This is a genomic window from Pseudarthrobacter sp. alpha12b (assembly GCF_054130495.1).
On record NZ_CP196746.1, the window covers coordinates 1202968 to 1259462 of the forward strand.

The 56495-nt window shown below is 66.6% G+C and carries 52 protein-coding genes (2 of these 52 only partly in view); 34 read left to right on the top strand and 18 right to left on the bottom strand.

Annotation, left to right across the window (positions count from 1 at the left end; translation table 11 throughout):
* Both selB and ACTAQI_RS05345 read left to right on the top strand, forming a co-directional pair.
* On the top strand, nt 1-162 hold the 3' portion of the coding sequence (gene selB / locus ACTAQI_RS05340) for a selenocysteine-specific translation elongation factor (protein WP_457950049.1). It extends 1635 nt beyond the left edge of the window; only the last 162 of its 1797 coding nucleotides appear in the window; the start codon falls outside the window, past its left edge; its stop codon occupies nt 160-162.
* Between the two features lie 267 nt (nt 163-429).
* Nucleotides 430-924, top strand: a complete 495-nt coding sequence (locus ACTAQI_RS05345) for a hypothetical protein (protein ID WP_457950050.1) — start codon at nt 430-432, stop codon at nt 922-924.
* A gap of 24 nt (nt 925-948) precedes the next feature.
* Here ACTAQI_RS05345 and ACTAQI_RS05350 read toward each other — a convergent pair whose 3' ends face one another.
* Nucleotides 949-1455 (bottom strand): nucleoside kinase, encoded by a 507-nt coding sequence (locus ACTAQI_RS05350; protein WP_457950051.1) that lies wholly within the window; start codon nt 1453-1455, stop codon nt 949-951.
* Between the two features lie 118 nt (nt 1456-1573).
* On the opposite strand from ACTAQI_RS05350, the gene ACTAQI_RS05355 reads away from it, so the two are divergent.
* Nucleotides 1574-2326, top strand: coding sequence for a lytic transglycosylase domain-containing protein (locus ACTAQI_RS05355; RefSeq protein WP_457950052.1), 753 nt, complete (start codon nt 1574-1576; stop codon nt 2324-2326).
* Between the two features lie 60 nt (nt 2327-2386).
* On the opposite strand, the gene ACTAQI_RS05360 is transcribed toward ACTAQI_RS05355, so the two are convergent.
* Nucleotides 2387-3553, bottom strand: a complete 1167-nt coding sequence (locus ACTAQI_RS05360) for a cytochrome P450 (RefSeq protein ID WP_457950053.1) — start codon at nt 3551-3553, stop codon at nt 2387-2389.
* Nucleotides 3554-3888: 335 nt separating this feature from the next.
* Here ACTAQI_RS05360 and ACTAQI_RS05365 point away from each other — a divergent pair, with 335 nt between their 5' ends.
* On the top strand, nt 3889-4782 hold the full coding sequence (locus tag ACTAQI_RS05365; RefSeq protein WP_457950054.1) for an SMP-30/gluconolactonase/LRE family protein: 894 nt from the start codon (nt 3889-3891) through the stop codon (nt 4780-4782).
* A gap of 15 nt (nt 4783-4797) precedes the next feature.
* Nucleotides 4798-5829, top strand: coding sequence for an aldo/keto reductase (locus ACTAQI_RS05370; RefSeq protein WP_457950055.1), 1032 nt, complete (start codon nt 4798-4800; stop codon nt 5827-5829).
* 29 nt (nt 5830-5858) lie between these two features.
* Here ACTAQI_RS05370 and ACTAQI_RS05375 read toward each other — a convergent pair whose 3' ends face one another.
* A complete protein-coding gene (locus tag ACTAQI_RS05375; RefSeq protein ID WP_457950056.1) occupies nt 5859-6101 on the bottom strand; it encodes a hypothetical protein in 243 nt (80 codons plus the stop codon).
* Nucleotides 6102-6109: 8 nt separating this feature from the next.
* Nucleotides 6110-7543, bottom strand: a complete 1434-nt coding sequence (locus ACTAQI_RS05380) for a flotillin family protein (RefSeq protein ID WP_457950057.1) — start codon at nt 7541-7543, stop codon at nt 6110-6112.
* A gap of 424 nt (nt 7544-7967) precedes the next feature.
* Between ACTAQI_RS05380 and ACTAQI_RS05385 the strand changes: the two genes are divergently transcribed.
* The 3 genes from ACTAQI_RS05385 to ACTAQI_RS05395 are packed head-to-tail and all read left to right on the top strand — an operon-like array spanning nt 7968 to nt 10698.
* Nucleotides 7968-9242, top strand: a complete 1275-nt coding sequence (locus ACTAQI_RS05385; RefSeq protein ID WP_457950058.1) for an MFS transporter — start codon at nt 7968-7970, stop codon at nt 9240-9242.
* A 5-nt stretch (nt 9243-9247) separates the two neighbouring features.
* Nucleotides 9248-9904 carry a flavin reductase family protein gene (locus tag ACTAQI_RS05390; RefSeq protein WP_457950059.1) on the top strand — a complete coding sequence of 219 codons (657 nt, stop codon included), beginning with the start codon at nt 9248-9250 and terminating at the stop codon, nt 9902-9904.
* Complete coding sequence (locus ACTAQI_RS05395; RefSeq protein ID WP_457950060.1) at nt 9901-10698, top strand: enoyl-CoA hydratase/isomerase family protein; 798 nt, start codon at nt 9901-9903, stop codon at nt 10696-10698. The genes ACTAQI_RS05390 and ACTAQI_RS05395 overlap by 4 nt, the downstream gene beginning before the upstream one ends.
* Nucleotides 10699-10743: 45 nt before the next feature.
* On the opposite strand, the gene ACTAQI_RS05400 is transcribed toward ACTAQI_RS05395, so the two are convergent.
* Nucleotides 10744-11607: an SDR family NAD(P)-dependent oxidoreductase gene (locus tag ACTAQI_RS05400; protein ID WP_457950061.1), complete on the bottom strand. Its 864-nt coding sequence runs from the start codon at nt 11605-11607 to the stop codon at nt 10744-10746.
* Between the two features lie 47 nt (nt 11608-11654).
* A complete protein-coding gene (locus ACTAQI_RS05405) occupies nt 11655-14273 on the bottom strand; it encodes an ABC transporter (protein WP_457950062.1) in 2619 nt (872 codons plus the stop codon).
* Nucleotides 14274-14408: 135 nt separating this feature from the next.
* Here ACTAQI_RS05405 and ACTAQI_RS05410 point away from each other — a divergent pair, with 135 nt between their 5' ends.
* Together ACTAQI_RS05410 and ACTAQI_RS05415 are read left to right on the top strand one after the other, a co-directional pair.
* On the top strand, nt 14409-15233 hold the full coding sequence (locus tag ACTAQI_RS05410; protein WP_457950063.1) for a DUF1206 domain-containing protein: 825 nt from the start codon (nt 14409-14411) through the stop codon (nt 15231-15233).
* A 189-nt stretch (nt 15234-15422) separates the two neighbouring features.
* Nucleotides 15423-16166: an SGNH/GDSL hydrolase family protein gene (locus tag ACTAQI_RS05415; RefSeq protein WP_457950064.1), complete on the top strand. Its 744-nt coding sequence runs from the start codon at nt 15423-15425 to the stop codon at nt 16164-16166.
* Here ACTAQI_RS05415 and ACTAQI_RS05420 read toward each other — a convergent pair.
* Nucleotides 16163-16864 (bottom strand): SCO1664 family protein, encoded by a 702-nt coding sequence (locus ACTAQI_RS05420; RefSeq protein WP_457950994.1) that lies wholly within the window; start codon nt 16862-16864, stop codon nt 16163-16165. The two genes, ACTAQI_RS05415 and ACTAQI_RS05420, sit on opposite strands and share 4 nt — an antisense overlap.
* A gap of 58 nt (nt 16865-16922) precedes the next feature.
* Nucleotides 16923-17552, bottom strand: coding sequence for an MSMEG_4193 family putative phosphomutase (locus ACTAQI_RS05425; protein WP_457950065.1), 630 nt, complete (start codon nt 17550-17552; stop codon nt 16923-16925).
* 243 nt (nt 17553-17795) lie between these two features.
* Here ACTAQI_RS05425 and ACTAQI_RS05430 point away from each other — a divergent pair, with 243 nt between their 5' ends.
* From ACTAQI_RS05430 to ACTAQI_RS05440, 3 genes are read left to right on the top strand one after another with little or no spacing between them, the layout of a single operon-like run.
* Nucleotides 17796-19184: a sigma 54-interacting transcriptional regulator gene (locus ACTAQI_RS05430; RefSeq protein WP_457950066.1), complete on the top strand. Its 1389-nt coding sequence runs from the start codon at nt 17796-17798 to the stop codon at nt 19182-19184.
* Between the two features lie 14 nt (nt 19185-19198).
* Nucleotides 19199-21199 carry a vWA domain-containing protein gene (locus tag ACTAQI_RS05435; RefSeq protein WP_457950067.1) on the top strand — a complete coding sequence of 667 codons (2001 nt, stop codon included), beginning with the start codon at nt 19199-19201 and terminating at the stop codon, nt 21197-21199.
* Nucleotides 21200-21205: 6 nt separating this feature from the next.
* Nucleotides 21206-21814, top strand: coding sequence for a dihydrofolate reductase family protein (locus tag ACTAQI_RS05440; protein ID WP_457950068.1), 609 nt, complete (start codon nt 21206-21208; stop codon nt 21812-21814).
* Nucleotides 21815-21838: 24 nt separating this feature from the next.
* Here ACTAQI_RS05440 and ACTAQI_RS05445 read toward each other — a convergent pair whose 3' ends face one another.
* On the bottom strand, nt 21839-23161 hold the full coding sequence (locus ACTAQI_RS05445) for a BNR-4 repeat-containing protein (RefSeq protein ID WP_457950069.1): 1323 nt from the start codon (nt 23159-23161) through the stop codon (nt 21839-21841).
* Between the two features lie 742 nt (nt 23162-23903).
* On the opposite strand from ACTAQI_RS05445, the gene ACTAQI_RS05450 reads away from it, so the two are divergent.
* From ACTAQI_RS05450 to ACTAQI_RS05475, 6 genes are all read left to right on the top strand, one after another.
* On the top strand, nt 23904-24842 hold the full coding sequence (locus ACTAQI_RS05450; RefSeq protein WP_457950070.1) for a 5'-3' exonuclease: 939 nt from the start codon (nt 23904-23906) through the stop codon (nt 24840-24842).
* A 145-nt stretch (nt 24843-24987) separates the two neighbouring features.
* Nucleotides 24988-25503 (top strand): flavin reductase family protein, encoded by a 516-nt coding sequence (locus ACTAQI_RS05455; RefSeq protein ID WP_457950071.1) that lies wholly within the window; start codon nt 24988-24990, stop codon nt 25501-25503.
* A gap of 147 nt (nt 25504-25650) precedes the next feature.
* Nucleotides 25651-25953, top strand: coding sequence for a hypothetical protein (locus tag ACTAQI_RS05460; protein ID WP_457950072.1), 303 nt, complete (start codon nt 25651-25653; stop codon nt 25951-25953).
* Nucleotides 25943-26530, top strand: coding sequence for a hypothetical protein (locus tag ACTAQI_RS05465; protein WP_457950073.1), 588 nt, complete (start codon nt 25943-25945; stop codon nt 26528-26530). The genes ACTAQI_RS05460 and ACTAQI_RS05465 overlap by 11 nt, the downstream gene beginning before the upstream one ends.
* A 42-nt stretch (nt 26531-26572) precedes the next feature.
* The gene (gene hrpB / locus ACTAQI_RS05470) at nt 26573-29209 is read left to right on the top strand and encodes an ATP-dependent helicase HrpB (RefSeq protein WP_457950074.1); all 2637 of its coding nucleotides are present in this window, start codon (nt 26573-26575) and stop codon (nt 29207-29209) included.
* A gap of 149 nt (nt 29210-29358) precedes the next feature.
* Entirely contained in the window at nt 29359-29541 is a 183-nt protein-coding gene (locus tag ACTAQI_RS05475) for a hypothetical protein (protein WP_457950075.1), read from the top strand.
* Between the two features lie 8 nt (nt 29542-29549).
* On the opposite strand, the gene ACTAQI_RS05480 is transcribed toward ACTAQI_RS05475, so the two are convergent.
* The gene (locus ACTAQI_RS05480; protein ID WP_457950076.1) at nt 29550-30227 is read right to left on the bottom strand and encodes an alpha/beta hydrolase family protein; all 678 of its coding nucleotides are present in this window, start codon (nt 30225-30227) and stop codon (nt 29550-29552) included.
* A gap of 68 nt (nt 30228-30295) precedes the next feature.
* Here ACTAQI_RS05480 and ligD point away from each other — a divergent pair, with 68 nt between their 5' ends.
* On the top strand, nt 30296-31318 hold the full coding sequence (gene ligD, locus ACTAQI_RS05485) for a non-homologous end-joining DNA ligase (RefSeq protein ID WP_457950077.1): 1023 nt from the start codon (nt 30296-30298) through the stop codon (nt 31316-31318).
* 139 nt (nt 31319-31457) lie between these two features.
* Here ligD and ACTAQI_RS05490 read toward each other — a convergent pair whose 3' ends face one another.
* Complete coding sequence (locus ACTAQI_RS05490; protein ID WP_141160539.1) at nt 31458-32078, bottom strand: L-threonylcarbamoyladenylate synthase; 621 nt, start codon at nt 32076-32078, stop codon at nt 31458-31460.
* A 155-nt stretch (nt 32079-32233) separates the two neighbouring features.
* On the opposite strand from ACTAQI_RS05490, the gene ACTAQI_RS05495 reads away from it, so the two are divergent.
* The 6 genes from ACTAQI_RS05495 (at nt 32234) to ACTAQI_RS05520 (ending at nt 36259) form a co-directional block, all read left to right on the top strand.
* Entirely contained in the window at nt 32234-32665 is a 432-nt protein-coding gene (locus tag ACTAQI_RS05495; protein WP_457950078.1) for a VOC family protein, read from the top strand.
* Nucleotides 32666-32778: 113 nt separating this feature from the next.
* A complete protein-coding gene (locus ACTAQI_RS05500; RefSeq protein WP_457950995.1) occupies nt 32779-33453 on the top strand; it encodes a hypothetical protein in 675 nt (224 codons plus the stop codon).
* An 18-nt stretch (nt 33454-33471) separates the two neighbouring features.
* On the top strand, nt 33472-33978 hold the full coding sequence (locus ACTAQI_RS05505; RefSeq protein WP_457950079.1) for an HAD domain-containing protein: 507 nt from the start codon (nt 33472-33474) through the stop codon (nt 33976-33978).
* A 152-nt stretch (nt 33979-34130) separates the two neighbouring features.
* A complete protein-coding gene (locus ACTAQI_RS05510) occupies nt 34131-35384 on the top strand; it encodes an anion permease (protein WP_457950080.1) in 1254 nt (417 codons plus the stop codon).
* On the top strand, nt 35381-35602 hold the full coding sequence (locus ACTAQI_RS05515; RefSeq protein WP_457950081.1) for a hypothetical protein: 222 nt from the start codon (nt 35381-35383) through the stop codon (nt 35600-35602). Before ACTAQI_RS05510 ends, ACTAQI_RS05515 begins: the two co-directional genes overlap by 4 nt.
* A 96-nt stretch (nt 35603-35698) precedes the next feature.
* On the top strand, nt 35699-36259 hold the full coding sequence (locus ACTAQI_RS05520) for a dihydrofolate reductase family protein (RefSeq protein ID WP_457950082.1): 561 nt from the start codon (nt 35699-35701) through the stop codon (nt 36257-36259).
* 12 nt (nt 36260-36271) lie between these two features.
* On the opposite strand, the gene ACTAQI_RS05525 is transcribed toward ACTAQI_RS05520, so the two are convergent.
* Entirely contained in the window at nt 36272-36736 is a 465-nt protein-coding gene (locus ACTAQI_RS05525; protein ID WP_457950083.1) for a hotdog fold thioesterase, read from the bottom strand.
* A 217-nt stretch (nt 36737-36953) separates the two neighbouring features.
* On the opposite strand from ACTAQI_RS05525, the gene polA reads away from it, so the two are divergent.
* From polA to rpsA, 3 genes are all read left to right on the top strand, one after another.
* On the top strand, nt 36954-39596 hold the full coding sequence (gene polA, locus ACTAQI_RS05530; RefSeq protein ID WP_457950996.1) for a DNA polymerase I: 2643 nt from the start codon (nt 36954-36956) through the stop codon (nt 39594-39596).
* A gap of 78 nt (nt 39597-39674) precedes the next feature.
* Nucleotides 39675-40973 (top strand): GNAT family N-acetyltransferase, encoded by a 1299-nt coding sequence (locus ACTAQI_RS05535; RefSeq protein WP_457950084.1) that lies wholly within the window; start codon nt 39675-39677, stop codon nt 40971-40973.
* 276 nt (nt 40974-41249) lie between these two features.
* Nucleotides 41250-42725 carry a 30S ribosomal protein S1 gene (gene rpsA, locus ACTAQI_RS05540; RefSeq protein WP_159632080.1) on the top strand — a complete coding sequence of 492 codons (1476 nt, stop codon included), beginning with the start codon at nt 41250-41252 and terminating at the stop codon, nt 42723-42725.
* Between the two features lie 118 nt (nt 42726-42843).
* Here rpsA and ACTAQI_RS05545 read toward each other — a convergent pair whose 3' ends face one another.
* Both ACTAQI_RS05545 and ACTAQI_RS05550 read right to left on the bottom strand, forming a co-directional pair.
* The gene (locus ACTAQI_RS05545) at nt 42844-43359 is read right to left on the bottom strand and encodes a GNAT family N-acetyltransferase (RefSeq protein WP_457950085.1); all 516 of its coding nucleotides are present in this window, start codon (nt 43357-43359) and stop codon (nt 42844-42846) included.
* Entirely contained in the window at nt 43343-44053 is a 711-nt protein-coding gene (locus ACTAQI_RS05550; protein ID WP_457950086.1) for an IMPACT family protein, read from the bottom strand. The genes ACTAQI_RS05545 and ACTAQI_RS05550 overlap by 17 nt, the downstream gene beginning before the upstream one ends.
* 140 nt (nt 44054-44193) lie before the next feature.
* Here ACTAQI_RS05550 and ACTAQI_RS05555 point away from each other — a divergent pair, with 140 nt between their 5' ends.
* The 3 genes from ACTAQI_RS05555 to uvrB all read left to right on the top strand — a co-directional run bounded on the left by ACTAQI_RS05555 (nt 44194) and on the right by uvrB (nt 48026).
* Nucleotides 44194-44622 carry a hypothetical protein gene (locus ACTAQI_RS05555; protein WP_457950087.1) on the top strand — a complete coding sequence of 143 codons (429 nt, stop codon included), beginning with the start codon at nt 44194-44196 and terminating at the stop codon, nt 44620-44622.
* Between the two features lie 9 nt (nt 44623-44631).
* Nucleotides 44632-45846: a dephospho-CoA kinase gene (coaE, locus tag ACTAQI_RS05560; protein ID WP_457950088.1), complete on the top strand. Its 1215-nt coding sequence runs from the start codon at nt 44632-44634 to the stop codon at nt 45844-45846.
* 80 nt (nt 45847-45926) lie between these two features.
* The gene (gene uvrB, locus ACTAQI_RS05565) at nt 45927-48026 is read left to right on the top strand and encodes an excinuclease ABC subunit UvrB (protein WP_457950089.1); all 2100 of its coding nucleotides are present in this window, start codon (nt 45927-45929) and stop codon (nt 48024-48026) included.
* Nucleotides 48027-48124: 98 nt separating this feature from the next.
* Here the strand turns inward: uvrB and ACTAQI_RS05570 are convergent, their stop codons facing one another.
* The gene (locus ACTAQI_RS05570) at nt 48125-49444 is read right to left on the bottom strand and encodes an ABC transporter substrate-binding protein (protein WP_457950090.1); all 1320 of its coding nucleotides are present in this window, start codon (nt 49442-49444) and stop codon (nt 48125-48127) included.
* A 314-nt stretch (nt 49445-49758) separates the two neighbouring features.
* On the opposite strand from ACTAQI_RS05570, the gene ACTAQI_RS05575 reads away from it, so the two are divergent.
* A complete protein-coding gene (locus ACTAQI_RS05575; protein WP_457950091.1) occupies nt 49759-50787 on the top strand; it encodes a TerC family protein in 1029 nt (342 codons plus the stop codon).
* Nucleotides 50788-50919: 132 nt separating this feature from the next.
* Nucleotides 50920-52320 (top strand): MFS transporter, encoded by a 1401-nt coding sequence (locus ACTAQI_RS05580; RefSeq protein WP_457950092.1) that lies wholly within the window; start codon nt 50920-50922, stop codon nt 52318-52320.
* Here the strand turns inward: ACTAQI_RS05580 and ACTAQI_RS05585 are convergent.
* The 3 genes from ACTAQI_RS05585 to ACTAQI_RS05595 all read right to left on the bottom strand — a co-directional run.
* The gene (locus tag ACTAQI_RS05585) at nt 52306-53580 is read right to left on the bottom strand and encodes an alpha/beta fold hydrolase (protein WP_457950997.1); all 1275 of its coding nucleotides are present in this window, start codon (nt 53578-53580) and stop codon (nt 52306-52308) included. The two genes, ACTAQI_RS05580 and ACTAQI_RS05585, sit on opposite strands and share 15 nt — an antisense overlap.
* Before the next feature lie 64 nt (nt 53581-53644).
* Nucleotides 53645-54160 carry an N-acetyltransferase family protein gene (locus ACTAQI_RS05590; RefSeq protein WP_457950093.1) on the bottom strand — a complete coding sequence of 172 codons (516 nt, stop codon included), beginning with the start codon at nt 54158-54160 and terminating at the stop codon, nt 53645-53647.
* 25 nt (nt 54161-54185) lie between these two features.
* Nucleotides 54186-56495 carry the 3' portion of a DEAD/DEAH box helicase gene (locus ACTAQI_RS05595; RefSeq protein WP_457950094.1) on the bottom strand. It continues 231 nt past the right edge of the window, so only the last 2310 of its 2541 coding nucleotides appear in the window; its start codon lies beyond the right edge, outside the window; its stop codon occupies nt 54186-54188.

A 56495-nucleotide genomic window follows, 5' to 3' on the forward strand; every position in this document is an offset into this window, starting at 1 on the left:
GCGATGCGCACCCTCGCGCGCCTGGACCAGCCCTTCACCACCAGCCAGGCGCGCCAGGCACTCGACACAACACGCCGCATCGCCGTTCCGTTGCTGGAATATCTCGATTCGCGTGGCTGGACCCAGCGCCTGGATGCCGGCCACCGCACCGTGGTGCGTTGACCCTGGGGTGCCGGTCACAGGGTCCCCCAGCTCGACTTTCGCCGATGATGCCGCACATGGTGGGACCGCCCACGCTGTCCGAGGGCGCGCACTTGCATCATGGTGGTGGGTAACGGCGCAACGTTCGGTCGAAGTCGCGCTGGCGCAGGTCCCCCTGATCCAGATTAAACGCCAGAACCTCGCAGGTTGACGGATCGGTCCAAAGGCCCTGTCCCGGCGGTTCTGCCGGCCCTAGTCTGTCTTCACGACCACTCAAAGGAGACACCAATGCGCACCGCAGAACCCCTGACTGAGTCCGAACAGCTTCACCGTCTTTCCGAGAACCTTCTGAGTCATTTGGCCAGGGGCAGGGAATGGGCAACCCCCGGGGTCCAAGTGACCCTCCAGAGAGCAGTGGCCGGGCTGGATGCCGGCATTGAAACCGCCTCCCCTCGGCTCCAGGTGCTGTTGCGCCGGCTGGCGGACGACCTTGCCGGCGGAGTGGAAACCTTCACACCCCGGGTACAGGAACAGCTCAGGCGCGTCGGACCCAAGGCCTCGGCCCGGCGCGGCAGGAAAACCATTCCCGTCCAGGTTCGGCGGCCGGCATCCAGGATCCGGTGGTGGATCGCCGGAATAGTGGCACTGGCAGCCGGGGCAGCGGTGTGGCGCTCCGTGAAGGCGTCCAAACAGGAACCCGCGCCATCAGCAAACCCACAGGAACAGGAAGCCAGCCGCAAGGATCCCAACGTCGACCCAGACCTCACCACGGGCAGAATGTAGAAGAAGCGCGTGCTGGATGCGGACCTATTTCCTCCCACAACGACGAAGGATTTCGTCCACGACGCGCGGGAGCGAAACCGTGGCGTCGATCGTGATGCCACCGGACGGAATTTCTTCCCGGGTCCGGTACAGTCGTTCGATCAGCTTCCGTTCCGCTGGTCGGCCTCCCCATTCGTCCGTCGGGCGCCCGTCAAGCCGTCGGTGCAATGTCTCGAGGTCCACTTCGAGGACGAATACACCGTCAAACAGGTCAATGAACTTGGCGAGATTCCTCGACCCGCCGCAGAAGAACGTCACAGCCTCCCGCTGGTCTGCGATCAGGGCTTTCACGTCGTCGACCCGCCAAATGTGGTGGTTGTGTACGGAGACCCCGGTGATGCCGGCCAGTGGTTCACCGGTTTCCGGGTCGCCTTGATAGGCCAGCTCGCGGTCTCCGTTGATGGCGTGATAGCCGCGCCGCCGCAACTCGTGACAGACCGAGGTCTTGCCCGTGCCGGAGCCGCCTTCGATCAGGTAGTTCTTCCTGCCCATGCCTGATGGTACCGGCACGGTGCGACAGGGAATGCGGAACAAACCTGCTCTCCGACGCTCCGAGCCGGTTGTAGCCGGCTGGTCAACCGGTGGCTGGGCTTGGTGGTTTGATTAGTCAGTGCTCCGTGTAAGACGTTTTGTGGTTTTGAGCTTGTTCGTGGTTTGCGTCAGCACCGCGTTCTCGTTCTGGTTCATCCGGCAGCCCGGCGCAGAGGCGCGGGTGGCCTTTTCCGCGCCACCTCGAGCGGGGGCGGTTTTCGAAACCCGGCCCACCGGTATCGACACCGCCGTAAACATCACGCGGAGCCCGGACGCCCAGTGGGTGCTGGGGGCTGCCGCGCAGACCGGTATCCCGGCCCGGGCGCTGCGGGCCTACGTTGCTGCCGCCGCCACGGCCAACGATTCCACTCCTATGTGTGGGATCGGCTGGAATACGCTGGCTGCGGTCGGCTTCGTCGAATCAGCCCACGGCAGCTTCGGTGGCGGCAGCCTGGGCGCCGACGGGCAGGCCAGCGGGCCCATTGTTGGCCCAAGCCTCAACGGCGATGGATTCGCTGCCATCGAGGACACGGACGCCGGAGCCTTGGATGACGATGCCAGCTGGGACCACGCCGTCGGACCGATGCAGTTCATTCCCTCCACCTGGCGGCTTGCAGGAAGGGATGGGAACGGGGACGGAACAGCGGACCCGTCCAACATCGACGACGCCGCCCTCAGCGCGGCCACGTACTTGTGCTCCCACGGCCGTAACCTCACAACCGCGCAGGGGTGGACGGACGCCATCCACTCCTACAACCAGTCCGACGCCTACATTCGACAGGTGCGGGCCCAGGCCACAGCGTATGCCCAGCAGACGGGAAGCGCCGAATAACCCCCGGACACTGGGCACGGGCAATGCTATAGCTCTGCTGAACGCTGCGGGTCGTCCCGGTCAGGCCGGCTGCCACGTGACGGGAAGCGCCTTCAGCCCGTAGACGATGCTGCTCTCCATCCGTTCCAGTTCCACTCCAGGAGCCACGGAAAGACCTGGTAGACGGGACAGCAGCGCCTCCAGCGCAATCCTGGCCTCCAGCCGGGCCAGGGGCGCGCCAAGGCAGAAATGGATTCCGTGGCCGAATGCCAGATGCCGGTTGGGGTTGCGGTGGACGTCGAACTCGGCCGGCCGCTGGAACTGCTGCTCGTCGCGGTTGGCGGAGCCGATCCAGGCCACAATTGGTGCTCCCGCCGGAATGCGCTTGTCGCCCAGGGTTGTCTCCGCAACCGTCACCCGGTACATGGACTGGACCGGCGACCGAAAGCGCAGCACCTCTTCGAGGGCTTGGGGAATCAGCGCGTGCTCGTTCAGGAGAAGCTCAAGGGTGTGGGGTGACTCGGCCAGGCACAGGACGGCGTTGCCGATCAGATTAGTGGTGGTCTCGTTGCCGGCAACCAGCAGCAGACTGCAGAAGCCGAGCAGTTCAGGCACCGTCAGTTTTTGGCCGTCAATCTCGTGGGAAAGCAGGCTGCTGATCAGGTCACTGCCGGGCCGGCTCCTGCGTTGGTCGATCAGGGCCAGAAAATACTCGATCATCTCTGACGTGGTGGAGTCCTGCTGAGCGCTGGCCGCAACGGTCCGCGTTTGGCTGACAATAACATCCGACCAGTGTTTGAAGCGCTCGCGGTCCTCGGCGGGGATGCCCATGAGCTCCGAGATCACTATCACTGGCAACGGGTACGCCAAGTCCCTGATCAGGTCTGCGCTTCCGCGGGCCGCGATGCCCTCCAGAAGCTCGTCCGTAAGTCCGGCGATCCGTGGAGCCAGCGCATCAACGGCTTTCGGTGTGAACGCCTGCGTGACCAGGGAGCGCAGCTGCCTGTGCCTTGGGGGATCGGTGGTAATCAGGCTTGCAGCGAACAATTGGCCGGAACCGGAGGGATTATCACCGCCCATGCGCGACGAGAACGTTGCATGCTCGGACAGCACCCGCTGAACGTCGTCGTACCGGAATACGTGCCAGCTGCCCGATTGTTCGTCCTGCAGGACCGGGGCCGCCGCCCGCATCCGTTCATAGTGGGGAAAAGGATCGAGCGGATATTCAGCAGGCGTTGTGACGTCCATGGTGGCCTCTCTGCCTCCCTGGCGTTCGCCGGGCACGACGCTCACCAGGGCCTCAAATGACTGAGCGTGGAACCTCGATCCTAGCCAAAGCCTGCGCGTGGGTCATCACCCGCGCCGTCGCAGTTTGGTTTCCCTCAACGCCCGGCTGGCCGGAGGGGACCAGCCGGGAAAGCAGGTTCGCCATTCGAATGGTAAAAGGCTGAAGTTTTCAAGCGCGGCAAACGAAAGTCTCCTGGTGCTTGGGATTAGGGTGTTGCCTGGGCCTGCCGCCGCCGGCAGGTCCCGCAGGCCGGGCCGACAAGAACGGCGGCACCAGGGAACGCAAAGGAGCTCCAATGGCTGACGGACTGACGAGTGGCGTGCTCGAGTGCCTTTTCACGGGCTCGGTGTGGGCCGAGGGGCCGCTGTGGGTACCGTCGTCCCGGACCGTGCGGTGGAGCGATATCCCGAACGACCGCATCCTCGAGTTCAACCCTGCCACCGGGACCACCCGGGAATATGCGGCCGGTGTCGAATTCACCAACGGCCGGACCCTCGACGCCGACGGCAGCGTAGTGCAGTGCAGCCACGGCCGGCGTCGGGTGGAGCGCGACCGCGACGGCACCGTAACCGGCCTGGTTGACTCTTTCCAGGGCCGCCGGCTGAATTCACCCAATGACGTGGTGGTGGCCCGCGACTCCAGCATCTGGTTCACGGACCCGCCCTACGGAATCCTCCCCGGCACGAAAGAGGGCCACGAGGGGGAGCAGGAATATGGGGGCTGCAACGTGTTCCGCTTCGAACCGGCCTCCGGAACGCTCACCGCGGTCATCACCGACCTGGTACACCCCAACGGACTGGCCTTCTCACCTGACGAATCTGTCCTCTACGTCGCGGACACGGCCGGTCACGCCTACGGCGTCCCACTGCGGATCGCCACCTACGGCGTGCGCGAGGGCCAGTGCAGCCCCCGGACAGGCACGCTCGAATTGGAAGACGGCCACGCGGCGGACGGACTCCGGGTGGACGTCGAAGGCAGGATCTGGACCTCTGCCGGCCCCTCCGTCCGGATCTACTCGCCGTCCTTCGAACTCCTGGACACCATCGCAGTGCCCCAGACCGTGTCCAACCTGTGCTTCGGCGGCCCCGACGGCCAGGACCTCTACCTCACTGCAACCACCAGCCTCTACCGGATCCGCACCACCACCACGGACGCGGCCGCCCGCCACTTTCCGCCCAACCGCAACTGATCGCGAGGACACATCATGCAGTACAGAACCCTGGGCCACAGCGGCACCGTCGTCACCAGCTACGCGCTGGGCACCATGACATTCGGCGCAGAGGCCACCGAGGAAACCTCCCATGCCATCCTGGACGGCTACTTCGAAGCCGGCGGCAACTTCATCGATACCGCCGACGTCTACAGTTCGGGGGTCTCGGAAGAAATCATCGGCCGCTGGCTGGCCGGGCGTCCCGGCCTGAAGGACAAAGCGGTGATCGCCACCAAGGGGCGCTTTCCCATGGGGACGGCACCGAACGACGTCGGAACATCCCGCCGGCACTTGACCCGCGCCCTGGACGATTCCCTCCGCCGCCTGGGCGTGGACCAGATCGATCTCTACCAGATGCATGCGTGGGACCCCATCACCCCCGTGGAGGAGACGCTCCGCTTCCTGGACGACGCCGTGAGCCGCGGCAAAATCGCCTACTACGGCTTCTCCAACTTCCTGGGCTGGCAACTCACCAAGGCCGTGCATGTTGCCCGCAGCCAGGGATGGAACCTGCCCGTCAGCCTGCAGCCCCAATACAGCCTCTTGGTCAGGGACATCGAATTCGAGATCGTGCCCGCAGCGCTCGACGCGGGGATCGGCCTGCTGCCGTGGTCGCCCCTGGGCGGCGGCTGGTTGTCCGGCAAGTACAAGCGCGACCAGCGCCCTTCCGGTGCAACCCGCCTGGGGGAGAACCCCGAACGCGGCATGGAGGCCTGGAAGGCACGCAACGACAACCCGCGCACATGGAATGTTATCGACGCCGTGGAAGACATTGCTGCCGCCCATGGTGTAAGCCCTTCCCAGGTGGCCCTGGCCTGGCTGGCGGACCGGCCCGCGGTGACGTCGGTAATCCTGGGGGCCAGGACCACCGAACAGCTCGCCGACAACCTCGCCGCCGCTGAACTCCAACTCACCGCCGAAGAAGTTAACCGCCTCACCCAGGCCAGCCAGCCGGAGGCAGGGGTTTACCCCTACGGGCCCATGGCCCAGGAGCAGCGCAGCCGCAAAATGGAGGGCGGGCGGTAGCTCCACCGTCAAAGGGGCAGCGCGTGGCTCTATTCCCAGTGCTTCAACACGTCCGGCAGTTCGTCCACATACACCGTTTGCGGCGGGTCGAAGTAAATCACCAGCACTTCAGCACCCACCGGGAAATCACTGGTTTTGTCGAACGGATGGGCGTGGAACGCCATGATGCCGCCAAGGTAGGGGATCATCACTTCGCCGATGGTGCCCGGGCCGATACGCCCGGTCACCCGGCCGATCTTTCCGGTCAGGCTCCGGTCAACGTCCTTGTGCACCGGCAGCCCTATGCACCGGGTGCCTTGGGCGGACGCTTGGTGTCCTCGCCTTTCCGGAGCGCGGAGGCGAGGGCAGGCAGGTAGTCGCCCGCCTGTGCCAGGATGCCGCCCAGCATCTTGTTGACGCCCTCGCCGCCATTGAGGACTGTCATGTTGCCTACGTGGGAGAAAGGCTCGGCCGCGGCGGCGATGATGGCGGGCATGTTCTCGGCAAGCTGCTGGGATATGACGGCATCCTGGTTGGTACCCAGCGCTTCGGCCCGGGCTTTGATGCCGTCCGCCTCGGCCAGTGCCTTTGCCTTGATGGCCGATGCCGCAGCGTCGCCTTTGGCCCGGGTCGCCGCGGCTTCGGCTTCGCCGGTGACCTTGGTTGCTCCGGCTGCGGCGGCAGCTGCGGTGGCATTCGCCTGGGCCTGCAGTTCCGTGCGCCGCGCGTTGGCCTGGGCCTCGAGCTCGGTTCGGCGCGCCAATGCCTCGGCGGCACTGATGTCCGCCGCCTTCTGGCCTTCAGCATCCGTGCGTTTGGCGTATGCCTTGGCGTCGGCTGGTTTGCGGATGCTCGTCTGCAGCTTCTGCTCTTCCCGGTCCGCCTCAAGCTTGGCAACTTCGGTTTCCTGGACCACCACCTGCTGCCGGGCCGTGGCCTCGGCCAGCGGGCCGGCCTGGGCCGCATTGGCCCTGGCGCGCTCGGCATTGGCCTGCGCCACCGACTGCCGGATTGCCGAAACGCTTTGCGCGTCCGCGATCAGGGCCGCCGCTTCCGCCTCCTTCTCCGCCGCTTCACGGTTACGGGTGGCCTCGGCGATCCGGGCCTCCATCTTCACCTGGGCGATATGGGGCTTTGCGATGTTCTGGATGTACCCCGTAGGGTCCTGCAGGTCCTTGATCTGCAGCGAGTCCACCACCAGGCCCAGCTTCTCCATCTCCACCCCGCTGGCGCTGCGGACCTGCGACCCGAGCTTGTCCCGCTCCCGGATGATCTCCTCCACAGTCATGCTGCCGATAATGGAGCGCAGGTGGCCTTCAAAGACGTTGTATACCTGGCTCTGCATTTTGGGTTGCTGGCCCAGGAAGCGGCGGGCCGCGTTGGCAATAAAAGGCGGGGCGTCGCCAATCTTGTAAATGACAACCCCCTCCACGATCACCTGAATACCCTGCGAGGTAACGCAGGAAACTTTGAGTTCGGTTTCATTCAATGTCAGTGACAACGGCCGCACCGTCTGGAGGCCGGGCAGGACCAGGGCGCCCTTGCCGGTGACAATTTTGAAATCCATTCCGGCCCTGGTTTCAAGGGTTCCGCGGGTCAATCCGGAAATGATCAGCGCCTCGTTGGGTTCAGCCACCTTCCACATTAGCTTTGTGGCTACCCAGATAAAGCCAATGGCAACAAGCACGCCCAAAATAATGGCGATAAGCGGGAAGAACGGTGCAAAGTCCGGCATAACCAGGTCCTTTCAATGCCGAAAACAGCATCACGGTAGAGCCCCAATAAATGCAGCCGTCCATTTACCCGACCAATGAAAATGCCGTCAATTCCCGTGCACCTGGCCAACTGTTGTAGCCAGTCTGGTTGGGCCCCGCCCAAGAGTCCATAGCCGGGCCAATATTTGCCTGCGGCAACGGAAAAAGGCGTACGACGGCGGCGCTTGGCGTCCGTCGCCGGCGGCCGGCCGGGGAAACCGTTGACATGGGCAACTACGGCTCGCACGATGGGAAGGAGAGCCGCAATGCGGGTCCAGCGCCTGGCTTGATTACCCCTTTCTATTGTTTTTCGAAGCCAAGCCGGGCGTTCTACTGCATCTGACCAATGGAGTGATGATGAGTATTCAAGGAGTGACCCGGGAGCAGGCCGTAAGGCGTGCCACCGTGGCGAGTGTGGTTGGTACCACCATCGAGTGGTACGACTTCTTCCTCTACGGGACTGCCGCTGCCCTGGTGTTTCCCCAATTGTTCTTCCCGGGCCAGGTTGCCTTCGCCGGCGTGCTGGCGGCATTCGGCACGCAGTTCGTGGGCTTTGTGGCAAGGCCAATCGGCGCGGCCATCTTCGGCCATTTCGGTGACCGCATCGGCCGAAAGACAACGCTCATGGCCACGCTGTTCCTGATGGCATTCGGGACGGTGCTGATCGGCTGCCTCCCCACATATCAGAGCATCGGCGTGGCCGCGCCGGTCCTGCTGGTGATTCTCCGGATCATCCAGGGCATCGGCGTGGGCGGTGAGTGGGGCGGTTCGGTCCTGCTGAGCATGGAATGGGGCGACCAGAACCGCCGCGGCCTGTCCGCTTCCTGGCCTCAGATCGGGGTCCCGCTGGGGCTGGTCCTGTCCACCGGCGTCGTCAGGATCACGACGGCTGCCACTGGTACTGATGGATTTGCCGCCTACGGTTGGCGGATCCCGTTCATCCTGAGCATCATTCTGATTGGTGTCGGCCTGTTCGTCCGGCTGCGCGTCATCGAAAGTCCGGAATTCGATGCCGTCCGGAAGTCCAACAAGGTGGTGAGTGCCCCGATCATCGAGGTGATCCGGCGCCAGCCCAAGGAGATCCTCCTTTCCGCGTTGGTCCGCACCTCGGAACAGGCCCCGTTCTACCTGTTCATCACCTTCGTCATTACGTACGCCACCAAGCAGCTGAAGCTGGACAGCAACTCAATCCTCGATGACACACTGATCGCGGCCGCACTGGGGCTGATCAGTGTTCCCCTGTTCGGGCGCCTTTCAGACCGTTTTGGCCGGCGCCGCGTGTACGGAACCGGCATAGTACTCACCGCCCTGTTCGCTTTCCCCTACTTTGGGCTGCTGAACACGCGCGATGCGCTGTGGGTTGGTGTGGCCGTGGTGGTCAGCCTCATCCTGCACGACATCCAGTACGGCCCGCAGGCCGCCCTGATCGCCGAGAGCTTTGACACCGATATCCGTTACACGGGCGCCGGTCTGGGCTACCAACTGGCGAGCGTCATTGCCGGTGGTCCTGCACCCCTCATCGCGGCTGCTTTGCTGGCCACCTATGGCAACTCGACGTCGATCTCGCTCTACATCATCCTCTGCTGCGTCATCGCAATGGCTGCCCTGATCCTCCTTCCCAGGGCCAGGGGCGCGCTGGCCAAGGACGCCGCTGCCGCTGCAACACCAAGAAACCTGTAGGGCGGATGCGGACGGACTTCGACCCTGAACAGCTGGGGCCGCGGGACTTCTACAGATTCCTCACCTCGGTGGTGGTTCCGCGCCCCATCGCCTGGGTGTCGAGCACGTCCCCGGCAGGGGTGGACAATCTTGCACCGCACTCGTTTTTCACGGTCGCCTCGGTGGACCCTCCGATTATCCAGTTCACTTCCGTGGGCGAAAAGGATTCGCTGCGGAACATCGAGGCGACGGGGGAGTTCGTGGTGAACCTCGCGCCGGCCGCGCTGATCGAGGAGGTCAACGCCACCGGGACCAATTTCACTCCCGACGTGAGTGAATTCGACGCCGCCGGCCTGACCCGCGAGCCCAGTGCCGTCGTCCGGCCACCCAGGGTCAAGGAGTCTCCGGCTGTCCTGGAGTGCTCGCTCCACCAGACCCTGCGGGTGGGTGACTGCGTCCTGGTCTTCGGCCTGGTGGTGCACGGATCAGTCTCTTCCGGGGTGCTCAGCGGCAACCACCCAGAGGTGGCCCGGCTTGATCCCCTGTCAAGGCTTGGCGGGGACGAATGGGGCAGCCTTGGCCCCATCCACCACCTGCCGCGGATCCGCGCATCGCAGTGGCCAGGGTCCTTCAAACCGCGGGCCGCATCCGAAGGGACGCGCGATACCCCTGAAGAGCAATGACATCGGATGCCCGCAACGGGCGGAAAAGCTGGGAGCGCATGGCCGCAGTGGGGGTTGAAAAGGCGGGTTCCGTGGTCACGCTTTCCTTTGGGAGCGGGCAACGGCTCAACGCACTCGGGCTGGCCGACTGGCAGGAGCTGGGGCACGCCGTCAACCGGCTGGCAGCCATGCCGTCCCTGCGCGCGGTCATTGTGCGGGGCCGGGGCGGAGTGTTCTGTTCCGGCGCGGACGTCCGCGAATGGGAGGGCGCGGCGGACACGGAGGTCACCCGCACATTCGAAGTGATCGAAGCCGCGCTGCAGGCGCTCGAGGACCTGCCCGTTCCCACCCTGGCTGTCGTCGAGCGGGTTGCCGCCGGCGCAGGCTGCCAGCTGGCCCTGGCCTGCGACCTGCAGCTGATCACCCCCTCAGCCCGCATCGGGATGCCGGTGGCACGCCTTGGACTACTGGTTCCGGCCACCTTCGCCAGCCGGATGGCACTGCGCGTAGGCCCCTCCCGCAGCAAGGACCTCCTCTACGGGGGCCGTATGCTGGATGCCCGCCAGGCCTGGGAAATGGGGCTGGTCACCACCCTCGCCCCGGACGACAACGCAGACGGGGCACTCGACGCGATCCTCGACGTCTGGAATGGAGTGTCGGCGGCATCCCTGAGGGCATCGAAGGCGGCGGTCAACGACGGCTTGCGCCAGCTGACGGACGCCGGCCGCCGGGCACCGTGGGGCCCGGCAGTGGACCCCGGTGAATTCCGGGGCCGGCTCAAAGGCTTCCTCCACCGTCATCGGGGCACGCCATAACAGGCATCCGTCAACGACACTCCGGAACGCGTGGCGCGGTCCGGACTAGGCCTGGTCCGGCGCTTCCAGGACCGTGATGTCCAGTGGCATCCGGTTGGCCCGGCGCAGGCGGCCGCCCAGCACATTGCGCAGCCCGCGCGTCACCAGCCTCCGCCGGGTCAGGAACCGGAATTCCGCGGCGTCTGAGGCTACCAGGTCCACAATGGGCCGTGCCGCCTCGAGTGGGGCCTGCCCCCACAGCCCGACGACCACCTGCAGGCCCCCGAGGCGCTGCTGGTACCCCGCCTGGGACGTTACCCGCCGCAGGAGTTCCGTCTCCACCAGACCGGGGTTCATCCCGTGCACCCGGACGCCGGTGCCTTTGGTTTCCAGCCGCAGCGTCTCCGTGAACTGGCGGACCCAGCGCTTGCTTGACGCGTAGGCGTTCTGCAGCGCTACCGGGCCGCGGTCGCCCTGGCCGTAGAGGTTGACCAGGTCGCCATGGCCTTGTCCGAGGAACACCGGCAACGCCACCCTGGAGCCGTGGAAGGTGCCGAGGATGTTGGTTCGCACCACGCGGGTGAAGTCTTCGACGGGTGTCGAGGCCGTGGGCCCGAAGACCCCCGACGTGCCGGCGTTGTTGACCCAGATATCCAGCGTCCCCCGGTCCAGGGCCTCGTCCCGGAGCGCCTCCACGTCACTCAGCTCGGCTGTGTCGCAGCGCCTCCCGAACGCCGCGATCCCTTCAGCGCGCAGACGCTCCACGGCGGCAGCAACGGCGTCGTCCGACCTGGCGGCCAGCACCACCGCTGCGCCGTGCAGGCCCAGCGCGCGGGCCATGGCAAAACCCAGCCCGCGCGATGAGCCGGTCACTACTGCCACGCGGCCCCGAAGGACATCGTGGGCGACGGCCGTCCGTTGGATATGCATGCCCCCGTCCTACGCCCTTGCGCGCACCAGGGCAAGAGTGCCGGTCCCTACTGGTCCTTGCCGCCAGGATCCGCCTGGAGCGCTGCCGCGAGGTAGGGGGCCGTGCGGCTGCTGCGGGAACGCGCGACGGCGGCCGGGTCACCGGCGGCCACAATCGTGCCGCCGGCGTCGCCACCAGCGGGTCCCAGGTCCATCACCCAGTCGGCGGCGGCCACCACGTCCATGGCATGTTCCACCACGATCACCGTGTTCCCGGCGTCCACCAGGCGGTTCAACTGCGCCATCAGGAGCTGGACGTCGGCCGGGTGCAGCCCCGTGGTGGGCTCGTCCAGCAGGTACAGGGTGTGCCCGCGACGGGCCCGCTGCAGTTCGGTGGCCAGCTTGATCCGCTGGGCTTCACCGCCGGAAAGTTCGGTGGCGGGCTGGCCCAGCCGGAGGTAGCCCAGGCCCACATCCCGGAGTGTCTGCAGGGAGCGGGCGGCAGCGGGAACCCCGGCCAGGAAACCGGCGGCAGCATTGACCGTCATGCCCAGCACGTCCGCGATGTTCTTGCCCTGGTAGGTGACCTCCAGGGTCGCGGGGTTGTAGCGCGTGCCGTCGCATTCCGGGCAGGGACCGTAACTGCCGGGCAGGAACAATAGTTCCACGGCCACGAAGCCTTCACCCTGGCAGGTCTCACACCGGCCACCGGCCACGTTGAACGAAAAGCGCCCGGGACCGAAACCCCGGCTCCTCGCGGCATCGGTTGCGGCGAATTCCTTGCGGACGGCATCGAACAGTCCCGTGTAAGTGGCCAAATTGGACCGCGGGGTGCGGCCGATCGGTTTCTGGTCCACTTTCACCAGGCGGTCGATCCGCTCCAGCCCGGACACGTGCCCCACGGTCAGCGGCCCGCTCTGCTGCTCGGTGTCCTCGTCCGGCTCTTCCGGTGGTGTCCCGGTGCCGGTGCCGGCGTGCAGTGCTACGCCGGCAACATCGGCGAGGACCCGGCTGACCAGCGTGGACTTCCCGGAACCCGAGACGCCCGTGACCGCCGTCAGGACGCCGAGCGGGAAGGATGCATCCAGGTTCCGCAGGTTGTGGCGGCTGACGCCCCGCAGTTCCAGCCACCCGTCGGCTTCCCGCCGGGCACCGTTGGTGGCGACAGCGCCGCCGTCGGCCTCTGTCGTTCCTGTTCCGCCGGGGAACAGGAACGGCCGTGTCACGGACCCGGCCACCGCCTTGAGGCCCTGCACGGGACCGCTGTACAGCACCTCCCCGCCGTCCTCGCCGGCGCGGGGCCCAACATCCACGAGCCAGTCCGCCCGGCGCACCATGTGCATGTTGTGCTCCACCACGAAGACGGAATTTCCTGACGACTTGAGCTGGTCCAGGACGGCGAGGAGGGGCTCGGCGTCCGCAGGGTGCAGGCCCGCGGATGGTTCGTCCAAGACGTAGATCACACCAAACAGCCCTGACCGGAGCTGGGTGGCGATCCTGAGCCGCTGCATCTCCCCGGGCGAGAGGGTGGGCGTGGCCCGCCCCAGTGCCAGGTACCCCAGGCCGAGTTCCAGCAGCACGTTGATGCGCTGCAGCAGGTCGCGGGTGATGGCCACCGCCACTTCGTTGGACTCGGACGACTGCCTGCGCGATGCCGTTCCTGCAGCGGCCAGGGCGGTAGTGGGGCGGATGATCTCCGCGAGTTCGGCCATGGGTACCGCGTTCAGCCCGGCGATGGTGTGCCCGGCGAAGGTCACCGCAAGGGCCTCGGGCCGGAGTCCGGTTCCGCCGCACCGGGGGCAGGGCCCGGTCTCCATGAAGCGCAGCACCTTGTCCCGCATGGCAGGGCTTTTGGAGTCAAGGAGCGTGTGCATCACGTAGCTCTTGGCGCTCCAGAACCGGCCCTTGTACGGTTTCGCCACGCGGTCCCGTTGCGGCGTCACTTCCACCACCGGCTGTTCTTCGGTGAACAGGATCCAGTCCCGCTGCTTCCGGGGCAACTGTTGCCAGGGGATATCCACGTCGTAGCCCAGGTGGGTCAGGATGTCGCGCAGGTTCTTGCCCTGCCAGGCTCCGGGCCACGCGGCGATGGCCCCGTCGCGGATACTTAGCGACGGGTCCGGAACCAGGGATGCCTCGGTGACGGTGTGGGCCGTGCCCAGGCCATGGCACTCCGGGCAGGCGCCTGCCGCGGTGTTGGGTGAGAAGGCGTCCGAGTCCAGCGATGCTGCGCCGTCCGGGTAGCTGCCGGCACGGGAGAACAGCATGCGCAGCGAATTGGACAGCGTGGTGACAGTACCCACGGTGGACCGAGAGGTTGCGGTGCCGCGGCGCTGTTGGAGTGCGACGGCGGGTGGCAGCCCGGTGATCTGCTCAACCTTGGGATTGTGGCCCTGCTGGATGAGGCGGCGGGCGTACGGTGCCACTGATTCGAAGAAACGCCGCTGCGCCTCCGCGTAGATGGTGCCGAAGGCCAGGGACGACTTGCCCGAGCCGGAGACCCCGGTGAACGCCACGATCGCATCCCGCGGCACATCCACGCTGACGTTCCGCAGGTTGTTTTCGCGGGCGCCGCGCACCCGGACGAAGCCGTCTTCAGCGTGGTCCGCGGTGGGGGCGGGGATGTTCAGCTCGGTCAGTTCATCGGCGTTATGTTTGGCATGCACCGCTTCGACTGTAGTAGCCATCCCTGTCTGGCCCGAATTTCCGGGTATCTGTCGGGACGGCGCGGACGGATTTACACTGAAGCATTCCGCGATGCCGGCAGGCGGGGAAGGCTGACCGGGAACAGAAGATCAACTACATATTTGGAGGGGCCGGCCATGGGCAACGCGTCGCAGGGAGCTAACAGGGCAGTATCCGAGGCCGCCTCAGCGAGCCGCAGCCCGGCCGTCCGCATCCTGGCCCGGGCCGGCTTTGTCTTCATCGGCCTGGTCCACATCCTGATCGGCGTCATCGCTTTGCAGCTGAACAAGGGCCAGGGCGGCGAAGCTGACCAGTCGGGGGCGATTGGAACGCTCGCTTCCCAACCGGGCGGCGGGATCCTGCTCTGGGCCGGGGCTGTGGCATGTGCAGCGCTTGCCCTGTGGATGCTCAGTGAGGCCGTTTTCGGGACGCGCACCGAGCCCGACTCCAAGAAGAAGCTGAAGAACGCCGCCAGCGCTGTGGGGAAAGCCGTGGTCTTCGGTTTCCTGGCCTTCACCTTCGCCGTCTTTGCCTCCGGGGGCAGCAAGAACTCCAGCCAGTCGGCCAGCGATTTCACCGCGAAGCTGATGGGAGCACCGGCCGGAGTGGTGCTTTTGGTGCTTGTGGGGCTGGCGATCATCGGCGCCGGCGTCTTTTACGCCTACAAGGGCGTCACCCGGAAGTTCATGAAGGACCTGCAGGACCCGGGCAGCGCCCGGACGGCAGTGGAGTGGATCGGCACCATCGGTTACGCGGCCAAGGGTGTGGTGCTCGCCGTCGTTGGTGTCCTGATCATCGTGGCGGCAGCAACTGCCGACCCGTCCAAATCCTCGGGCCTCGACGGCGGGCTGAAAACGCTGGGCTCACAGCCGTATGGCGTCTTCCTTCTCGCCGCCATCGCCGCCGGACTCATCTGCTTCGGCGTGTATTCCATGGCGCGGGCACGGTACGGAAAGTTCTGAGTCCGGGCGGTGCCGGGTACCTAATGCCCTAAAGGTTCCTGTGCAGTCGCTGTGCATCCTGTTGAACTGGTCACCTTAGCCCTACAGTATTCCCACAATTGCCTACGATGGGACACGGACAAACGAACATACAGCCGGCGGGCAGCTGCCCGCCGGCCACCCGGCAATTCCAGGCAGGAGGAGGCACCCATGCAGGACAGCGTGCTGCTGCACGGACATCCCGGCCGGCTGGTAACGGCAGGTGTTGCTGCCCTCCTCCTGGCCGTAACGTCGGGAAGCGCGGCCCACACCCAGCCCCAGTCGACGGCGGAGCCTCCGGTCCGCGTCGTGGTTGTGGGGGACTCGCTGAGCACGGGCCATGGCACATCGCCGCAGCAGGCATGGCCGGCGTTGATGCGGACGGACCCGGAGGTCGCGGGCCTGGAAGTCGTCAACGCTGCGGAGGACGGAAGCGGTTACCTCAGCACGGGTGACTACAACGGGACATTCGGAACCCAAGTCGATGACTTCGTGACCCCGGACACCGGGATCGTGGTCTTCTTTGGCTCGGAAAATGACCTTGGCTATGCCTCCTCCGACGTTGGTGACGCCGCGCTCGCCGCCATGGACCGGGCAGAAGCCCTTGCTCCCGACGCAAAAATCATTGTGGTGGGTCCGCCGTCGTACACTGCGGAGCCCGACTCCGGACTGGTGGATATCAGCGACCAACTCAGGGCCGCGACCGCACGGGCGGGCGGCGAATTCGTGGACCCGATCGCCGAGGGCTGGATCAGCGACGACTTTGATGACCTGATCGGCCCGGACGGCGATCACCCAACGGTCCTGGGGCAGCACTACCTGCTGGAGCACATCGGCGCGTACCTTGAGCAGGCTGCTCCGGCAGCTTCAGCCGCCCTGGAGGGACGCCAGGACCCACGCAGGCCCGCCGCCTAGACCAGTGGCCACGGGTAACGCATCCCGGTCCGGTCCACGGGAAAAACTTTTTCCTGCAGCATGCGCTGGACCCGGCGCTGGAGGGCGTCCGCTTCGGCGTGGTGGAGCAGTCCGGCCACATCGGCCGGAACAGCGGCAGCCAAGGGGCTGATGTCCTCAAGCAGGGCGTCCGGAACGGGGTCGCCGGCGAAGTCCCAGATCACCGTGCGCAGCTTGAAGGCGGCGGAAAAGCACAAACCGTGGTCGATGCCCCAAATCCGGCCGTCCGTACCGCGAAGGACATGCCCGCTTTTCCGGTCCGTATTGTTCGCCACGTAGTCGAACAAGGCCATCCGGGCCAGCGCGGTGTGGGTTTCCGGTGAGTCGGCGTACAAGGTGAAGTAGTGCTCCTGCTGGTCGCCCTCGATGAACCACTGCAGCGATCCCACTCCCAGCGGCGCGTCCGTGCGGACCACCGTGGGCGGCACCATTCCCCACCCCAGCGCCTCGCTGAGCAGGAACGCGGCGCGCTCCCGCCGGTACAGTCCGGCGTCGAAGTCTGCCAGTGGCCGTTCTCCTGCCTCAGGCTTATAGACGGCCCATGCGGACTCGCCGGCGCTGGAAAGCTCCGCAAGGAATGTCGCATTGCTGCCGCTCATGATGCGTCCCAGCAGCTCCACGCGGCCCTCGGTGAGGAGGGTCAGTTCCCGCCCGGACACCGCACGCCCCGTGGCGCCGCGTCCCGCGGCCAACCGTTCCTTGCCAATGCGGAAAGCATCACGGCGACCTCAGCCCGCTCAAAGGTTCCGACGTCGAATTCACCGTGAGCACGGCCGGCGCCGTCCCGTCCGCGTAGGAGATCGCCGAGACCGACGCCGGGCTGATCACGATCCGCTGGAAAAGGTCCAGGTGGGTGCCCAGTGCGTAGGCCACGGCCGCCTTGATGGGGTCGGCGTGGGAGAAACAGACGACGACGCCACCTGGGTGGGCGGCCCGAAGATCGTCCAGCGTCCCCACCATCCGGGCCTGCATCCCGGAGAAGCCCTCTCCGTTGGGGAAGCGGAACGCTGACGGGTTGTGTTGGACGGTCTGCCACTCCGGCAGGCCCGCAAGTCCTGCGAGCGCGGCACCGGTCCAGTCACCGAAATCGCATTCCAGGAGCCCGGCCTCTTCCTTTACCACCTGGCCGGTGCGCGTGGCGGTGGGCTCCGCGGTCTCTCGTGCCCGCTCAAGGGGTGACGAGTAGATGGCGTCGACGGCCAGGCCGGAAAGGCGTTCGGCAACGGCGTTGGCCTGCGTTCGCCCGCGCTCGGAAAGATGCAGTCCCGGGGCCCGGCCCGGCAGGACCGTCCCAGTAGTGGGCGTCTCGCCGTGTCGGACCAGGAGGATCAGCGTGTTCTGTGTCATTGGGTCTAAGCGTAGCCGCGAGGGGCCCCCGTGCCGAGCTTGCGAGGCGGGGGGAGCGGCAAGCGGTAGCCGCGAGGGGCCCCCGTTCCGAGCTTGCGAGGCGCGGGGAGCGGCAAGCGGTAACCGCGAGGGGCCCCCGTTCCGAGCTTGCGAGGCGCGGGGAGCGGCAAGCCGTAAGGCCAGCCGCGCAGGAATCTGGACGAATCCCTCGATTAGCTGCGGGGCGGGGCTTACCGTAGAGGGGTGACTGATCGCCCCGATATTTTTACCGTTGGTGAACTGCGTGCCGCAGGGTATGTCCACAAGGACCTGCGCCACGAAATCCGCGACAATCTCCTCGCCGCCCTGGCCGCGGGGCAGGACCCCTGGCCCGGCTTGTTCGGCTTCAGCCGGACCGTGATCCCGCAGCTTGAGCGGGCCCTCATCGCCGGACACGACATCGTCCTGCTCGGTGAGCGGGGACAGGGCAAGACCCGCCTGCTGCGGACCTTGGCCGGGCTGCTGGATGAGTGGTCTCCGGTCATCGAGGGCTCTGAGCTGAACGAGCACCCCTTCGAACCGATTACCGAACAGTCCCGTGCCCGGGTCCTGACCGAGGGCGACCGGCTGCGGGTTGCCTGGCGGCACCGGTCGGAGCGCTACGTGGAAAAGCTGGCCACGCCGGACACTTCGGTGGCCGACCTGGTGGGCGACGTGGATCCAATGCGGGTGGCCGAGGGCCGCCGCCTGGGAGATCCCGAGACCATCCACTACGGGCTCATTCCCCGCTCCAACCGCGGCATCATCGCCATCAACGAGCTGCCGGACCTTGCCGAGCGCATCCAGGTGGCGATGCTCAACGTCATGGAGGAACGGGACATCCAGATCCGCGGCTACGTGCTGCGGCTGCCGCTTGACGTGCTGGTTGTCGCGTCCGCCAACCCGGAGGACTACACCAACCGCGGCCGCATCATCACACCGCTGAAAGACCGCTTTGGTGCGGAGATCCGGACCCACTACCCGATTGAACTGGAGGACGAGGTCTCCGTCATCCTGCAGGAGGGCCGGCTGGTGGCGGACGTCCCGCCCTTCATCCTGGAGATCCTGGCCCGCTACACCCGTGCGCTGCGGCAGTCCCCGGCCATCAACCAGACATCCGGCGTTTCCGCCCGTTTCGCCATCGCCGGGGCTGAGACGGTGGCCGCCGCCGCACTGCGCCGGGCAAGCCTGCGGGGCGAGGACCAGGCGGTGGCCCGGATTATCGACCTCGAGCCGGCCGTGGAAGTCCTGACGGGCAAAATCGAGTTCGAATCGGGCGAGGAAGGACGCGAACAGGGAGTCCTCGACCACCTCCTGCGCACCGCCACCGCCGAAGCTGTCAGGGCGCACTTCCAGGGCCTGGACATGGGCCCGCTCGTGGCCGCCCTCGACGGGCACCGGACCGTCACCACCGGGGAACAGGTGACCGCGCAGGAGTTCCTTGGCAACCTCCCGGCTCTGAACGGCTCGGGCCTCTACGACGAAATCGGCCGGCGCCTGGGCGCCACAAATGACGGACAGCTCGCAGCCGCCGTCGAACTGGCGCTGGAAGGCCTGTATCTCGGCCGGCGGATCTCCAAGGAATCCGACGACGAGGAAACCATCTACGGCTAGGCACAGGAGGCACCATGGCCATCCACGAGCGGTCCGCCAGGTACGGCCGGTACACCGGCGGCCCGGACCCGCTCGCCCCGCCGGTTGACCTGGCTGAGGCGCTTGACGCCGTCGCCGAGGACGTGATGGCAGGCTACTCGCCGCGCCATGCCCTCCAGGAGTTCCTGCGGCGCGGCGGGCGGGACCGCGACGGGCTGGACGACCTCGCCCGGCGCGTCCAGCAGCGGCGGCGCGACCTGCTCAGCCGCCACCGGCTGGACGGCACCCTGGACGAAGTGAAGAAACTCCTGGACACCGCCGTGCTGGAGGAACGCAAGCAGCTGGCCCGGGACGCGATGATGGATGACACGGACCGTGCCTTCCGGGAGATGCAGCTGCAGAACCTGCCGCCCTCCACGGCGGCCGCCGTCAATGAGCTTGCGTCCTACGACTGGCAGTCAAGCGCGGCCAGGGAAGCGTACGACCGGATCAAGGACCTGCTGGGCCGGGAGGTCCTCGAACAGCGGTTCGCCGGCATGAAGCAGGCGCTGGAGAGCGCCACCGACGAGGACCGCGAAGCAGTAAATGCCATGCTCCGGGACCTCAATGAGCTGCTGGGCAAACACCGGCGCGGGGAAGACACGGACGCCGATTTCCAGGAGTTCATGGCCAGGCACGGCCAGTACTTTCCGGAGAATCCGCAATCCGTGGAGGAATTGGTGGATGCCCTGGCCCAGCGCGCCGCAGCGGCCCAACGGCTCCTGCAGTCCATGTCCCCTGAGCAGCGTGACGAGCTGATGCGTTTGTCCGCCCAGGCATTCGGTTCGCCGGAACTGATGGCCCAGCTCAGCGAACTCGACGCCACCCTGCAGGCCCTTCGCCCGGGGGAGGACTGGACGGGATCCGAACGCTTCGAAGGGCAGGAAGGCCTGGGCCTGGGGGACGGGACCGGCGTGCTGCAGGACATCGCCGAACTCGACGAACTGTCCGAACAGCTTTCCCAGTCTTACAGCGGCTCCAGCCTTGATGACCTGGACCTGGACGCCCTGGCACGCCAGCTCGGTGAGAATGCCGCCGTGAGCGCCCGCACCCTCGCGGAGATCGAGCGCGCCATGCAGGATGGCGGCTACCTGCGGCGCGGCACCGATGGCGACCTGCGGCTCTCTCCGCAGGCCATGAGGCGGCTGGGGAAATCACTGCTCCGGGACACCGCAAGGCAGCTCTCCGGGCGGCAGGGAAACCGGGACACCAGGATGGCGGGGGCCGCCGGGGAACAGACGGGCTCCAGCCGGCAGTGGGAGTTCGGTGACCGCGAGCCCTGGGACGTCACCCGCACCATGACCAACGCCATCCGGCGCATCATGGCCGACGGCGGTGACCCCGGCCGCGGACTGCGCCTCGCCGTCGGCGACATCGAAGTGGCGGAGACGGAGGCGCGCACACAGGCGGCGGTTGCCCTGCTGGTGGACGTGTCCTTCTCCATGGCTGCCGAGGGGCGGTGGGTGCCGATGAAGCGGACCGCGCTCGCACTGCACCACCTGGTGTCCACCCGCTTCCGCGGCGACCGGCTGCAGCTGATCACGTTCGGCCGCTACGCGCAATCCATGGATATCGCCGAACTCACCGCCCTCCCGGCGCTCCGCGAGCAGGGCACCAACCTGCACCATGGCCTGCTGCTGGCGGGCCGTTTCTTCCGAAGCCACCCATCCACGCAGCCCGTCCTGCTGGTGGTCACGGACGGCGAGCCCACAGCGCACCTGCTGCCGGACGGTGACTCCTGGTTCAACTGGCCGCCTGACGCGGAGACCATCCGCGCCACCGTTGCCGAGCTGGACCGCCTTGGCCGCGCCGGCGTCCAGAGCACATTCTTCCGCCTGGGCAACGACCCCGGCCTGGAACGGTTCATCCAGCGGATGGCGCGGCGCGTCGATGGCCGTGTCGTGGCACCTGAGGTGGGCGACCTGGGCGCCGCGGTGGTGGGGGAGTACCTGCGCGCCCATGTCCGCAGCGCCTACGCCGACGGCGACTGGTTCTGACCTGCCATGAGCCAGCTGATGGTGGACCTGATCATCACCCTGGACGGCTTCGCATCGGGCGAGGGGTGGCCTGGCTGGTGGGGCCTTGAGGGTCCGGAGTACCTGGCATGGCTCCAGCAGGAGGCCGGGAAGGACCGCACCTACCTGCTGGGAGCCAATACCTACCGCCTCATGTCGGGGATGTCGGAGGACGCCGCGACCGGGGGAACGGGATATTCGGAGGACGAAAGTGCTTCCCTGACGGGCCTTGCTGCCGTTCCCAAGGTGGTGTTTTCCGCCAGCCTCGCGGCTCCCCTCCGGTGGCCAAACTCCGAACTCGTGCCGGGGGACGCCGTTGAGGCCGTCAGGCAGATGAAACTGACCCACACGCGGCCCCTGGTTACCTTGGGCAGCCTCAGCCTATGCCGTTCCCTGGTGGCTGCGGGCCTCGTGGACCGCTTCAGGCTGGTGGTCTTTCCCCTGATTACCGGCCGCACCGGAAGCGAGCGGATCTACAACGGCTACCCTGACGTCGCCCTGGAGATGGTGGACAGCAGGACCTTCGACGGAAGGCTGCAGCTGCTCGAGTACATCCCCCGCGTGATCGACCGGCCGCCCCTCAGTGCTGCGCCATAACGCTGTTGCTGGCCCTTGCACGGGTCAGAGCAGCACCACGATTTCCGTCTCATAGGACTGGGACGAGCGCATGGTGCCGCGGAACCAGCAAACGGCATGGACTGAGGCGTTTCCCGGCGGAACCATGGGCCGGAGGTTGTCCACCCGGGAATTGGCGGTTATGGCTTCCCACTCCCACGTGGCGCCTTCGTCCCGGGTCCGGCCGCGGTAGATCTCGTAGTGTTCGGTGGTCTCCCCTGTCCGCGGATTGACCGGGGTGGACACATAGACCTGGTCGAGGTCGTAGGGGTCCACCGCCCCCAGCCCCGTGTAGTCCTGCTCGTGGGGGAGCAGGGCCGGACCGGCGGCGGCGAGCGGGCGCAGGCTCCAGTGGGTCCCGTCAAAGCGGGCGTACAGGAGGCGGTGATCATCGACGTCGAGCATCTGTTCACGCTCAAGGGCGCCGTTGATGTCGTTCGCCCTGCAGCTGATGATCGCGGCCAGGTGGCCTTCCTGGCCGCGAAGGTCAACGGTCCAGCCGTGGGTCAGGACATCGCCGTTGAGTTCAATGCCGGCCCGGAAAACGGTGGTGAGGGCATTCTGGTTGATGCCCGGCGAGCCGATGAGCGGCTTGCCCACCACCCGCCCCAGGGCATCGTGCAGGGCGTTGTCCCGGATGTAACCGTGATAGATGCTGTTGTTGAAGTCGCGGGGGTGGTGGTCCGTGGTGATGAGGTCGATGCGGTCGGTGCCGTTGCCGAAATAGCGCGTGTAGCCGTTGACGTAGCCCACCTTGGGCCGGGTGAAGACCTTGCCGCCGTAGCGCCAGGTGCTGCCGTCATCCTCGGACACCATCAGGCTGGGGTCATCGTTGATGGCGCGGACAAAGTTGTACACCCGGGCCTCGGCGTCCAGCCAGTGCAGGTTGGAGTAGGTTGCGCCGCGCCCGGCGGCCAGTTCGGTCCAGTCGAAGCACTCTTCCGGGCCCCATTCGGAGGCATCGTGCGGCCTGGTGGAAATCCGGAAGCGCGAATAGTTGTCCGTTTTGTGCCTGGCGTACATGGCCAGGTACCGGCCGTCGGGCCTGATCAGGAGGGCCGGGGCGTCATGGTCGTCCGGCTCCAGCCTCGGGTGGAGGACATGCACCCTGCTGTGCCCGGTGGCCAGATCGAGGACGGCAACTTCGATGTTGCCGCCGCGGCTGTCACCGCCGGGGCCGTCAGGGGCGGCCACTGAACCGACCAGCAGTGTGTCGCTGACTGGGTCCACAAGGGCCCGCTCGTCCTGGAACCAGCACCAAGCGCCGTTGTTGTTGATGGTGATCGGCCTGGCGGGCACAGCCCTGCTGCTTTGGGTGGGGGATGGCATCCCGCCATCGTGCCCCATGGCCGCTGCCGGGTCAACGAAAAAGCGGCCAACTGATCATGTTTGATCAGCGGCGGGCCAGGGACAGCTCCGCATGACGTAAAAAGGACCGTTTCCCTGCGCTTCCCCGACGGCTACAGCGCCTCCGCCGACGTCATGGCATTCCATGGACTGGCCGACGGCAGGGAACCCCTGCCAAGCGGGACCGCACCGGGCATACGCTGGAACCCGGCCAGGCCGGCGTCGTACGTCCAGCGCAGGCCGCCGCCGGGCACCTGCCGGGCGCACCCGACATCCTGGCCCGCGTCGAAGCGCTGGTTCCGGCACTGAAAAACCCGAGCACCACCTGCCTGCCCCGACGGTGCAGGAACTGCAGGATGCCGGCGTCTTCCGCATCCTGGTGCCCGCCGGCGTGGGCAGCAAAGGAACGGCATTGAAGCACGGCAGACGGATTCGGTCCTGGCGCAGGCCCGCTACGCCAGGGCATCAGGGGCGTTGGCCGCTGCGCAACTGCACTGGCAGGCGGCTCGGGCGGCAGCGTCCACCGGCTGTCCCACGCGCTGCAGCGCATCCATCGGGACGTTGGTGTCCTGTTGAACCACCCCACCCTGGGCATCGACCCTCTATCCTGGAGCAGGCGGGGCGGGGCCTGCTGGGCCTGGGATTCACGGCGCAGTCCTTCCAGGCGCCACGGCGGACATCCCGGCTGCTGCCCTGCCGGCCGATTCCGTGTGAGGATCGAGGTATGCCCCAGCGCCTCATGCTGCTCGACACCGCCTCCCTGTACTTCCGCGCCTTCTATGGCCTGCCGGATACCATCCGCCGCCCGGATGGGACGCCGGTCAACGCCGTCCGGGGACTGCTGGACATGATCGCCCGGCTCAGCACCGACTACCAGGCCACCCACCTGGTGGCCTGCTGGGATGACGATTGGCGGCCGCAGTGGCGGGTGGACCTCATCCCCACCTACAAGGCCCACCGGGTGGCACACGCAGTGTCGGACGGCACGGACATCGAAGTGGTTCCTGAGGGCCTGGAGGCGCAGCTGCCCATGATCCGCCGCGTGCTGGAGCTGGCCGGCATTGCCATTGTGGGCGCGGCCGAACACGAGGCCGACGACGTTGTGGGCACCTATGCCAGCCACGCCGGCTTCCCCGTGGACGTCGTCACAGGCGACCGTGATCTTTTCCAGGTGTGCGACGACGCCCGCGGAGTCAGGGTGATCTACACCGCCCGCGGCATGAAGAACCTCGAAGTCATCACGGAGGAGACCGTGGTGGCCAAGTACAAGGTCCTCCCGCAGCAGTACGCCGACTATGCCACGCTGCGCGGCGACGCCTCCGATGGCCTGCCCGGCGTGGCCGGGATCGGCGAGAAGACGGCGGCGTCCCTGCTGCTGAAGTTCGGGACCCTCGAAGCGTTGCTGGCAGCTGCCGACCAGCCCGGCACGGGCCTGTCCGGACCCGTCCGGGCCAAACTCGCGGCCGCCGCCTCCTACCTCGAAGCAGCCCCCGCCGTCGTACGCCTGGTGCGCGATCTGGAGCTACCCACCCTTGACAAGGCGGGTGCCCGGTTGCGGCCCGTGACGGGTGGCCCGCGCACGGAACTGGAGCAGCTGGGCACCGACTGGAACCTGGGAGGCTCTGTCCGCCGGCTGCTCGCCGCGCTGGACCAGCGGGCGTAGCCGGCGGGCAGCCCGGAAACTGATGACGCAGGATGTACGGGCATGACATTTCGTTGCGGCACGGGTCCGCGTGTTTCGGACGTCTTGAGCAGGCCAGTCTGCTGATGGTTTGGTGAGGTAACGATCCAGACGAGAGGCCATTTCCATGACAGTCACTTCAGACCTTGCTCCCCGCCGGCTTCGGGACATCTTCGGGACATTCGCCAGCGGCCTGACTGTGGTCACAGGTTCCACCCCTGACGGGCCGGCCGGTTTCACCTGCCAGTCCTTTGCCTCGCTGTCGCTGGACCCGGCGCTCGTGACCTTCAGCCCCGCGCGCACATCCACCACCTGGCCCGTGCTGCGGAGGGCCGGTTCGTTCACCGTCAATATCCTCCCCGCCGAACACCAGCACCTCGCGGGACAGTTCGCCCGCTCGGGGGCGGACAAGTTCGCCGGGGTCGGCCACACGTCTTCGCCGCTGGGCAATCCCGTGCTGGACAACGCGCTCGCCTGGATCGACTGCGACCTCCATGCAGAGTACGACGGCGGTGACCACACCATCGTGGTGGCCGCCGTACGCCACCTCCATGCCCGGCACGACGCCGAACCCCTGCTGTTCTTCAAGGGCCGGTACGCCGGACTCGCGCCTGCCGGGAACCTGCTCGAAGCAGCAGGCTGACCCCGGGCCCGGATCCAAGCAAGGACGGCCGCCACTCCGGCCCGCGGGGTGCCACGGCTCCCTGCTCTTGCTTCCGGCCCATGTGGTAGTAAGCTTACTGAGCATTACTAGTAAGCTTGCTGATTAAATGGGATGGGAGCAGGAGTCATGGGCGCAATTTTCGGTACGGCCCTGTCACTGATGCTGACCGTAGGCGGCGCGGTAGTGGCCGCGGCAGGGGGCCCCGGAGCTGCTCAGCATTACCTTGCCGGCCACGTGCTCCTCGGAGTGGGCATCGGCCTGTTGATCGCCACCGCCCTGCGAATCGGCGCCCGCATCCTCCTGGCCCGGCCCGCCTCGCCTGCACGGGAACCTGCCGCGCCGGCGCCGGCTGTTGAAGTAACCCCTGTCACCGTCCTGCCTGTGCGCACCGCGTCCACTGTCCCGATGCGGGGGCGGCATGCCGCCTGAGGTGGAGCAGCCGGCGGAACACACGCCCCCGGGCGCGTCGGCGCCCGTACGCCGCCGTCGTCACATCCGTGCCCTGATCGTCCTGTGCTGCGCCGTGGTGGCCGCCGCCCTCGTTGCCGGAGCGGCAGGCGTCCGCCCAGGCGACACTGACGACAACGTGCTGCGGGGCTTCCAGATCCGCGTGCTGAGCATCAGCCAGGCCGCGTCGGAAAACAGGATGGACGGGGCGCTGGCTGCCCTGCAGGCCCTGGAGAAGGACCTGGGCGAAGCCGCGGCGGCGGGCCGTGTTTCAGCTGCCCGGTACCGTGGCATCGAGAATGCGCTCTCTGCAGTCCGGGCGGACATCGCCACGCAGGTGGCAGCAGCGGCCGCGGCGGCGCCGCCTGCTCCGGAGCCGAACGCCGACATGGTGGCCCCTGCCCTGGCAGGCACCGCCCAGGACTCGCCCGCTCCGGCTGAACCCGTTGTTCCCGCCGTCGCCGCGGCACCTGCCCCCGCCCCGGAAGGGCCGGGTTCTCAGCGTTCGGACACCGCGAAGGAAGCCAAAGGCAAGGGCAAGGGCCAAGGCAAACCCTGACCTGGGCGCAATAGTGCCTCCCCGTCAGGGCAGAATGGACGGATGATTCCTCCTGACGGCACCCCCGCCGGAAGCGATTTCGACCTTGCAGCCATCGGTGCAGGGCTCGCCTTCGAAGGCTCCCTCCCCGCACTGCGGCAGGCGCTGGAAAGCGGGCCCGTGCCGGGCGCCGCTGTGGTGCAGGCGCCGCCGGGAACCGGCAAAACCACGCTCGTTCCGCCGCTGCTCGCAAACCTCTATGGCCGGTCCGGCCGCGTGATTGTCACCCAGCCCCGGCGTGTTGCCGCCCGTGCCGCCGCCCGCCGGCTCGCCGCCCTCGATGGCAGCGGGCTTGATGGCAGCGGGGCCGCCGGCCGCGTGGGTTACACCGTCCGTGGGGAACGCCAGGCGGGCCCGGAAACCCGGGTTGAGTTTGTCACCCCTGGCATCCTGTTGCGCCGCCTGCTGGCAGACCCGGGGCTCGACGGGACGGCCGCCGTCGTCCTTGACGAGGTGCACGAGCGGGGCCTGGAAACGGACCTCCTGGTCGGCATGCTGGCGGAGGTCCGTTCACTGCGGGGAGACCTCGCCGTCGTCGCCATGTCCGCGACGCTGGACGCGCCCCGGTTCGGAGCCCTGCTGGGGAATTCCGACGGCGGCGGCCCGGCGCCCGTGGTCGACTGTCCTTCGGTGAACCATCCGTTGGAAGTGCAGTGGCTCCCGGCTCCGGCCGCACGGCTGGAGGCCAGGGGAGTGGCGCGCGCCTTCCTGGACCATGTCGCCGAGGCCGCGGCGGACGCCCATGTCCGTGCCGTCGCCGCAGACAACTCCGTGGATGCACTCGTGTTCCTGCCGGGCGCCGGGGAAGTCTCGTACGTGGCGGGGGCGCTCCGCGGCAGGCTTGGCCGCCACGTGGAGGTGCTGGAGCTTCACGGCCAGGTGGCGGCGTCGGAGCAGGACCGGGCCGTGTCGGGGCGTCGTCCCGGGGATTTGCCGCGGATGATCGTCTCCACTGATCTTGCCGAATCCTCCCTGACGGTGCCCGGCGTCCGCCTGGTGGTCGACTCCGGGCTGACCCGGGAACCGCGGCGGGACTCAGGCCGCGGCATGAGCGGGCTGGTCACCGTTTCCTGCTCCCGGGCGTCCGCAGACCAGAGGGCAGGCCGCGCCGCACGGCAGGGGCCGGGGACGGTGGTCCGCTGCTATTCCCAACAGGCCTATGGCGCGGCTCCTGCGCACGTCACGCCGGAAATCAACGTGGCGGACCTGACCGGCGCCGCCCTCACCCTGGCCTGCTGGGGTGCACCCGGCGGGAAAGGGCTCGCGCTGCCGGACGCCCCGCCCCGCCTGGCCATGGACGACGCCATTGAGGTACTCCGGGAGCTGGGGGCGGTATCCGATGGCGGAAAGGTGACTGCCGCGGGCCGCGCCCTCGCCGCCATTCCCGCCGATCCCCGGCTTGCGCGGGCACTGCTCGACGGCGGCGCCTCCACCGGCGGGCAGCTCGCCGCCGAGGTGGTGGCCGCGCTCTCCGGAGACCACCGTGCGCCCGGCGGCGACCTGCCCCGGCTGCTGGCCCAACTCCGCGCGGACAAAGGCCCGGCGGGAAGGCGCTGGGCGGAGGAGTCCAGGCGGCTGGCTGCCTTGGCGCGGCGGCAGAAGGCGGGCGCCGGATCGGTTCGGGGCATCGCCGGCGGCGGCCCCGAAGCTGTTGGCGGCGTCGTCGCCCTCGCCTTTCCCGACCGCGTGGCCCGCCGCGTGCCGGGCAGTGAGGGCGCGGGGCAGTACCTGCTGACGTCCGGGACCAGGGCAGGCCTGTCCGCCGGCAGCACGTTGTCAGGCCACGAGTGGCTGGCCGTGGCCGAAGTATCCCGGGCAGGGGGCCGGGACGCGGCGGGCACCGGCGCCGTGATCCGTGCCGCGGCACCCTTGGCTCCCGCCATGGCCGAAACGGCGGCGTCGCACCTGCTGTCCGACACGGTGGACGCCGAATTCAGCGGGGGCCGGCTGAGCGCGCGCAGGACCAGGCGGCTGGGTTCCATCGTGCTCTCCGCAACACCGGTGCGCCCCACCGCCGAACAGGGGAGGAGGGCTGTGGCGGCCGCGCTGCAGGCGGGAGGGCTGGCGGCCCTGTCGTGGTCGACGGCGGCGGCCTCCTTCCGGCGCAGGCTCGCATTCCTGCACCGGGAGCTAGGAGAGCCCTGGCCCGATGTGTCGGACAACGCCCTGTTGGACCGGCTGGAAGAGTGGCTGGGGCCCGAGCTGGTGGACCTTGCCGGCGGGAAGCCGGTGGGCTCGATTGACCTGGCGGACCCCTTGCGCCGCCTGCTGCCCTGGCCGGAAGCTGCCCGGCTGAATGAGCTTGCCCCCGAAGGCCTTGAGGTCCCCAGCGGTTCCCGGGTCCGGATCGATTACCCGGAACCCGGTGACCACGGTGCCTCGCCCGTCGTGGCGGTGAAACTGCAGGAGTGCTTTGGGCTGGCGGAATCGCCGCGGCTGGTGGATGGCCGTGTCCCGGTCCTGTTCCACCTGCTGTCCCCGGCCCGGCGACCCCTCGCCGTGACGGATGACCTGACCTCTTTCTGGTCAGGCGCGTACACCCAGGTGCGGGCGGAGATGCGGGGCCGCTACCCCAAGCACCCCTGGCCGGAGGACCCCTGGTCAGCCCCGGCCACCGCACGCACCCAGCAGCGCAAGTAGCCCTGTGCCCGTGCCCTGTCATCAGGGGCACCGGCACGTGAGATCCCGGATACACGGGCGAAACGTCCCGTCGCCCCGGTGAAACATGCGCTGGGTACGCTCCTTCTACGTGGACGGTGTTGTCCATACACCCCGGGAAGGACGGAACCATGTTTCTCTTGCACAGCCTGAACCTTTTGCACGGCAGCAATCTTCTGCTGGACGGCCGCCGCTACGATGACGGAAGGCGGTATGACGGCGGCCCGTCCGGTGACGGCGTGACCGATGCCTTCCCCGCCGGCCGGCTCACCTCCGCTGCCTGGGAAGGCTGGTGGCACGAGGACGCCGCCTAGCCACCGCCTCAGCCGTGTGCAGCGATAAACGTGGCCACGGGAGCTGCCAGGGACGCACCAACTTCGTCAGCGGGCCGCTTCTTTCCAGCCACCGCGAACGAGTGGTCACCGCCCTCAACCCACTGCAGCACGGCATTGGGCCCGATCCTGGACACCACATCCGCCAGGATTTCCGGCGTGGCAAACGTGTCGCGGGTTCCCTGCAGGAACAGCATGGGTGCGGCCAGCCCGTACAGGTGCCCATCCCGGAGCTTCTCCGGTTTTCCGGGAGCGTGCAGGGGATAGCCCAGGAACACCAGCCCTGCTGCCTCCATGCCCTCGGCAACTGCCATGGACGCCATCCTTCCCCCGAACGATTTGCCCGCCGCCCAGACCGGGCCGCGGTCACCGTTGGCGTCAGCCTCTGCACGGGCGGCGGCCATGGCCGCGCGCCAGGCGGCGATGGCCAGCGGAGGACGGTCAGGGAACTTCCGCCCCGCCTCCCGGTAGGGAAAATTGAAGCGCAGGGTGGCCAGGCCCAGGCCGTTGAGGGCATCAGTGAATCCGCGGAGGAACGGGTGCTCCATCCCGGCACCCGCACCGTGTGCCACCACGACGGTTGCAGTGGGATCCGTGGGGCGGGCATACACGGCGGAAAAAGAGGCATCGCCGGCGGTGACGGTGAGCTGCTGATCGGATGCTGGCATGGATCCATCATGCCGGAGGACTGCCGGATGTACCGATCCCTGCCGTTGGCGGGGTGTACGTTGTCCCCATGGCAAGTGAACAGACCACCATCACAGTCCAGGGCCCCAACGGGCCGCGCGAGATGCGCATTTCCAGTCCCAGCCGCGTTCTGTGGCCGGACCTGGGCCTCACCAAGCTCGATTTGGTGAACTACATCTGCGACGTAGGGGAGGCGTTCATCGCCGCCAACGGTGACCGGCCGGTGGCACTGCAGCGGTTCTCCGGCAACATCGACGGCGAACAGTTCTTCTCCAAGAATCCGCCAAAGGGCACCCCGGAGTTCATCCGCTCCGTCAAGGTGGTCTACCCCAGTGCAAGGTCCCACCCGCAACTGGTCTTCGACGAGCCTGCGGCGGCCGTGTGGGCAGTCCAGATGAACACCGTCGTGTTCCATCCCTGGCCCTCGCGGGCGGAAAACACGGACAACCCGGACCAGCTGCGGATCGACCTCGACCCGCAACCCGGAACGGACTTCGACGACGCCGTCCCCGCCGCCCTGGTGCTGAAGGAGGTGCTGGCCGAGGCAGGGCTTACCTGCTTCATCAAGACCTCCGGGAACCGCGGCCTGCACGTTTACGCCCCCATCGAACCGACCCGCGAGTTCCTGGACGTCCGCCACGCCGTCATCGCCGCCGCCCGGGAAGTGCAGCGGCGCATGCCGGACAAAGTGACCACGGCCTGGTGGAAGGAAGAACGGGGCCGGCGTGTGTTCCTGGACTTCAACCAGGCCAACCGCGACCGCACCATCGCCGGCGCCTACAGCCCCCGCGCCCTCCCGCACGCCCCCGTGTCCTGCCCCATCACCTGGGATGAACTGGAACACGCGGACCCAAAGAACTTCACCATCCTCACGGTTCCGGAGCGGCTGAAGACAGTGGGCGATCCGTGGGCCGGGTTCAATGCCGCGCCCGGCACCATCGACACCCTGCTGGAGTGGTGGGACCGGGACTGCACAGCCGGTTTGGGAGAGCTGCCCTTCCCGCCCGACTACCCCAAGATGCCGGGCGAACCCCCACGGGTGCAGCCCAGCAGGGCCCGCAAGCAGGACTGACACCAGCAGGACTCACCCGCGCGTCCCAAAAGGGGGCACTTTGACACGGACACGCCGGCCGCCGTCGGAAATTACGACGGCGGCGCCGCCAAAGTGCCCCGGGGACCGCAGGTGCGGCCCGGGTTTGCTCGAAGCAGGGTTACTCGAAGCGGGACGGATCGCCCATGCCGCGCCGCACAACCTCGGCCACCCCGCTGGAGAAGTCAACAACGGTGGTGGGCTCGGCTCCGCAGTCCCCCGCGTCGATGACGGCATCCACCTGGTGGTCCAGGCGTTCCTTGATCTCCCAGCCCACGGTCAGTGGTTCCTCCTCATCCGGCAGCAGCAGCGTGCTGGACAGCAGCGGCTCGCCCAGTTCGGCGAGGAGCGCCTGGACCACGCGGTTGTCCGGGATGCGTACCCCCACGGTCTTCTTCTTGGGGTGGAGCAGGCGCTTGGGAACCTCCTTGGTGGCGGGCAGGATGAAGGTGTAACTGCCGGGGGTGACAGCCTTGATGCTCCGGAAGACGTCGTTGCCTATGTTCACGAACTGTCCCAGCTGCGCGAAATCCCGGCAGACAAGTGTGAAGTGGTGCTTGTCGTCCAGGTGCCGGATGCTCCTGATCCGGTCCAGGGCTTCACGGTTTCCCATCTGCGCCCCCAAGGCGTAGCAGGAGTCCGTGGGGTACGCGATCAGGCCGCCATCGCGGATGATCTTCACTGCCTGGGCAATAGCGCGGGGCTGCGGGTCATGGGGATGAACGTCAAAGAATCTGGCCATGCCCCGAGCCTACGTTCCCGGGGCCGCACCGCACCATATTCGGCGGGGACTCACGGGGGAGTCTTCCCCTACCCGGCCATCGCCGGATGGGGCAGGATGTTGAGTGCACCAGTCCCGGCCGAAGCAGTTCCCGGCCATGAGAAGGAGATCCTGCCATGCCAACAATCCTCAATCCCTACCTCAGCTTCCGCGACAATGCCCGCGACGCAATGAACTTCTACCAGTCCGTGTTCGGCGGCGAGCTGACGCTCAGCACGTTCGCCGACTTCCAGGCCAGCGAGGACCCCGCGGAAGCGGAAAAGATCATGCACGGCATGCTGACCACCACCCAGGGCCTGGTGCTCATGGGCGCTGATACCCCGAACAGCATGGAGTACCACCCGGGCTCCTCCATTTCCATCTCGCTCAGCGGCGATGACGAGGTGGAGCTCCGCGGCTACTACCAGAAGCTGAGCGGCGACGGTGGTGCGGTGACGGTGCCCATGGAGACGGCCCCATGGGGTGACGTCTTTGGCATGTGCACGGACCGGTTTGGGATCGCATGGCTGGTCAACGTCAACGGAGCCCAGGCGACGGCGGCACCCTGACCATAGGGCGGGTGACCACCGGACGGGGTTGCCGCCCGGACCGCCCGCCGGATCTGCCCTTGCTTCTTGAGGCCGGGCCCCCGGACTGCGAGGATTAACGGGTGAGGCCCGTTATGGAGTTCCTGTACGACAAATGGTGGATGGTGTTTCCGCTGATGGCGTTCGCCGGCCGCTGGGCGGGCGGGTGGCGGCGAGCGGGGGAACGCCGGCACCGGCGCCGGGTTGAACTGTACAAACTCAAGAACCAGGCAGCGGAAGCGGAAAGGGCGTCAGTGGCCGAGGTGCAGGCTCTGATGGCCACCCACGACGCCACCAACCGCCGATGGCTCGACTATGAGCTCGATGTGGGCAAGCTCATTGATTTCCCCCTCATGACCGACGTCCGCGAACCGTTCACCGTGGCCTTCCTTCGCGCCAAGCGGGAAGCCGATGGCCAGCGCCCGGCGTCCGCAGAAGACATTCGGTCCGTGTCCGGCCTGGACGCCTACCGGCAGGCTGTCAATAACTTCGCCGTATCCCTCGACGTGGCCGAGCGGGAAGCCAGGCGCATCAGGGACAGCAATTTCAGCGGACCGGAGCGTGAACGGCTGGCCACGGCCCGCAAACTGCTCATGATCGCGGAGAACCAGGCAGCTACTCCGGCCGAACGGCAGGCAGCCTACAAGCGGGCCCGGCGTGAGCTGGACGGCCTTATTGTCCTGCCGGACGTCACCCTTGCGGCCCTCGAGGAGAAAATCGCCCCGGAACTGGATGCTGGCCCCCGGCCGGCGCAGTTCCACCAGGGCTGAGTCTGCCAGGGGTGAAGCGTGGGTTGCACGCTGTATTTGGACGTCGACGGCGTGGTGTGCCCTTTTGGCCCGGAAGGAACCACCGGTTGGGGTTCCCCGTGGCAGCGGGCCGACGCCGGACTGTTGCCGGTCGCCTTCGCCGCCGAGCTTGTGGCCGGGCTGAACGCCCTGGCCCGTACGCCCGGGCTGCGTTGTGTCTGGCTCACCAGCTGGGAGGAGCTGGCGCCCCAATACCTGTGTCCCGCCGTCGGACTTAAGGGAACCGGCTGGCCGTACCTGGCCGCGGACGGGGCGGCCGGCGGGACCGGCTGGTGGAAACTCCGGGCCATCCAGGAAGACATCGAAACCACCGGGCCGGGCGCCGTGGCGTGGGTGGATGACCAGCTGGCATTCGAGGCGGACGCGCAGCGTTGGGCACGTGTCCTGGGCAGGCGCATCCTTACTGTCTCGCCCCATCCCCGGCACGGAATCACGCCCGCTGAACTGGACCGGATCCACTCTTTCCTGGCCCAACCCGTGTTTTGACCTCATGCCGGGGACGCGTACGATCGATAAGGTTTCCCGCCGGCTGTGCCGCCGCCGCAAGTCATTCCACGCAAACAGCTGGTGAACTATGCTGTGCAAGGCAGCCGGGTAAGAGAAACTGCTGAACGTCGACTCTGCAGATTGGGCAACAGGTGGATATCACCTTCATGGTGGCGCTGGTCATCGCACTGGCACTATTTTTCGACTTCACGAACGGCTTCCACGACACCGCGAACGCCATGGCAACGCCCATCGCAACGGGTGCCATCAAGCCCAAAACAGCGGTAGCCCTGGCGGCCGTCCTGAACCTGGTGGGCGCCTTCCTGTCCACCGAGGTGGCCAAGACAGTGTCCGGCGGCATCATCCGCGAGGGCTCCGGCGGAGTCCAGATCACCCCCGAGATCATCTTTGCCGGGCTGATGGGCGCCGTCCTGTGGAACATGATTACGTGGTTGAAGGGTCTGCCGTCCAGCTCCTCCCACGCGCTCTTCGGCGGCCTGATCGGCGCCGCGATTGTGGGGGCGGGATTCAACTCCGTCAATTTTGAGAGCCTGCTCCAGAAGGTCATCCTTCCGGCCGTCTTCGCCCCCTTGATAGCGGGGCTTGCCGCCTACGTCTGCACGCGCCTGGCCTACGCCCTCACGGCACGCCACGACCCCGAGACAGGTACCAAGCTCACCCAGAAGCGTGGTGGCTTCCGCACCGGCCAGATCTTCACCTCCAGCCTCGTGGCCCTGGCCCACGGAACCAACGACGCCCAGAAGACCATGGGCATCATCACCCTGGTCCTGATCGCTGCCGGCAGCCAGGCGCCCGGCTCCGGACCCCAGCTCTGGGTGATCACCGCCTGCGCCCTCGCCATCGCCATCGGAACCTACGCCGGCGGCTGGCGCATCATCCGCACAATGGGCTCGGGCCTGACCGAGGTCAAACCCGCCCAGGGCTTCGCCGCCGAGACCAGCACCGCGTCCGCCATCCTCGCCTCCTCACACCTTGGCTTCGCCCTCTCCACCACGCAGGTGGCCTCCGGTTCCGTGATCGGCTCAGGGATGGGACGCCGCGGGACCACCGTCCGCTGGAACATGGTGGGCAAGATCGCGCTGGGGTGGCTCTTCACCCTGCCGGCCGCCGGCATCGTTGGCGCCCTGACCGCCCTGCTGGTGACGACCGGCGTCGTGGGTGTGCTCATCGCAGCCATCGCCGGCAGCGGGGCGGTCCTGTTCATGTTCTTCTACTCACGCAAGTCCTCCGTGAGCCACCAGAACGCCGTCGAGGTTGAGGAAGCCGGCCAGGCTGTCCGATTCGCCAAGAAGAAGGCCCTGGCGCGCGCCCGGGCCGAAGCCAAAGCAAAGGCCAAGGCGCAGGCCGATGCCGAAACCAACAACCCCAAGGAGAATCAGCGATGAAGTGGTTGGAACTCCTGACTGTTGCCGGCACCACCCTCGTATCAGCGGCCATCGTGGTCACGCTCTACTCCCTAGGGGTCCGTTTCACCGCCATCGCCGGTGATGCCCAGCAGACCTCCCCGGGAGTCAAGCGCTCCATCGCCTACCTATGTTTTGGGCTGTGCGGCCTGGCAGTCCTCTTCGGGCTGTACCTGATCATCCCGTACTTCACGAAGTAGCAGCGCGCGGGGCCAGGGGCCCATTGCTCCGGCCTCCCGGGAGGCCGGTGGGCGAAAGGGGTTGGCCGGGTTGGGGCTGCTCGCTAGGCTGGGGCCATGCCGCGCATCCAATACTTTGTAGCCGCGTCCCTTGACGGCTTCATCGCCACGCCCACGGACGACCTCGGCTGGCTGCTGCAGTTCGACGGCTTCGAGGGTGGAGCGGACAGTTACAACGACTTCATGGCGGGTGTGGGCTGCATCGTCATGGGCGGGGAAACCTACGCCTGGCTGATGGAGCACGAGCCAGGCAAATGGCCGTACACCGGCACGCCCAGCTACGTTTTCACCCGCCACGAACACCGTGCCCCTGACGGTGCCGATATCACGTTCGTCCGCGGGGACGTCCAGGAATTCGCCGCGGACTTCCGGCAGGCCGCCGGGGACCTGAACATCTGGGTGGTGGGCGGCGGCAACCTGGCGGCCCAGTTCGCTGACGCCGGCCTGCTGGACGAGATCATCCTCTCGGTGATCCCTGTGGTGCTGGGCGAAGGGAAACGCCTGCTGCCGATGAAGGGCCCCACACCGCCTCTCGAGTTGGCCGCCTCCCGCACCCTTGGCCGGGGGATTGTCGAGCTGCGCTACCTCCTGCACGCCGGGACGGCTCCACAGTCCTGATACGGCTTGGCCCTAATCCATGTTGTCCCGGAGCATGTTGGTGATCCGCGCGGTGGAAAGGCGCCGCCCCTGGGCGTCGGTCATGACGATTTCGTGGGTGGCCAGGGTCCTGCCCAGGTGGATCGCGGTGCAGGTACCCGTCACCAGGCCTTTGGCGATCGACCGGTGATGTGTGGCGTTGACCTCGATGCCGACGGCGTGGCGTCCCGGACCTGCGTGCATCCCTGCGGCGAAGGAGCCCAGGGTTTCCGCCAGCACGACGTGCGCACCGCCGTGCAGGATTCCCGCCACCTGGGTGTTGCCCTCCACCGGCATGGTGGCGACGGTGCGCTCCGGGCTCATCTCCAGGAAATGGATCCCCATTTTGACCACCAGGGCGCCGACGCCAAACGCGCCCAGCCAGTCATGCATATGGTCGGGAATCCCGGCGGCTGCCAGTTCTTCGGCGAAAGCGCCCGGCGTGAAATTGTCTGTCATGGCAACTAGGCTGGCACCTGTGAGTGAAACAACCAAACCGGCACCTTTTCCGTCCCAGGCCCTTGACCAGGAGGCTGCCGTGCAGCCTTCGTCCCCTGCCCGCCGGCCTGCTGCCAAGGCCGCTGCCCCCGCTGCCGGCGGGTCTGTTTCAGCCACGGAAGCGCCCGTCATTCCCATGACCGACCAGCCGCGGCTGCTGGTCCTCGACGGCCACTCAATGGCGTTCCGCGCTTTCTTCGCCCTGCCCGCGGACAAGTTCTCCACCTCCAACGGCCAGCACACCAACGCTATCCACGGCTTCACCTCCATGCTGATCAACCTCATCAAGGAGCAGCAGCCCACGCACATCGCGGTGGCGTTCGACGTCTCTGACGAATCCACCCACCGCAAAACCGAGTACAGCGAGTACAAAGGCGGCCGGAACGAAACCCCTCGCGAGATGAGCGGCCAGATTGACCTCATCGGGCAGGTCATGGAGGCCTGGGGCATCAAGACCATCAAGATGCCCGGCTATGAGGCCGACGACATCCTGGCCACCCTTGCCGCGATGGGGGAAAAGGCAGGATTCGAAGTGCTGCTCGTCTCCGGTGACCGGGACGCCTTCCAGCTCATCACCGACAACGTCTTCGTGCTGTACCCGAAGAAGGGTGTCAGCGACATCCCGCGGATGGATGCCGCGGCCATCGAGGCAAAGTACCTTGTCAGCCCCTCCCGCTACTCCGATCTCGCCGCGCTGGTGGGGGAGACCGCGGACAACCTTCCCGGCGTGCCCGGCGTCGGACCCAAGACGGCGGCCAAATGGATCAACCTCTACGGCGGCCTCGAGGGCGTCCTGGACCACCTCGATTCCATCGGCGGAAAGGTGGGCGACGCCCTGCGGGAGAACGTTGACGCCGTCAAGCGCAACCGCCGGCTGAACCAGCTCCACACCGACCTCGACCTCCCCGTCACACTGGACGACCTCTACCAGCCGCGCCCCGACCAGGCCGCCATCGAGGACCTCTTCGACCAGCTTGAGTTCAAGGCCATCCGCGGCCGGTTGTTCGCCCTGTACGGTGACGCCGAAACCCCCGCCGCCGAGCGGGAAAGCATCGAAACCCCGGACTACAGCACGCCTGCCGGTGCCGCTGAACTGGCCGCCTTCCTGGCTGCCGGCGCAGGCCAGCGGTCCGCCGTCGCCGTCGACCTCGTCCCGGGCCGGATCGGCGAGGACGCCGCCGCGCTGGGCATCGTCCGCGCCGACGCCGCGGTCTATCTCGACCTCGCCGGCCTGGACGCGGAGACCGAGAACGTGCTGGCGGCATGGCTGCGCGATCCGGAAGCACCCAAGGTGATCCACGGCTTCAAGGCTGCGCTCAAGGCTCTGACGGCCCGCGGACTGGAACTGGAGGGCGTGGTGGATGACACCTCCATCTCCGGTTACCTCATCCAGCCGGACCGCCGCACCTACGAACTCGCCGAACTCGCCCAGCACCACCTCAACGTGGGAATACCGGCCGCCACGGCCAAAGCCGGGCAGCTGGAGTTGTCCTTCGACGGCGATGACACCGCGGCCGCCGACGCCCTGGTGCAGGCCGGCGCCGTCGTGCTTGCCCTGAGCCGCTACTTCGAGGACGAACTCAAGGACCGCCGGGCCGAGGAACTGCTGTCCACCCTTGAGCTGCCGGTCAGCCGCGTCCTGGCGGACATGGAACTCGCCGGCATCGCGATCGACATGGACAAGATGGACGATCAGCTTGCCGACCTTGGCCGGGTCATCGACCAGGCACAGGAACAGGCGTTCGCCGCGATCGGCCATGAGGTCAACCTGGGCTCGCCCAAGCAGCTGCAGACCGTTCTGTTCGACGAACTCCAATTGCCCAAAACCAAGAAAATCAAGTCCGGCTACACCACCGATGCCGCGTCCCTGAAGAACCTGCTGGAAAAGACCGGGCACGAGTTCCTGGTCCAGCTCATGGCGCACCGCGAGGCCGCCAAGCTCCGGCAGATGATCGAGTCGTTGAAGAAGTCCGTGGCGGAGGACGGCCGGATCCACACCACTTACGCCCAGAACGTGGCTGCCACCGGCCGGATCTCCTCCAACAACCCCAATCTGCAGAACATCCCCATCCGCAGCGAGGAAGGCCGGCGCGTGCGCGGCATCTTCGTGGTCAGCGAAGGGTACGAGTGCCTGCTGTCCGCGGACTACTCCCAGATCGAGATGCGCATCATGGCGCACCTCTCCGGGGACGAGGGCCTGATCCAGGCCTACAAGGACGGCGAGGACCTGCACCGGTTCGTCGGCTCCAACATCTTCCACGTCCCCACGGACCAGGTCACCAGCGCCATGCGCTCCAAGGTGAAGGCCATGTCCTACGGCCTGGCCTACGGACTGACGTCGTTCGGCCTGTCCAAGCAGCTGGAGATCTCCGTCGATGAGGCCCGCACCCTCATGAAGGATTACTTCGACCGCTTCGGCGCCGTCCGCGACTACCTCCGCGGCGTGGTGGACCAGGCAAGGGTGGACGGCTACACCGCCACTATCGAGGGCCGCCGCCGCTACCTGCCGGACCTCACCAGCACGGACCGCCAGCTGCGCGAGAATGCCGAGCGCATCGCACTCAACAGCCCCATCCAGGGCTCCGCCGCGGACATCATCAAGCGCGCCATGCTGGGCGTCCACGCCGAACTGCAGGCGCAGGGCCTTAAATCCCGGATGCTGCTTCAGGTGCACGACGAACTGGTGCTCGAGGTCGCCGCGGGTGAGCGGGCCGCCGTCGAGACGCTGGTGACCGAGCAGATGGCCGCCGCCGCGGACCTCAGCATTCCCCTGGAAGTCCAGATCGGCGTCGGACCCAGCTGGTACGACGCCGGCCACTAAGGCCCGGCGCGGTGCCCTCGCCGAACAGGGAATGTTTGTGCTGGTCAGGGGCCGGACTCATTGACTAGGCTCGGGTAAATGGGTGATCTGAGCGGTAACTACGAAATCCGGCGCTTCCCTGCGGTATCGAAGGGGAAGGACGGGTACGCGGAGGCCGAAACCTGGGCGCAGGCCGTAGGGTTCGGCTTCCATGAGTCCACGCGGACCCCGGAGCACCGCGAACGGTCGCTTGCCACCTACGAAGTGGACCGCCGGATCTTCACCGGGGCCTACCAGACAGGCCCGGTGGCACCATCATCCCTGCCGGCCGACGTGCCCGTGGCCACCTTCGGAACCTTCCGGAAAACGCTCAACATCGGCTTCGGGCGCATGCTGGAAGCCCAGCTGGTCACGGCGGTGACTGTCCGTACGTCGCACCGCCGGCGGGGCCTGCTGCGCCGCATGATGACCGAAGACCTGCAGCAGGCCAAGGGCGACGGAATCGCCGTAGCCGCACTGACGGCCTCGGAAGGAACCATCTACGGGCGGTTTGGCTACGGCGTGGCAAGTCTCGAGCGTGCCGTCAAGGTCGACACCACGTCGCGGTTCAAGCTGGCACACCAGGCCACCGGGACCATCGACGTCGCCGACCCCAAGGTCCTGCTGGACGTCGCGCCTGCCGTATTCGACCGGGTCCACCGCAACACCCCCGGATCGATCGGCCGGCAGGAATGGTACCGGCAGCTTGCCTCCGGGTCCCTGGGCCGCGACGGCAAGGAGGACCCCGCCATCAAGGTGGCGCTCCACTACGGTGCCGACGGCGGAGTGGACGGGTACGTCTCCTACAAGTTCCTTGGCTGGGACACCGAGCCCTACACCGTGGAAGTGGTGGACCTGGTGGCCGCCACGGACCACGCCTACCTTGAGCTGTGGGAGTACCTTGCGGCCATCGACCTCGTGGAACGCGTCTCCTGGAACGAAGCGCCGGTGGACGATCCGCTGGCCTGGGCCCTGGCAGACCCGCGCTGCATCGACGCTTCGGACAGCCGCGACATGCTGTGGCTGCGGCTCCTTGACGCCCCGGCGGCGCTGGCCGCGCGGCAGTACGCGGCAGACGGACGGCTGGTGCTCGCCGTAGGGGACGCCCTCGGACTCACCGGCGGAACCTTCGCGCTTGAGGTCCACGGCGGCCAGGCCGCCGTCGAACGCGTCCCGGACAGCGTGCCCGCCAATCTGGAACTGGACGTCTCCGCGCTGTCATCGATGTACCTGGGCGGCGTATGCCCGGTGACGCTCAAGGCCGCGGGCAAGATCCGGGAGGCCACGCAGGGCTCCGCATTGCTGGCCAAGCAGATGTTCGGCGTGGAGCGGGCAACGCACTGCCTGACCCACTTCTGACCGGACTAGCGATTTCGGGATGCCGTCGGATCTTCCGGGGAGGAACCGGCGTGCCGCCGCTTTGACCCTTGTTGTGCGCTGCGACTAGAATAAACGGGCGTGTACCACGTGCACGCTTCTGCGGTAGTAAAACACCGCAGTAGGAATTACACCAATCCACAAATCAGGATGACCCGGGGAATCCGTCGGATTCACCGCGAATCGCGCCTGCGTTCCATGACGCGGGCGCGCCGGTTTGCCTGACCGACTAACTATCCACAACGGAGCCCCTACTACATGACCATCACCTCCACCGAGAAGCCCGGTACCCCCGTAGTCGCGATTAACGACATCGGTACCGCTGAGGACTTCCTCGCAGCTGTCGACGCCACCATCAAGTACTTCAACGACGGAGATCTCGTCGAAGGTACCGTCGTCAAGGTCGACCGCGATGAAGTCCTGCTCGACATCGGTTACAAGACCGAAGGTGTCATCCCCTCCCGCGAGCTGTCCATCAAGCACGACGTTGATCCCGGGGACGTTGTCTCCGTTGGCGATCAGGTCGAAGCCCTGGTGCTCACCAAGGAAGACAAAGAAGGCCGTCTGATCCTCTCCAAGAAGCGTGCTCAGTACGAGCGTGCCTGGGGCGACATCGAGAAGGTCAAGGAAGAAGACGGTGTCGTCACCGGTACCGTCATCGAGGTTGTCAAGGGTGGTCTTATCCTCGACATCGGCCTGCGCGGCTTCCTGCCCGCATCCCTCGTCGAGATGCGCCGTGTGCGCGACCTTGCTCCGTACATCGGCCAGCAGATCGAAGCCAAGATCATCGAGCTGGACAAGAACCGCAACAACGTGGTGCTGTCCCGCCGTGCATGGCTCGAGCAGACCCAGTCCGAGGTCCGCTCCACGTTCCTCAACAAGCTGGAAAAGGGCCAGGTCCGTCCCGGCGTCGTTTCCTCCATCGTCAACTTCGGTGCCTTCGTGGACCTGGGCGGCGTAGACGGCCTGGTTCACGTTTCCGAGCTGTCCTGGAAGCACATCGACCACCCGTCCGAGGTTGTCGAAGTTGGCCAGGAAGTCACCGTCGAGGTCCTCGAGGTCGACCTGGACCGCGAGCGCGTCTCCCTGTCGCTCAAGGCTACGCAGGAAGATCCGTGGCAGACCTTCGCCCGCACCCACGCCCTCGGCCAGGTTGTTCCGGGTAAGGTCACCAAGCTGGTTCCGTTCGGTGCGTTCGTCCGCGTCGAAGACGGCATCGAAGGCCTGGTCCACATCTCCGAGCTCGCCGTGCGCCACGTTGAGCTGGCCGAGCAGGTTGTCTCCGTTGGCGACGAACTGTTCGTCAAGGTCATCGACATCGACCTCGAGCGCCGCCGCATCTCGCTGTCCCTCAAGCAGGCCAACGAGGGCGTCGACGCCGACAGCACCGAATTCGATCCCGCTCTGTACGGCATGGCCGCAGAGTACGACGAAGAGGGCAACTACAAGTACCCCGAGGGCTTCGACCCCGAGTCCAACGAATGGCTCGAGGGCTACGAGAACCAGCGCGCAGCCTGGGAGCAGCAGTACGCTGACGCCCAGACCCGTTGGGAAGCACACAAGAAGCAGGTTGCCCAGCACGCTGCCGACGACGCTGCAGCTGCAACGTCCGGTGACAGCGATTCCGGCACCACCAGCTACTCCTCCGAGCCTGCTGCCACCGATTCCGGTGCCGGCACCCTGGCTTCGGACGAGGCACTTGCTGCCCTGCGTGAGAAGCTGACCGGCAACTAATTGCCACCGGCCCGGACTTCCGGGCTGACACAACGGGCCCCCGCGAAAGCGGGGGCCCGTAGTGGTTAAGCGCAAAGTGCCTGGCAGCCAACGCGCCGAATCCCGCGTTGCGGCGCATTCACTGGGGCCGGGACTCAAGGTCGACGACGGCGAGGACCGTCCCGTCGTCGTCGTGCGTCAGTGCCGCGCCGGTTGCGGCGAGCAGCCGCTGGGCGCTGCAGTTTCCGGCCAGGGTCCTCGCGGTGACGCGCTTCAGACCCGCCCGGCGGGCCTCCGCCAGGACCAGGTCCAGGGCGGCACGCCCGATCCCGCGGGAACGGAAGCTGCGGCCAAGCCAGATGCCCGTTTCCGCCGTGAGGATCCCAGCGCCGGGTTCCCGCTTGAGCCGCACCGAGCCGGCGATGTCTGGACCCTTGAACACGGCCCAGGACTTTTCCACCGCAGGTCCGTCCAGTCCGCCGGCTGCGGCACGATGGTAGCCGTAGAACCAGGCCGTGCGCTCAAGGTTCCAGCCCGGGCCGCCCAGCGGGGGCGCCACCTCGTCGGGGGAGGCGTCGCGCTTGGCCAGCTGGAGCAGCCGGTCCACAACCGCGTCGTCAACGTCCGCCAGGGTCACATCAGTCGAGGGGTTCATCAACCCATTCCGTTCCGTCGGGGGTGAGCGCGGCGGACCCTGCCGTCAGCTGCAGCAGGCGGTCGGACGCGGCAGCAATGGCGGCGGCATCGTCTGGTACCGCGATCCGCAGCATCGTGTGCCGGTCCTGGTAAGTAGTGTCCGCCATGACCATCCCGGCGGCGCGCAGATCGTTCTCCAGCCGCCCCGCTGCCGCATGCGGCACGGCGGCTGAACAGATCCGCCGCCTGCTCCGCCTGGCAAGGGGCGCAAGGTCCAGGGCTGAAGACACTGACTCCGAGTACGCCCGGACCAGCCCGCCCGCACCGAGCAGAACGCCGCCAAAATAGCGGACGACGACGGCACTGATGTCGCTGAGGTCAGTCACCCCGGCTGCCGTTTCCCTCTTGAGCAGGGCCTCCAGCATGGGGACGCCGGCAGTTCCGGAGGGTTCGCCGTCATCGCTGGAACGCTGGATGGTCCTGTCCGGCCCAATGACGAACGCGGAGCAGTGGTGGCGGGCATCGTGGAACTCGCGGCGCAAGCCTGCCACCAGGTCCCGGGCAGCGTCCTCCGTGCCGGCCCGCCTGAGGACCGTAATGAACCTGGAGCGCTTGATCTCAAGTTCGTGCCGGAAATCCAGGCCCGCTGCCAGCGTGGTGTAGGCGGTGGCCCGGCTCAGTGCTTCGTCTGCTGGTTCCACCGGTTGCCGCACCGCCTCAGTCTACTGGCGGTGGCCCCGAGCGTAACTTCACGCGGGACCTTTGTCCCTGACCTCCTGCCGCCGGTCCTACCTAGCATGGGTTAGTGCCCGGTGGCAGGGGCGGGTCCAAACAACAGAAATAGGAAAAGACCATGCCCAAGATATCGAGAACAACGGCGTCATCGCACCAGGTGTTGCCAGGCTACGTGGACGCTTACGAACATGAGCTTGCCGGCTGGACCGTCAGCATCGAGAAGAACTTCATTGACATGGATCAGGCACCCTTCTTCAAGGGTGCGCCCAACGACCAGTGCCAGGCGCACCATATGGGCTACGTGCTCAAAGGGAAGTTCGGCGTCCGCCTGGCCGACGGGACCGAGGAGATATTCGAGGCCGGGGACTCATTCGTCATCGAGCCCGGACACACGCCCCTGGCATTTGCCGGCAGCGAGTACGTCGCGTTTACCCCCGCCGAGGAAGCTAAACGGCAGACGGAACTCATGATGCCCAACATCATCAAGTTCGCACAGGAACAGGGCCTGAACCTGCCGGCGCAACAGGAGGCTCAGCCAATTCAGTAATGTGGGAGGGTGCTGAAAATCGGGTTGACGGGCGGCATCGCCTCGGGGAAGTCAGTGGTGGCCGCGCGGCTGAAGGAACGCGGCGCTATGTTGGTCGATGCGGATGCGCTGGCCAGGGAAGTGGTCGAGCCCGGAACCGAAGGGCTCAAGCGCATCGTGGCGGATTTTGGCGAAGGAATGCTCGACGCCGCAGGGCGGCTCGACCGTGCCCGGCTCGGCGCGGCGGTGTTTGGCAACCCGGAGCGCCTTGCTGCCCTGAACTCAATTGTCCACCCCCTGGTGCGCGCCCGCGCCGCCGCCATCACGGCCGCGGCCCCCCATGACGCCGTGGTGGTCCAGGACATCCCCCTGCTGGTGGAGACAGGGCAGGGGAGCAGCTTCCATCTGGTGGTGGTGGTCGATGCTCCGGACGACGTGCGGGTGCAGCGCATGCAGGAGCTGCGCGGAATGACAGCGGATGCAGCGCGTTCGCGGATGGCGGCCCAGGCCACGCGCGGGGACCGGCTCCTTGCTGCCGACGCCGTCCTGGACAACTCCGGCACGGTGCAGCAGCTGCTGGATCAAGTAGACATGCTCTGGGACCGGCGGCTGGTGCCCTTCGCCCACAATCTAGCGGCAGGGAAACGCGCACCGCGGAACGGTGGACCCGTCCTTGAACCGCACCGGGAAGACTGGGCGCGGCAGGCCGCCAGGATCGCGGAGCGGCTGACCGCGGCCGCCCCCCGACTCATCCTGGGCGTGGACCACATCGGGTCCACATCCGTTACCGGCCTGGCTGCGAAAGACGTCATCGACCTGCAGGTGGCGGTGCCGGACCTTGAGGCCGCGGCCACCATCGGGCCGCTCATTGCCGCGGCCGGTTTTCCGGCCGTTCGGGGAGCTGAGTCGGATACCCCGAAACCCAACGCGCCCGATCCTTCCCAGTGGCTGAAGCGGTTCCATGCCAATGCTGACCCCTGCCGTGCCGTGAATGTGCATGTTCGGCCGGCCGGCTCGGCCGGGTGGCGATACGCCCTGATGTTCCGGGATTGGCTGCGTGACGACCCCTCCGCGCTCGAGCTCTACGGGTCGCACAAAGCGGAACTGGCAGCCCGCTTCGCCGGCTCCACCACTACCAGGGCATACGCCGATGCCAAGGAGCCCTGGTTCACTGATGTTGCGTGGCCCCGGATGTCCGCCTGGGCTGATGCAACCGGGTGGGAACCGCCGTCGTACACGCCTTGAATCCGGTCCGCTGCCCGCTGGATGTTCGCCGGTAACGGACGGGGCCCTGCAGTGTCGGTGCCCGCCTGTAAATTAGATCCATGAGCCTTGCGCAGGAAGTCAACCGTGTTGTAGCGCCCTTCGAAGTCATCAGCGAATTCAAGCCTGCGGGCGATCAGCCTGCCGCCATCGCGGAGCTGACGGAGCGCATCAACAACGGCGAGAAGGACGTAGTGCTGCTCGGTGCCACGGGTACCGGTAAAAGCGCCACCACCGCCTGGCTCATCGAACAGGTTCAGCGCCCCACCCTGGTGATGGTGCAGAACAAGACCCTTGCCGCGCAGCTGGCCAACGAGTTCCGTGAACTCCTGCCCAACAACGCGGTGGAATACTTCGTCTCCTACTACGACTACTACCAGCCCGAAGCTTATGTGGCCCAGACGGACACCTTCATCGAGAAGGATTCGTCCATCAACGAGGAAGTCGAACGGCTCCGCCACTCCGCCACGAACGCGCTGCTGACGCGCCGCGACGTCATTGTGGTGGCCACCGTCTCGTGCATTTATGGCCTGGGCACTCCGGAGGAATACATCGCCGGAATGGTCACCCTGCGAAAGGGCGCCGAGATGAACCGGGACGACCTCCTGCGCAAGTTCGTCTCCATGCAGTACGCACGCAACGACGTCGACTTCCACCGCGGCACCTTCCGGGTGCGCGGCGACACCGTGGAAATCATTCCCATGTATGAGGAACTGGCCATCAGGATCGAGTTCTTTGGCGACGAGATCGAAAACATCCATACCCTTCACCCGCTTACCGGGGAAGTCATTCGCGACGAAGAGGAGATGTACGTCTTCCCGGCCTCGCACTACGTGGCCGGCCCCGAGCGGATGGCACGGGCCATCAAGCGGATCGAGGATGAACTGGCGGACCGGCTGAAGGTGCTGGAAAGCCAGAACAAGCTGGTTGAAGCACAGCGCCTTCGCATGCGCACCACGTACGACCTCGAGATGATGCAGCAGATGGGCTTCTGCAACGGCATCGAGAATTACTCTTCCCACATTGATGGGCGCGGGCCGGGCACCGCCCCGCATTGCCTCCTGGACTACTTCCCTGACGACTTTCTGCTGGTGGTGGACGAGTCCCACGTGACCATCCCACAGATCGGCGCCATGTACGAAGGCGACATGTCCCGCAAACGGAACCTGGTGGACTTCGGCTTCCGCCTGCCGTCCGCCATGGACAACCGGCCGCTGAAATGGGACGAGTTCCTGGAACGGGTGGGCCAGACCGTCTACCTTTCCGCCACGCCCGGCAAATACGAGTTGGGCAAGGCGGACGGGTTCGTCCAGCAGATCATCCGGCCCACCGGCCTGGTCGATCCGGAGGTGGTGGTCAAGCCCACTAAGGGCCAGATCGACGACCTGCTGGGTGAAATCAAGACGAGGGTGGAGAAGAACGAGCGGGTCCTGGTGACCACGCTGACCAAACGCATGGCCGAAGACCTCACGGACTACCTGCTGGGCCACGGCGTCAAGGTTGAATACCTGCACTCGGACGTGGATACATTGCGGCGCGTGGAGCTCCTGCGGGAACTGCGCATGGGGTCCTTTGACGTCCTGGTGGGCATCAACCTCCTCCGTGAAGGACTCGACCTTCCCGAGGTGTCCCTGGTCAGCATCCTGGACGCGGACAAGGAAGGCTTCCTTCGCTCATCCACATCGCTCATTCAGACCATCGGGCGTGCCGCCCGCAACGTGTCCGGCGAGGTTCACATGTACGCGGACCGCATCACCGACTCCATGGCCAACGCCATCGACGAGACCAACCGGCGGCGCGCCATCCAGGTGGCATACAACAAGGAACACGGCGTGGACCCGCAGCCGCTGCGGAAGAAGATCGCCGACATCACGGACCAGCTGGCAAAGGAAGACGCCGACACCCAGGAGCTGCTGAGCAACAACCGCCTGGCCAAGGGTGCCAAACGGGCCAAATCCGGTGCCAAGGGCGGTGCCCAGGTACGGGCGGACGGCCTGGCGGCAGCACCGGCCGAGGACCTGGTGGGCCTGATCGAGCAGCTGACGGAACAGATGCATGGCGCCGCGGCCGAACTGCAGTTCGAGGTGGCGGCACGGATCCGTGACGAAGTGAGCGAGCTCAAGAAAGAGCTGCGCCAGATGCAGGCGGCAGGCCACGCCTAAGGAGCGGCTGCTTCCCAGGTGCGGCCCGCACAAGGAAGCGGCGGACACCCCCTAGCCGGGAGGTGCCCGCCGCGCGCATTCAGGTGCTGTGCTGCTGCCTACTTCCTCGCCGAGTCGATCATGCCTTGTGCTTCCTGCATCAGGCCCTTGGCTGCGTCAGAGGGGGACTTGCGGTCGAAGAGGACGTCGGTGCTGTAACGCTGGATCAGTGCCTGCACCCCGGAAGAGCCGGTTGGGGGGACGGGCGGACCGCTCTTCAGGTCCGGTTTGATGTCCTTCAGGAAGGCCGCCGCGGCCTTGTCCGCTGGCGTCAGCAGCGGGTCGATTGCCGTTTGGACCTCAGAGTTGGTGGGGAAGCCGCGCTCTGTCAGGATCGTCTTGGCCGAATCCAGGTTGTTGAGCATGTAGTTGACGACCTCAGCGGCCTCCTTCGGGTGCTTGCTGCGGGAGGAAACAGACCAGAACATGGACGGCTTGTAGGACATGCCGTTGTCCTTGGCGCTGCCGGTGGAACTGGGGGCCCGGAGGATCTTCACGTCGGTCTTCAACGCGGACTGGAGTGCGTTGACCTGATTGGTCCACCACCAGGACATCGCGGTCTTGCCGGTCGCAAACAAGGTCTGTTCAACAGGGGCGCTGATGTCCTCGGTGGCGATGTTGGCCGGCGGGGCCGCTCCCTGGTTGCGCAGGTTCAACACGTTCTGGAAGAAGGATGTAGCGGTGGCTTCCTTGAAGCCAAGCCCGCCATCAGAAGAGTACAGCGACTCACCATGCTGCATCGCCCACGTGTTCAGGTCGGAGTCCGTCAGGGAGTAGGAACTGCCGTAATTGGTCTGGCCGGCCTTCGCCGCTGCTGCGGCGATCTGGGCGGCAGTCTTGGTGTAGTCATCCCAGGTCCAGGTCTTGTCGTCAGGGATGGGAACGCCGTAATCCTGGAACGTCTTGGTGTTGATCATCACGGCCTTGGCGTTCTGTCCGGTGCTCAGGCCGTACTGCTTGCCGCTGACCTGCCCGGACTTCAGGGCGTCCTGGTCGATTTTGGATGTGTCGATGTTGCTTTGCTTGGACAGGTCCAGCAGCGCACCCCGGCCGCCGTATTCTGCGATGTAGGCCTGGTCCATCTGGATCACGTCGGGAGAATCGTTGGCAGCGGTGGTGGTGGCCAGTTTGTCCCAGTAGCTGCTCCACACGCCCGGCTCGGCCTGGATCTTGATGTTGGGATGCGAGGCCTGGAATGCGTCGATCACCTGCTGCGTCTGCTTGTTGCGCAGGTCATTGCCCCACCAGGTAAAGCGGACGGTGACGTTTCCGCCGCTGTCTCCGGAGGAAGCGGGGGAGCAGCCGGTAGCAAGCATGGTTACGGTGGCGGCCGCGGCGAGCGCCTTAAGCACCATGCCAGTGCGAAGAGAAGTCTTCATTGACCCTGACTTTCTGAAAGTTAGACCAGGTGGGACGAGAAACCGCTTTCTCGTTGCGAGCGATTATTCCAAGCGCAGACCGCACGCGTCAATGGCTGGAGGAAAACGCTATCCTGCGTCTGGCCCGGGCGTCGCCAGGTATCCGCCTGGGGTAGAGTTATTAGCACGTAGGGGAGTATCCCAAGCGCTACGATCGTCAACACGCAGGGCACAGTTGCCCGGCCGGGCGTAGCGGGCCGCCACATCAGCACCAAGTGCACAGGCAGGCCGGAGAGACTTACACCATTTTTGTGTACCCTGCGAAAGGCTGCCCTGTGCTCGATTTGCCCGTATGGTTCGAGGTTGGCTCGTTTGTCGTCCTCGGCCTGATTCTCCTGATCGATCTCCTCCTGGTGGTGCGGCGGCCGCATGAACCGTCCATGAAGGAAGCCGGTCTGTGGGTGGCCTTCTACGTCACCCTTGCCCTGGCCTTCGCCGGGGCCATGTTCGCGTTTACCGGACCGGAATTCGGCAGCCAGTTCGTCGCCGGCTGGGTGACCGAGTACAGCCTGAGCATCGACAACCTGTTCGTCTTCATCATCATCATGGCCAGGTTCTCCGTCCCCCGGAAATACCAGCAGGAAGTATTGATGGTGGGCATCATCATCGCGCTCATCCTGCGCGGCATCTTTATCCTGCTCGGCGCCATCGTCATCGAACAGTTCAGCTGGGTGTTCTACATCTTCGGCGCGTTCCTGCTGTGGACGGCCTGGAAGCAGGCACAGGACGAGGGTGAAGAGGAAGAAGACCGCGAGAACCCGCTGATTGCCAGGATCCGTAAGGTCATCCCCATGTCGGAGAAGTTCGACGGCGGCAAGTTGCGTACCGTGGTCAACGGCAAGAAGGTCTTCACCCCCATGGTGATCGTCTTCATTACCATCGGCCTCACGGACCTGTTGTTCGCGGTGGACTCCATCCCGGCGATCTTCGGCCTGACCCAGAGCCCCTTCATTGTCTTCACCGCCAACCTGTTCGCCCTGATGGGCCTGCGACAGCTGTACTTCCTGCTGGGGGGCCTGATGAACCGGCTGATCTACCTCAAGCACGCCCTGTCCTTCATTCTGGCCTTCATTGGGGTGAAGCTTGTCCTGCACGCCATGCACGTCAACGAGCTGCCCTTCATCAACGGTGGACGCCACATCGAGTGGGCGCCTGAGATTCCCACCTTCGTGTCGCTCGCCGTCATCGTGGGCACCATCATCATCGCCGTGGTCGCCAGCCTGCTCAGCTCCAAGGCCCAGGCCGCCAAGGTGGATCCCCGCCTCGAGGAAGACGCCCGAAAGAGCCACAGCGACGCCGAGTAGGCGCGCACCATTCCTTTCGAAACCCGGTAATCCCGGCCGCTTGAGCGGCCGGGATTACCCATTTAAGCCCCCGCAGGATGCTTGGGTTTGCAACCCCTGTGGCATGCGCCGGCGCAGGACTATGCTCGCCTCATGGCCCGTACACTGGTGATGGATCAGGGCGCACGCCAAGTGCAGCGGCGCACCGTTTTGCTCTTGAGCGTGGCCCAGGTGTTTGGTGGACTCGGGACGGGATCAACCGTGTCCATTGGTTCCATCCTGGCCGTGGAACTCTCGGGTTCCAGCGCCTGGGCGGGTTCAGTGGCCACGGTGATGACGCTGGGGGCCGCGGCTGCAGCGCTGCCGCTGGCATCGCTGGCCGAGCGGCGTGGACGCCGCGCGGGCCAGGTGGCCGGCCTCTCGGCAGCTTTGGCAGGGGCCGTCCTCATGGTGCTGGCAGTTGTCTCCGGGCTCTTCATCCTGCTGGTCCTGGGATCAGCAGGGATCGGCATAGGCACGGCAGCGAGCCTGCAGGCGAGGTTTGCGGCGGTGGATCTCGCTGCCGCCGAGCACCGCGGGCGGGCGTTGTCCACGGTGGTCTGGGCGGTTACGGTCGGCGCCGTGGCCGGCCCCAACCTGATTCAGCCCGGTACGGCCGTGGGGACTGCGCTGGGCCTGCCGCCCATTGCGGGTCCGTTCGTGATCTCAGGGGCTGGACTCCTCATCGCCGCCGTGCTCCTGTTCGCCGGTCTTCGCCCGGACCCGCTGCTGCTGTCACGCCGGCTTGCCGCCGCCAACCACGCCGTTGTGGAAGTGCCAAGGGAAGGGGAAGTGCCGCCCGGCGCCGCTCCAGCCGGTGCCTATACGCAAGGCACCTCCCGGGAAGGGACCCAGGAGCCAGCAGCGGGCGGCCGGGGGTCGCTCGGCCGCGGACTGCGGGCCATCCGCAGCTCCCGGCTGGCGATGCTGGCGGTCACCGGTATCGTGGCAGCCCACGCGGTGATGGTGGGTGTAATGTCCATGACGCCGCTGCACCTGCAGCGCCTGGTGGAGGGACCGGGCCAGCATGCAGGGCACGTAGCCGGGGGAGATGTGCTGGTCATCATCGGGTTTACCATCTCGCTGCACATCGCCGGGATGTTCGCGCTCTCCCCGGTCATGGGCTGGCTGACCGACAGGGCAGGCAGGATAGAGACCATCATGATCGGGTTCACGCTGCTGATCGCAGCCGTGGCTATTGCCGGATTCGGGCAGTCCTCAACCGGCGCGGTGGCCGCAGGACTGGTCCTGCTGGGAATGGGATGGTCTGCGGCGACGATTTCAGGATCCACGCTGCTGGCCGAAAGCGCAGGCCAGCAAGCCCGGGTGGCTGTGCAGGGCGTCTCCGACATGCTGATGGGCGCCGCAGGTGCCGTCGGAGGCGCGGTGTCCGGGCTGGTCCTGGGCGTAGCCGGATACCTCGGCCTGAACCTGCTCGGCGGAACCGTCGGGGCGGCCGTCCTGGCGGCCGCCCTCGTCACCCGGACATCACACCGGCAGTCAGCGGCCGCCTGAACGGGCCATCCCCAGCAGGCGGGCGAAGATCCTCTCACCGTCGTCGGCGATACCGTCATGATGGAAGTCGGCAGTCTCCCAGACCTGCAGCCCGCGCACCGCAGCTGCCGTCCGCAGGGAAAGGTCCCGGTCCACGTAGATATCGTCCGAATAGACGGCCGCGGCCACGGGAACTGTGTTGGCAGCCAGCACCTCCGGGTCGTAGAGCGGTTTCCAGTCCTGCTTGGCGGCCAGCAGGTCCGCCACTTCCCACAGCGGCTGGAGCGCCGGGTCCTGCTCGAAGTACCACGGGTACACCATTTCGCCGGTCAGCAGCAGCGGCTCGGCGTCCGGCCTGAACCAGGGGTTTTCGCCGAGCATCCGCCAGGCAGACCAGTTGGTGGCCTCCTCCTGGCCGTAGATGGATTCGTGCATGAGCGCATACAGCGGATTGGAGCGGCGGGAGACCACATTGTGGAGTTGCTCCAGGAACGTGTCCGAAAGCCTGGGGCCGCCGCCGGTGTCCACGAAAGCGTCCTCCAGCAGGTAGTGCAGGCTGTCCACCCTGGTGTTTCCGCCCAGGAATGCGCCCGCCATCTGGAGCCGCTCCACGGTGAGGGGACTGCCGTCGGGCAGGAACTCCGGTGTGCAGTGCAGGTGGCGGGCAATGCGCTCCACCGTGTCCCGGTCCTCCGGGTACCAGCCGAAGTATTCGTCGTTCCGGGCCGCTACGCGCTGATAGGTGGCCCGATACACGTCGTCCGCGCTGCCGGCGAGAGGTGCCAGGCCGCCGGTGATCAGCACCTCCCGCAGCCCCTCCGGCGCGAAGGACAGATAGGTCAGGGCGCAGAAGCCGCCATAGCTCTGGCCGTAGATGGTCCAGGCAGGGGAGTCCAGGGTACGGCGGATCAGCTCCGCATCCGCCACGATCGAGTCGGCCCTGAAGTGCTCCAGGTAGGCCGCCTGTTCGGCCGCGGATCCGCGGCCGGGCAGGGTGTTGCGGTCAAGGGGTGTCGAGAGCCCGGTGCCGCGTTGGTCCAGCATCAAAATGCGGAAGTCCTGCGCTGCGGCTTTGCTCCAGCCACCCAGGGAACCCCACCTGTTGCCGCGCCCGCCGGGGCCGCCCTGCAGGAAGAGGAGCCAGGGCAGTCCTGCGGCTGCCTCCTCGCTGTGCGCCGCAGACACGTACTCCCGCGCGAAAACGGTGATGGTTTCCGCCGAACCGTCGGGCGGCGCGAAATGGTCCAGGGGCACCGTGAAGTAATGTTCCACCGTGCGCATGCCACGGAACTCGTGCCTTGCCCTGATCTCGTGCCCGGTGACGGGAGCCGCGCCCCGGCGCACGTCAGCCACGGGCAGGAGCGGAAAGGGGGCCGCGGGAGGCTGCACGGCCGAACTGGTCCAATGCCTCGCCGGTGAGCCGGAACGTGGACCAGCCGTCCATGGGGCGGGCACCAAGGCGCCGGTAGAAGTTGATGGAGGGCTCGTTCCAGTCCAGCACACTCCATTCCACGCGTGCGTAGCCGTTCTCGACGGCGATCGCGGCAAGGTGCTGCAGCAGGGCCTTGCCGTGCCCTTCGCCGCGGGCTTCCGGGCTGACGTAAAGGTCTTCCAAGTAGATCCCGTGGACACCCTCCCACGTGGAGTAGTTCAGGAACCACAGCGCAAAGCCCTGCACGCCGCCTGCCGCGTTTTCGGCCATGGCAGCAAACACGCGCGGGCTTGCGCCGAACAGGGCGTGCTCCAGCATTTCCGGTGTGTTCCGGACGGCGTCGGGTTCCTTCTCGTAATGCGCCAGTTCATGGATCATCCGGAGGATGTGGGGTATGTCGTCGGGGGTCGCAGGCCGGATCACACTCATGGTCCGAGCTTACCGCCGGTCCACCCTAGAGCCGGTTCACGTCAGTTACCCGGACCACCGCCGTACCGGTTTCATCCGAGTCCGCCAAGTCCACCTCCGCCGAGATACCCCAGTCATGGTTGCCCGCCGGGTCATCGAAGATCTGGCGGACCTTCCAGGTCCCGGGTCCCTCGGTGATGATGAGCAGGCCCGGGCCCCGTGCATCCGGTCCGGTCCCGATGTCGTCGTGTTCGTCGAAGTAGTCGTCCAGCGCGTCTTCCCAGCGTTCGGCACCCCAGCCGGAGCCGCCGTCGAGCTCTCCCAGCGCGGTGGCGTCCTCGTCGGCGAACAGCTCCACGCGGCGGAACATCTCGTTGCGCACCATCACCCGGAAGGCGCGGATGTTGGAGGTGAGCGACGGCGGCGGGGGCGGCGGTGCGTCGTGCGGCGTGGGTGCCGCTCCGGAGGTTAGCTCCTCCCACTCGTCCAGGAGGCTGGAGTCCACCTGCCGCACCAGTTCACCCAGCCAGGCGGTCAGGTCCGCCAGGTCCTCCCGCAGCATGTCCTGCGGGACGGTTTGGCGCAGCGCCTTGAAGGCGTCGGCGAGGTACCGCAGCACGATGCCCTCGGACCTGGCCAGGCCGTAGAACTGGACAAATTCGCCAAAGTTCATGGCGCGCTGGTACATGTCCCGGACCACGGACTTGGGCGCCAGCTCAAAGTCGCCAACCCACGGCGCAGCCTTCCGGTACACCTCGAAGGCCTCGCCCAGGATTTCCGCCAGCGGCTGGGGGTAGGTGACCTCGTCCAGCATTGCCATCCGCTGGTCATACTCGATGCCGTCGGCCTTCATGGCGGCCACGGCCTCCCCGCGCGCCTTCTTTTGCTGGGCCGACAGGATCTGCCGCGGTTTCTCCAAGGTCGCCTCGATCACGGACACCACGTCCAGGGCGTACGACGGCGACTCCGGGTCAAGGAGCTCCAGTGCGGCAAGGGCGAAGGGGGAGAGCGGCTGGTTCAGGGCGAAGTTGGGCTGCAGGTGGACGGTCAGCCGGACGGTGCGCCCGTCGGGCCCCTGTTCCTCCGGCGGGATGCGCTCGATGACCTCGGCGGCGAGCAGTTCCCGGTAGATCCCCAAAGCCTTCTTCATGAGCCGCAGCTGGGAGGAGCGCGGTTCGTGGTTTTCGGTCAGCAGCCGCCTGGCCGCGGCGAACGGGTCGCCGGGCCGTTCCATCAGGTTCATCAGCATGGCATGCGTGACCGTGAAGCTGGACGTCAGGGGGTCCGGAACAGATTCCACCAGCCGCTTGAAGGTGGGCTCACCCCAGGAAACAAATCCTTCGGGCGGCTTTTTCTTCACCACCTGGCGGAGCTTCTTCTGGTCGTCGCCGAACTTGGCCGTGGCCTTCGCCATTGCCTTGACGTTTTCGACCACGTGCTCGGGTGCCTGCACCACCACTGTCCCGGCGGTGTCGTAGCCCGCCCGGCCGGCCCGGCCCGCTATCTGGTGGAACTCGCGTGAGTTGAGCAGGCGGGTGCGGACGCCGTCGTACTTGCTCAAGGCGGTGAGCAGCACGGTGCGGATGGGAACGTTGATGCCCACGCCCAGCGTGTCCGTGCCGCAGATCACCTTCAGGAGGCCCGCCTGTGCAAGCTGTTCCACCAGCCGGCGGTACTTGGGCAGCATGCCGGCGTGGTGCACGCCGATGCCATGGCGCACCAGCCGGTTAAGTGTCTTGCCGAACCCGGCGGCGAACCGGAAGTTGGCAATGAGCTCCGCGATCTTGTCCTTTTCTTCCCGGGTGCACACGTTGATGCTCATCAGGTTCTGGGCGCGGTCGATCGCCTCAAGCTGGCTGAAGTGCACCACGTAGACCGGCACCTGCCGGGTGGACAGCAACTCCTCCAGCGTCTCGTGGACCGGAGTCTGGTGGTAGTAGTAGTGCAGCGGAATGGGCCGCTCCGCCGAACTCACCGTGGTGGTGGCGCGGCCCGTCAGCGCCGTCATGCCTTCCTCGAACCGGGTGACGTCACCCAGGGTGGCGGACATGAGCAGGAACTGTGCCTGCGGAAGCTCCAGGAGGGGGACCTGCCAGGCCCATCCGCGCTGCGGGTCGGAGTAAAAGTGGAACTCATCCATGATCACTGCGCCGAGCTCCGCTGCGGAGCCCTCCCGCAATGCGATGTTGGCCAGGATCTCGGCGGTGCAGCAGATGATGGGCGCATCCTGGTTGACCCCGGAGTCACCGGTGATCATGCCCACGTTCTCCGCCCCGAAGATCTCGCAGAGCGCAAAGAACTTTTCGGATACCAGGGCCTTGATCGGCGCCGTGTAGTAGCTCCGCCGCCCCTGGGC

Excerpts from the sequence above, each read along its gene's own strand:
- rpsA (WP_159632080.1), top strand. The coding sequence starts at position 41,250 with ATGACCATCACCTCCACCGAGAAGCCCGGTACCCCCGTAGTCGCGATT.
- ligD (WP_457950077.1), top strand. The coding sequence starts at position 30,296 with ATGGCAAGTGAACAGACCACCATCACAGTCCAGGGCCCCAACGGGCCG.
- ACTAQI_RS05460 (WP_457950072.1), top strand. The coding sequence starts at position 25,651 with ATGGGCGCAATTTTCGGTACGGCCCTGTCACTGATGCTGACCGTAGGC.
- ACTAQI_RS05415 (WP_457950064.1), top strand. The coding sequence starts at position 15,423 with ATGCAGGACAGCGTGCTGCTGCACGGACATCCCGGCCGGCTGGTAACG.
- ACTAQI_RS05500 (WP_457950995.1), top strand. The coding sequence starts at position 32,779 with ATGGAGTTCCTGTACGACAAATGGTGGATGGTGTTTCCGCTGATGGCG.
- ACTAQI_RS05585 (WP_457950997.1), bottom strand. The coding sequence starts at position 53,580 with ATGCGCACGGTGGAACATTACTTCACGGTGCCCCTGGACCATTTCGCG.
- ACTAQI_RS05520 (WP_457950082.1), top strand. The coding sequence starts at position 35,699 with ATGCCGCGCATCCAATACTTTGTAGCCGCGTCCCTTGACGGCTTCATC.
- ACTAQI_RS05450 (WP_457950070.1), top strand. The coding sequence starts at position 23,904 with ATGCCCCAGCGCCTCATGCTGCTCGACACCGCCTCCCTGTACTTCCGC.
- ACTAQI_RS05480 (WP_457950076.1), bottom strand. The coding sequence starts at position 30,227 with ATGCCAGCATCCGATCAGCAGCTCACCGTCACCGCCGGCGATGCCTCT.
- ACTAQI_RS05555 (WP_457950087.1), top strand. The coding sequence starts at position 44,194 with ATGCCCAAGATATCGAGAACAACGGCGTCATCGCACCAGGTGTTGCCA.
- ACTAQI_RS05435 (WP_457950067.1), top strand. The coding sequence starts at position 19,199 with ATGGCCATCCACGAGCGGTCCGCCAGGTACGGCCGGTACACCGGCGGC.
- ACTAQI_RS05440 (WP_457950068.1), top strand. The coding sequence starts at position 21,206 with ATGAGCCAGCTGATGGTGGACCTGATCATCACCCTGGACGGCTTCGCA.
- ACTAQI_RS05445 (WP_457950069.1), bottom strand. The coding sequence starts at position 23,161 with ATGCCATCCCCCACCCAAAGCAGCAGGGCTGTGCCCGCCAGGCCGATC.
- ACTAQI_RS05410 (WP_457950063.1), top strand. The coding sequence starts at position 14,409 with ATGGGCAACGCGTCGCAGGGAGCTAACAGGGCAGTATCCGAGGCCGCC.
- ACTAQI_RS05465 (WP_457950073.1), top strand. The coding sequence starts at position 25,943 with ATGCCGCCTGAGGTGGAGCAGCCGGCGGAACACACGCCCCCGGGCGCG.
- ACTAQI_RS05390 (WP_457950059.1), top strand. The coding sequence starts at position 9,248 with ATGCGGACGGACTTCGACCCTGAACAGCTGGGGCCGCGGGACTTCTAC.
- ACTAQI_RS05535 (WP_457950084.1), top strand. The coding sequence starts at position 39,675 with ATGGGTGATCTGAGCGGTAACTACGAAATCCGGCGCTTCCCTGCGGTA.
- ACTAQI_RS05380 (WP_457950057.1), bottom strand. The coding sequence starts at position 7,543 with ATGCCGGACTTTGCACCGTTCTTCCCGCTTATCGCCATTATTTTGGGC.
- ACTAQI_RS05395 (WP_457950060.1), top strand. The coding sequence starts at position 9,901 with ATGACATCGGATGCCCGCAACGGGCGGAAAAGCTGGGAGCGCATGGCC.
- ACTAQI_RS05495 (WP_457950078.1), top strand. The coding sequence starts at position 32,234 with ATGCCAACAATCCTCAATCCCTACCTCAGCTTCCGCGACAATGCCCGC.
- ACTAQI_RS05400 (WP_457950061.1), bottom strand. The coding sequence starts at position 11,607 with ATGCATATCCAACGGACGGCCGTCGCCCACGATGTCCTTCGGGGCCGC.
- ACTAQI_RS05580 (WP_457950092.1), top strand. The coding sequence starts at position 50,920 with ATGGCCCGTACACTGGTGATGGATCAGGGCGCACGCCAAGTGCAGCGG.
- ACTAQI_RS05590 (WP_457950093.1), bottom strand. The coding sequence starts at position 54,160 with ATGAGTGTGATCCGGCCTGCGACCCCCGACGACATACCCCACATCCTC.
- ACTAQI_RS05515 (WP_457950081.1), top strand. The coding sequence starts at position 35,381 with ATGAAGTGGTTGGAACTCCTGACTGTTGCCGGCACCACCCTCGTATCA.
- ACTAQI_RS05405 (WP_457950062.1), bottom strand. The coding sequence starts at position 14,273 with ATGGCTACTACAGTCGAAGCGGTGCATGCCAAACATAACGCCGATGAA.
- uvrB (WP_457950089.1), top strand. The coding sequence starts at position 45,927 with ATGAGCCTTGCGCAGGAAGTCAACCGTGTTGTAGCGCCCTTCGAAGTC.
- ACTAQI_RS05365 (WP_457950054.1), top strand. The coding sequence starts at position 3,889 with ATGGCTGACGGACTGACGAGTGGCGTGCTCGAGTGCCTTTTCACGGGC.
- ACTAQI_RS05425 (WP_457950065.1), bottom strand. The coding sequence starts at position 17,552 with ATGACACAGAACACGCTGATCCTCCTGGTCCGACACGGCGAGACGCCC.
- hrpB (WP_457950074.1), top strand. The coding sequence starts at position 26,573 with ATGATTCCTCCTGACGGCACCCCCGCCGGAAGCGATTTCGACCTTGCA.
- ACTAQI_RS05570 (WP_457950090.1), bottom strand. The coding sequence starts at position 49,444 with ATGAAGACTTCTCTTCGCACTGGCATGGTGCTTAAGGCGCTCGCCGCG.
- ACTAQI_RS05370 (WP_457950055.1), top strand. The coding sequence starts at position 4,798 with ATGCAGTACAGAACCCTGGGCCACAGCGGCACCGTCGTCACCAGCTAC.
- ACTAQI_RS05360 (WP_457950053.1), bottom strand. The coding sequence starts at position 3,553 with ATGGACGTCACAACGCCTGCTGAATATCCGCTCGATCCTTTTCCCCAC.
- ACTAQI_RS05490 (WP_141160539.1), bottom strand. The coding sequence starts at position 32,078 with ATGGCCAGATTCTTTGACGTTCATCCCCATGACCCGCAGCCCCGCGCT.
- polA (WP_457950996.1), top strand. The coding sequence starts at position 36,954 with ATGGCGTTCCGCGCTTTCTTCGCCCTGCCCGCGGACAAGTTCTCCACC.
- ACTAQI_RS05545 (WP_457950085.1), bottom strand. The coding sequence starts at position 43,359 with ATGAACCCCTCGACTGATGTGACCCTGGCGGACGTTGACGACGCGGTT.
- ACTAQI_RS05455 (WP_457950071.1), top strand. The coding sequence starts at position 24,988 with ATGACAGTCACTTCAGACCTTGCTCCCCGCCGGCTTCGGGACATCTTC.
- ACTAQI_RS05345 (WP_457950050.1), top strand. The coding sequence starts at position 430 with ATGCGCACCGCAGAACCCCTGACTGAGTCCGAACAGCTTCACCGTCTT.
- ACTAQI_RS05525 (WP_457950083.1), bottom strand. The coding sequence starts at position 36,736 with ATGACAGACAATTTCACGCCGGGCGCTTTCGCCGAAGAACTGGCAGCC.
- ACTAQI_RS05475 (WP_457950075.1), top strand. The coding sequence starts at position 29,359 with ATGTTTCTCTTGCACAGCCTGAACCTTTTGCACGGCAGCAATCTTCTG.
- ACTAQI_RS05350 (WP_457950051.1), bottom strand. The coding sequence starts at position 1,455 with ATGGGCAGGAAGAACTACCTGATCGAAGGCGGCTCCGGCACGGGCAAG.